This window comes from Actinopolymorpha singaporensis (assembly GCF_900104745.1).
Lineage (GTDB): Bacteria > Actinomycetota > Actinomycetes > Propionibacteriales > Actinopolymorphaceae > Actinopolymorpha > Actinopolymorpha singaporensis.
Map to the genome: position 1 here is coordinate 3,878,600 of NZ_LT629732.1, position 56,263 is coordinate 3,934,862.

General features: G+C 71.3%; 53 protein-coding genes and 1 pseudogene (2 of these 54 cut by a window edge). 33 read left to right on the plus strand and 21 right to left on the minus strand.

All coding sequences use genetic code 11. From position 1 onward, the window contains the following. From lepA to hemW, 3 genes are all read left to right on the plus strand, one after another. Positions 1-53, plus strand: the 3' end of a protein-coding gene (gene lepA, locus BLU27_RS17555; protein ID WP_092654759.1) for a translation elongation factor 4. The gene continues 1,777 nt to the left of window position 1, outside the view; only the last 53 of its 1,830 coding nucleotides appear in the window; its start codon lies beyond the left edge, outside the window; the stop codon is at positions 51-53. A 222-nt stretch (positions 54-275) separates the two neighbouring features. Continuing rightward, positions 276-2,153: an AMP-dependent synthetase/ligase gene (locus tag BLU27_RS17560; protein ID WP_092654760.1), complete on the plus strand. Its 1,878-nt coding sequence runs from the start codon at positions 276-278 to the stop codon at positions 2,151-2,153. Positions 2,154-2,179: 26 nt separating this feature from the next. Continuing rightward, positions 2,180-3,445 carry a radical SAM family heme chaperone HemW gene (gene hemW / locus BLU27_RS17565; RefSeq protein WP_092654761.1) on the plus strand — a complete coding sequence of 422 codons (1,266 nt, stop codon included), beginning with the start codon at positions 2,180-2,182 and terminating at the stop codon, positions 3,443-3,445. 13 nt (positions 3,446-3,458) lie between these two features. Here the strand turns inward: hemW and BLU27_RS30575 are convergent, their stop codons facing one another. The 3 genes from BLU27_RS30575 to BLU27_RS17580 form a co-directional block, all read right to left on the minus strand. Next, positions 3,459-4,001: a DUF4870 domain-containing protein gene (locus tag BLU27_RS30575; RefSeq protein WP_241827492.1), complete on the minus strand. Its 543-nt coding sequence runs from the start codon at positions 3,999-4,001 to the stop codon at positions 3,459-3,461. 211 nt (positions 4,002-4,212) lie between these two features. Continuing rightward, positions 4,213-5,064 carry a DUF3097 domain-containing protein gene (locus BLU27_RS17575; RefSeq protein WP_092654763.1) on the minus strand — a complete coding sequence of 284 codons (852 nt, stop codon included), beginning with the start codon at positions 5,062-5,064 and terminating at the stop codon, positions 4,213-4,215. 109 nt (positions 5,065-5,173) lie between these two features. Beyond that, positions 5,174-6,079, minus strand: coding sequence for an MBL fold metallo-hydrolase (locus BLU27_RS17580; RefSeq protein WP_157728621.1), 906 nt, complete (start codon positions 6,077-6,079; stop codon positions 5,174-5,176). Between the two features lie 247 nt (positions 6,080-6,326). On the opposite strand from BLU27_RS17580, the gene hrcA reads away from it, so the two are divergent. The 6 genes from hrcA (at position 6,327) to BLU27_RS17610 (ending at position 11,974) form a co-directional block, all read left to right on the plus strand. Then, positions 6,327-7,346, plus strand: coding sequence for a heat-inducible transcriptional repressor HrcA (gene hrcA, locus BLU27_RS17585; RefSeq protein WP_092654765.1), 1,020 nt, complete (start codon positions 6,327-6,329; stop codon positions 7,344-7,346). Between the two features lie 38 nt (positions 7,347-7,384). Beyond that, positions 7,385-8,518 carry a molecular chaperone DnaJ gene (gene dnaJ, locus BLU27_RS17590; protein WP_092654766.1) on the plus strand — a complete coding sequence of 378 codons (1,134 nt, stop codon included), beginning with the start codon at positions 7,385-7,387 and terminating at the stop codon, positions 8,516-8,518. 35 nt (positions 8,519-8,553) lie between these two features. Then, on the plus strand, positions 8,554-8,907 hold the full coding sequence (locus tag BLU27_RS17595; protein WP_092654767.1) for a histidine triad nucleotide-binding protein: 354 nt from the start codon (positions 8,554-8,556) through the stop codon (positions 8,905-8,907). Between the two features lie 172 nt (positions 8,908-9,079). Continuing rightward, positions 9,080-10,111 (plus strand): PhoH family protein, encoded by a 1,032-nt coding sequence (locus BLU27_RS17600; RefSeq protein WP_092654768.1) that lies wholly within the window; start codon positions 9,080-9,082, stop codon positions 10,109-10,111. An 82-nt stretch (positions 10,112-10,193) separates the two neighbouring features. After that, positions 10,194-10,664, plus strand: a complete 471-nt coding sequence (gene ybeY / locus BLU27_RS17605; RefSeq protein WP_092654769.1) for an rRNA maturation RNase YbeY — start codon at positions 10,194-10,196, stop codon at positions 10,662-10,664. Further along, on the plus strand, positions 10,661-11,974 hold the full coding sequence (locus tag BLU27_RS17610; RefSeq protein ID WP_092654770.1) for a hemolysin family protein: 1,314 nt from the start codon (positions 10,661-10,663) through the stop codon (positions 11,972-11,974). The genes ybeY and BLU27_RS17610 overlap by 4 nt, the downstream gene beginning before the upstream one ends. A gap of 58 nt (positions 11,975-12,032) precedes the next feature. On the opposite strand, the gene BLU27_RS17615 is transcribed toward BLU27_RS17610, so the two are convergent. After that, complete coding sequence (locus tag BLU27_RS17615; protein WP_092654771.1) at positions 12,033-12,416, minus strand: VOC family protein; 384 nt, start codon at positions 12,414-12,416, stop codon at positions 12,033-12,035. 37 nt (positions 12,417-12,453) lie between these two features. Between BLU27_RS17615 and BLU27_RS17620 the strand changes: the two genes are divergently transcribed. After that, positions 12,454-12,954, plus strand: a complete 501-nt coding sequence (locus BLU27_RS17620; protein WP_157728622.1) for a MarR family winged helix-turn-helix transcriptional regulator — start codon at positions 12,454-12,456, stop codon at positions 12,952-12,954. 10 nt (positions 12,955-12,964) lie between these two features. Here BLU27_RS17620 and BLU27_RS17625 read toward each other — a convergent pair whose 3' ends face one another. From BLU27_RS17625 to BLU27_RS17635, 3 genes are all read right to left on the minus strand, one after another. Next, positions 12,965-13,771: an SDR family NAD(P)-dependent oxidoreductase gene (locus BLU27_RS17625; RefSeq protein WP_092654772.1), complete on the minus strand. Its 807-nt coding sequence runs from the start codon at positions 13,769-13,771 to the stop codon at positions 12,965-12,967. A 383-nt stretch (positions 13,772-14,154) separates the two neighbouring features. Beyond that, a complete protein-coding gene (locus BLU27_RS17630) occupies positions 14,155-14,355 on the minus strand; it encodes a DUF397 domain-containing protein (protein WP_092654773.1) in 201 nt (66 codons plus the stop codon). Then, the gene (locus BLU27_RS17635; RefSeq protein WP_157728623.1) at positions 14,352-15,227 is read right to left on the minus strand and encodes a helix-turn-helix domain-containing protein; all 876 of its coding nucleotides are present in this window, start codon (positions 15,225-15,227) and stop codon (positions 14,352-14,354) included. Before BLU27_RS17635 ends, BLU27_RS17630 begins: the two co-directional genes overlap by 4 nt. 194 nt (positions 15,228-15,421) lie before the next feature. Between BLU27_RS17635 and BLU27_RS17640 the strand changes: the two genes are divergently transcribed. The 7 genes from BLU27_RS17640 to BLU27_RS17660 all read left to right on the plus strand — a co-directional run bounded on the left by BLU27_RS17640 (position 15,422) and on the right by BLU27_RS17660 (position 20,777). Beyond that, a complete protein-coding gene (locus BLU27_RS17640) occupies positions 15,422-15,754 on the plus strand; it encodes a hypothetical protein (RefSeq protein WP_157728624.1) in 333 nt (110 codons plus the stop codon). A gap of 161 nt (positions 15,755-15,915) precedes the next feature. Next, entirely contained in the window at positions 15,916-16,362 is a 447-nt protein-coding gene (locus BLU27_RS29180; protein ID WP_157728625.1) for a hypothetical protein, read from the plus strand. Positions 16,363-16,379: 17 nt separating this feature from the next. Beyond that, complete coding sequence (locus BLU27_RS30925; protein ID WP_269086079.1) at positions 16,380-16,502, plus strand: hypothetical protein; 123 nt, start codon at positions 16,380-16,382, stop codon at positions 16,500-16,502. Between the two features lie 97 nt (positions 16,503-16,599). Beyond that, positions 16,600-16,896: a hypothetical protein gene (locus BLU27_RS17645; protein WP_092654776.1), complete on the plus strand. Its 297-nt coding sequence runs from the start codon at positions 16,600-16,602 to the stop codon at positions 16,894-16,896. Positions 16,897-17,006: 110 nt separating this feature from the next. After that, the gene (locus BLU27_RS17650; RefSeq protein ID WP_092654777.1) at positions 17,007-17,357 is read left to right on the plus strand and encodes a cytidine deaminase; all 351 of its coding nucleotides are present in this window, start codon (positions 17,007-17,009) and stop codon (positions 17,355-17,357) included. A 15-nt stretch (positions 17,358-17,372) separates the two neighbouring features. Then, complete coding sequence (gene era / locus BLU27_RS17655) at positions 17,373-18,302, plus strand: GTPase Era (protein ID WP_338417575.1); 930 nt, start codon at positions 17,373-17,375, stop codon at positions 18,300-18,302. A gap of 81 nt (positions 18,303-18,383) precedes the next feature. Beyond that, positions 18,384-20,777: an ATP-binding cassette domain-containing protein gene (locus tag BLU27_RS17660; RefSeq protein WP_092654779.1), complete on the plus strand. Its 2,394-nt coding sequence runs from the start codon at positions 18,384-18,386 to the stop codon at positions 20,775-20,777. A gap of 72 nt (positions 20,778-20,849) precedes the next feature. On the opposite strand, the gene BLU27_RS17665 is transcribed toward BLU27_RS17660, so the two are convergent. Continuing rightward, positions 20,850-21,836 carry a GNAT family N-acetyltransferase gene (locus tag BLU27_RS17665; RefSeq protein WP_092654780.1) on the minus strand — a complete coding sequence of 329 codons (987 nt, stop codon included), beginning with the start codon at positions 21,834-21,836 and terminating at the stop codon, positions 20,850-20,852. Positions 21,837-22,071: 235 nt separating this feature from the next. Here BLU27_RS17665 and leuA point away from each other — a divergent pair, with 235 nt between their 5' ends. Further along, positions 22,072-23,775: a 2-isopropylmalate synthase gene (leuA, locus tag BLU27_RS17670; RefSeq protein ID WP_092654781.1), complete on the plus strand. Its 1,704-nt coding sequence runs from the start codon at positions 22,072-22,074 to the stop codon at positions 23,773-23,775. A 154-nt stretch (positions 23,776-23,929) separates the two neighbouring features. Here leuA and BLU27_RS17675 read toward each other — a convergent pair whose 3' ends face one another. The 5 genes from BLU27_RS17675 to BLU27_RS17695 all read right to left on the minus strand — a co-directional run bounded on the left by BLU27_RS17675 (position 23,930) and on the right by BLU27_RS17695 (position 28,782). After that, positions 23,930-25,063: a Gfo/Idh/MocA family protein gene (locus BLU27_RS17675; protein WP_092654782.1), complete on the minus strand. Its 1,134-nt coding sequence runs from the start codon at positions 25,061-25,063 to the stop codon at positions 23,930-23,932. After that, positions 25,060-25,833 (minus strand): ThuA domain-containing protein, encoded by a 774-nt coding sequence (locus BLU27_RS17680; RefSeq protein WP_092654783.1) that lies wholly within the window; start codon positions 25,831-25,833, stop codon positions 25,060-25,062. Before BLU27_RS17680 ends, BLU27_RS17675 begins: the two co-directional genes overlap by 4 nt. Further along, positions 25,826-26,863 carry a LacI family DNA-binding transcriptional regulator gene (locus tag BLU27_RS17685; RefSeq protein ID WP_092654784.1) on the minus strand — a complete coding sequence of 346 codons (1,038 nt, stop codon included), beginning with the start codon at positions 26,861-26,863 and terminating at the stop codon, positions 25,826-25,828. Before BLU27_RS17685 ends, BLU27_RS17680 begins: the two co-directional genes overlap by 8 nt. A gap of 252 nt (positions 26,864-27,115) precedes the next feature. Next, positions 27,116-27,730, minus strand: coding sequence for a malonic semialdehyde reductase (locus BLU27_RS17690; RefSeq protein WP_092654785.1), 615 nt, complete (start codon positions 27,728-27,730; stop codon positions 27,116-27,118). An 80-nt stretch (positions 27,731-27,810) separates the two neighbouring features. Beyond that, on the minus strand, positions 27,811-28,782 hold the full coding sequence (locus BLU27_RS17695) for a LacI family DNA-binding transcriptional regulator (RefSeq protein ID WP_172804983.1): 972 nt from the start codon (positions 28,780-28,782) through the stop codon (positions 27,811-27,813). A 334-nt stretch (positions 28,783-29,116) separates the two neighbouring features. Between BLU27_RS17695 and BLU27_RS17700 the strand changes: the two genes are divergently transcribed. Further along, positions 29,117-31,228, plus strand: coding sequence for an ABC transporter substrate-binding protein (locus tag BLU27_RS17700; protein ID WP_092654787.1), 2,112 nt, complete (start codon positions 29,117-29,119; stop codon positions 31,226-31,228). A 108-nt stretch (positions 31,229-31,336) separates the two neighbouring features. Here the strand turns inward: BLU27_RS17700 and BLU27_RS17705 are convergent, their stop codons facing one another. Then, positions 31,337-31,693 carry a Fe-S cluster assembly protein HesB gene (locus BLU27_RS17705; protein ID WP_241827493.1) on the minus strand — a complete coding sequence of 119 codons (357 nt, stop codon included), beginning with the start codon at positions 31,691-31,693 and terminating at the stop codon, positions 31,337-31,339. A 203-nt stretch (positions 31,694-31,896) separates the two neighbouring features. Here BLU27_RS17705 and BLU27_RS17710 point away from each other — a divergent pair, with 203 nt between their 5' ends. The 3 genes and pseudogenes from BLU27_RS17710 to BLU27_RS17720 all read left to right on the plus strand — a co-directional run bounded on the left by BLU27_RS17710 (position 31,897) and on the right by BLU27_RS17720 (position 34,476). Beyond that, positions 31,897-32,661, plus strand: coding sequence for a CPBP family intramembrane glutamic endopeptidase (locus BLU27_RS17710; protein WP_092654788.1), 765 nt, complete (start codon positions 31,897-31,899; stop codon positions 32,659-32,661). A 58-nt stretch (positions 32,662-32,719) separates the two neighbouring features. After that, a pseudogene (gene recO / locus BLU27_RS17715) lies at positions 32,720-33,445 on the plus strand (DNA repair protein RecO); the annotation flags it as partial. A 179-nt stretch (positions 33,446-33,624) separates the two neighbouring features. Continuing rightward, positions 33,625-34,476 (plus strand): isoprenyl transferase, encoded by an 852-nt coding sequence (locus BLU27_RS17720; RefSeq protein ID WP_092654789.1) that lies wholly within the window; start codon positions 33,625-33,627, stop codon positions 34,474-34,476. On the opposite strand, the gene BLU27_RS17725 is transcribed toward BLU27_RS17720, so the two are convergent. The 5 genes from BLU27_RS17725 to BLU27_RS31005 all read right to left on the minus strand — a co-directional run bounded on the left by BLU27_RS17725 (position 34,473) and on the right by BLU27_RS31005 (position 38,293). Then, entirely contained in the window at positions 34,473-34,883 is a 411-nt protein-coding gene (locus BLU27_RS17725) for a Fur family transcriptional regulator (protein WP_092657837.1), read from the minus strand. The genes BLU27_RS17720 and BLU27_RS17725 overlap by 4 nt on opposite strands. Beyond that, positions 34,880-35,875, minus strand: a complete 996-nt coding sequence (locus tag BLU27_RS17730) for a metal ABC transporter permease (RefSeq protein ID WP_092654790.1) — start codon at positions 35,873-35,875, stop codon at positions 34,880-34,882. Before BLU27_RS17730 ends, BLU27_RS17725 begins: the two co-directional genes overlap by 4 nt. Positions 35,876-35,878: 3 nt before the next feature. Beyond that, a complete protein-coding gene (locus BLU27_RS17735; protein ID WP_092654791.1) occupies positions 35,879-36,670 on the minus strand; it encodes a metal ABC transporter ATP-binding protein in 792 nt (263 codons plus the stop codon). Further along, on the minus strand, positions 36,667-37,671 hold the full coding sequence (locus BLU27_RS17740; RefSeq protein ID WP_092657839.1) for a metal ABC transporter substrate-binding protein: 1,005 nt from the start codon (positions 37,669-37,671) through the stop codon (positions 36,667-36,669). Before BLU27_RS17740 ends, BLU27_RS17735 begins: the two co-directional genes overlap by 4 nt. Before the next feature lie 115 nt (positions 37,672-37,786). Beyond that, a complete protein-coding gene (locus BLU27_RS31005) occupies positions 37,787-38,293 on the minus strand; it encodes a DUF6703 family protein (RefSeq protein WP_338417578.1) in 507 nt (168 codons plus the stop codon). Positions 38,294-38,436: 143 nt separating this feature from the next. Here BLU27_RS31005 and BLU27_RS17750 point away from each other — a divergent pair, with 143 nt between their 5' ends. From BLU27_RS17750 to BLU27_RS29960, 6 genes are all read left to right on the plus strand, one after another. Next, the gene (locus BLU27_RS17750) at positions 38,437-39,816 is read left to right on the plus strand and encodes a glycine--tRNA ligase (RefSeq protein ID WP_092654793.1); all 1,380 of its coding nucleotides are present in this window, start codon (positions 38,437-38,439) and stop codon (positions 39,814-39,816) included. A gap of 60 nt (positions 39,817-39,876) precedes the next feature. Beyond that, entirely contained in the window at positions 39,877-40,689 is an 813-nt protein-coding gene (locus tag BLU27_RS17755; protein WP_092654794.1) for a hypothetical protein, read from the plus strand. Further along, entirely contained in the window at positions 40,686-41,933 is a 1,248-nt protein-coding gene (gene dusB / locus BLU27_RS17760) for a tRNA dihydrouridine synthase DusB (protein ID WP_092654795.1), read from the plus strand. The genes BLU27_RS17755 and dusB overlap by 4 nt, the downstream gene beginning before the upstream one ends. 139 nt (positions 41,934-42,072) lie before the next feature. Further along, positions 42,073-42,867 carry an oxygenase MpaB family protein gene (locus tag BLU27_RS17765; protein WP_092654796.1) on the plus strand — a complete coding sequence of 265 codons (795 nt, stop codon included), beginning with the start codon at positions 42,073-42,075 and terminating at the stop codon, positions 42,865-42,867. Positions 42,868-43,005: 138 nt separating this feature from the next. Next, the gene (gene ppdK / locus BLU27_RS17770; RefSeq protein ID WP_197681478.1) at positions 43,006-45,705 is read left to right on the plus strand and encodes a pyruvate, phosphate dikinase; all 2,700 of its coding nucleotides are present in this window, start codon (positions 43,006-43,008) and stop codon (positions 45,703-45,705) included. A gap of 245 nt (positions 45,706-45,950) precedes the next feature. Beyond that, positions 45,951-47,291: an NsdA family TPR-like regulatory protein gene (locus BLU27_RS29960; RefSeq protein WP_197681479.1), complete on the plus strand. Its 1,341-nt coding sequence runs from the start codon at positions 45,951-45,953 to the stop codon at positions 47,289-47,291. Between the two features lie 73 nt (positions 47,292-47,364). Here the strand turns inward: BLU27_RS29960 and BLU27_RS17780 are convergent, their stop codons facing one another. Beyond that, positions 47,365-48,249, minus strand: a complete 885-nt coding sequence (locus BLU27_RS17780; RefSeq protein ID WP_092654798.1) for a phytanoyl-CoA dioxygenase family protein — start codon at positions 48,247-48,249, stop codon at positions 47,365-47,367. Positions 48,250-48,321: 72 nt separating this feature from the next. Between BLU27_RS17780 and BLU27_RS17785 the strand changes: the two genes are divergently transcribed. Further along, complete coding sequence (locus BLU27_RS17785; RefSeq protein WP_092654799.1) at positions 48,322-49,332, plus strand: helix-turn-helix domain-containing protein; 1,011 nt, start codon at positions 48,322-48,324, stop codon at positions 49,330-49,332. Between the two features lie 207 nt (positions 49,333-49,539). On the opposite strand, the gene BLU27_RS17790 is transcribed toward BLU27_RS17785, so the two are convergent. Then, complete coding sequence (locus BLU27_RS17790) at positions 49,540-50,199, minus strand: superoxide dismutase (RefSeq protein WP_197681937.1); 660 nt, start codon at positions 50,197-50,199, stop codon at positions 49,540-49,542. 121 nt (positions 50,200-50,320) lie between these two features. Between BLU27_RS17790 and BLU27_RS17795 the strand changes: the two genes are divergently transcribed. The 4 genes from BLU27_RS17795 to xylB all read left to right on the plus strand — a co-directional run. Beyond that, entirely contained in the window at positions 50,321-51,592 is a 1,272-nt protein-coding gene (locus tag BLU27_RS17795) for a deoxyguanosinetriphosphate triphosphohydrolase (protein WP_092654800.1), read from the plus strand. Between the two features lie 166 nt (positions 51,593-51,758). Then, entirely contained in the window at positions 51,759-53,000 is a 1,242-nt protein-coding gene (locus tag BLU27_RS17800; RefSeq protein WP_092654801.1) for an NAD(P)/FAD-dependent oxidoreductase, read from the plus strand. 98 nt (positions 53,001-53,098) lie between these two features. Continuing rightward, the gene (gene dnaG, locus BLU27_RS17805; RefSeq protein ID WP_092654802.1) at positions 53,099-55,033 is read left to right on the plus strand and encodes a DNA primase; all 1,935 of its coding nucleotides are present in this window, start codon (positions 53,099-53,101) and stop codon (positions 55,031-55,033) included. Between the two features lie 137 nt (positions 55,034-55,170). Then, on the plus strand, positions 55,171-56,263 hold the 5' portion of the coding sequence (gene xylB, locus BLU27_RS17810; protein ID WP_092654803.1) for a xylulokinase. It continues 326 nt past the right edge of the window; 1,093 of the gene's 1,419 nt are visible here — the first part of the coding sequence; the start codon lies at positions 55,171-55,173; its stop codon lies off the right edge, out of view.

Sequence of the window (56,263 nt, forward strand, 5' to 3'; positions counted from 1 at the left end):
CGTTGTCCACGACCGACTCGGGTAAGAAGTCCGAGTCCGGCGGCAAGAAGTAGCGGCAGTGCGGCCCCTGACGCGGCACTTGACGCGGCACCGACGCGCGCACGGCCGGCTGCCCGGTTTGTGCACGCGGGCTACGCCGGCGACAACACAGTCACTACGGTGGAGGCAGGTCGGCACGGCCGGCATGCCTGGCAGGGCACCCACGCCAGGCACGCCAGACGTGCCACCGGCCCGGCCCGTCGCTACGCTGCTCCTCACCGAGGTGGAGGCCCGCCATGTCCAGTGACCTGCTCTGGGGGAGCAACCCAGGCGACGTCGACCAGTCCAAGGTCGACAACCGCGCGTCCACCGTGGCCGAGCTGATCCTGCACCGGTTCGAGTCGACGCCCGACGCCGAGGCGTTCCGTTACCCGTCCGACGGCGGCTGGGAGTCGAGCACCTGGGGACAGACCGGTGAGCGCGTACGCCGGCTGGCGGCGGGTCTGATCTCCCTCGGCATCGAGCCGGAGCAGCGGGTGGCGATCGCCGCCAGCACGCGCTACGAGTGGGTGCTGGCCGACTTCGCGATCATGTGTGCGGGCGCGGCCACCACGACGATCTACCCCACCACCACGCCGGACGAGGTGAGCTACATCCTCGGCGACTCCGGTAGCCGGGTGGTCTTCGTCGAGGACGACGAGCAGTTGAAGAAGATCCGGGAGCACCGGTCGGAACTGCCCGACATCGCCTGGCTGGTGACGTTCACCGACGGCGCCGGCGGTGCCGACGGGGGCGGCCGCGACGGCGGCGCCGACGACCTGCTGACCCTCGCCGAGTTGGAAGAACGCGGCGCGGCGTACCTCGCCGAGCAGCCCGACGCCATCGAGAAGGCCGTCGCCACGATCGGGCCCGACAGCCTGGCCACGCTCATCTACACCTCGGGCACCACCGGCCGGCCGAAGGGTGTGCGCCTCACCCACGACTGCTGGACCTACGAGGGCGCGGCCATCGACGCGGTGCGGATCCTGGGGCCGGACGACCTGCAGTACCTCTGGCTTCCGCTGGCCCACTCCTTCGGCAAGGTGCTGTTGTCGGCGCAGGTGCAGATCGGCTTCGCCACCGCGATCGACGGCCGGGTGGACAAGATCATCGAGAACGTCGCCGTCGTCCGGCCGACCTTCATGGGCGCCGCACCGCGGATCTTCGAGAAGGCGTACGGCCGGATCACCTCCACGATCGAGCACGAGGGCGGCCCCAAGGCGGCGCTGTTCCACTGGGCGATCGGTGTGGGGCGCCGGGTGTCGGAGCTGCGCCAGCAGGGCACCGAGCCATCCGGCGTACTCGCCCTGCAGCACAAGGTCGCCGACCGGCTGGTGTTCGCCAAGATCCGGGACCGGTTCGGCGGCCGGCTACGGTTCTTCGTCTCCGGTTCGGCCGCGCTCAGCCAGCACCTGTCGGAATGGTTCCACGCCGCCGGGATCCTGATCATCGAGGGGTACGGCCTCACCGAGACCAGCGCCGGCACCTGCGTCAACCTGCCCGGGCGGTTCCGGTTCGGCACCGTCGGCCCGGCGCTGCCCGGCACGCAGCTGCGGATCGCGCACGACGGCGAGGTGCTGGTCAAAGGCCCCGGCGTGATGCGGGGCTACCAGGGGATGCCCGAGCTGTCCGACGAGGTGCTCGACCCGGATGGCTGGTTCCACACCGGCGACATCGGCACGCTCGACGACGAGGGCATGCTGCGCATCACCGACCGCAAGAAGGACCTGTTCAAGACGTCCAACGGCAAGTACGTCGCACCGCAGGCGATCGAGACGATGTTCAAGGCGCTGTGCCCGTACGCCAGCCAGGTTGTTGTGCACGGCGAGGGCCGGACGTTCTGCTCGGCCCTGGTGACCCTGGACGAGGACTCCATCGCCGGCTGGGCGCGCGAGGCCGGGCTGGAGGGGCGAAGCTACGAGGAGATCGCCGCCTCCGACCAGGCCAGGCAGATGGTGCAGGGGTACGTCGACCAGCTCAACGGCCGGCTCAACCGCTGGGAGACGATCAAGAAGTTCGCCATCCTCGACCACGACCTCACCGTGGACGACGGCGAGATGACCCCGAGCCTGAAGCTCAAGCGCCGGGTGGTGGAGACGCGCTACGCCGACGTCCTGGACTCGTTCTACTCCTGACCCCCGACGACTGATCGCCAGAGACCGTGCCTTCCATCCTGCCCGACGGTGAACCCGCGCCGAGCGACGGCGCGCTGCCGACGGCCGCGCTGGAGGGTGCGACCGACCGGCCCTTCGGGGTGTACGTCCACGTGCCGTTCTGCGTCACCCGATGCGGCTACTGCGACTTCAACACCTACACGGCCGAGGAGCTCGGGCCGGCTCCGGGTGCGTCCCGTGCGACGTACGCGCAGGCGGCGATCGAGGAGGTCCGGCTCGCCGGCCGGGTGCTCTCGGCGGCTCCGGCGCCCAACGCGCCGGTCTCGACCGTGTTCGTCGGCGGTGGTACGCCCACGCTGCTCCCGCCCGCCGATCTCGGCGCGGTCCTGCGTGCGGTGGCGGAGGAGTTCGGTCTTGCCCCGGACGCCGAGGTGACCACGGAGGCCAACCCGGAGTCGGTCGACCGGCGCTACCTCGACGACCTCCGTGCACAGGGCTTCAACCGGATCTCGTTCGGTATGCAGAGCGCTCGCCCGCACGTGCTGGCCACCCTCGAGCGCCGGCACACCCCGGGGCGCCCGCAGGCCTGCGTCGCGGAGGCACGGGCGGCCGGCTTCGACCATGTCAACCTGGACCTGATCTACGGTGCGCCGGGGGAGTCCGACGACGACTGGCAGGCCAGCCTGGACGCGGCAGTCGCGGCCGGACCCGACCACGTGTCGGCGTACGCGCTGATCGTGGAGGACGGCACCCGCCTCGCCGCCCAGATCCGGCGCGGGGTGCTCACCGCGCCGGACGACGACGTGCTCGCCGACCGCTACCTGCGCACGGAGGCGACGCTGGGCGCCGCGGGCTTCTCGTGGTACGAGGTCTCCAACTGGGCACGCGAGGAGGCCGCGCGGTGCCGACACAACCTGCTGTACTGGACCGGCGGCGACTGGTGGGGGATCGGCCCCGGTGCCCACAGCCACGTCGGCGGCGTCCGATGGTGGAACGTCAAGCACCCTGCCGCCTACGCCGAACGCCTGGCCCGGGGCGTGAGCCCGGCGCAGGCGCGGGAGGTGCTGGACACGCAGACCCGCACGGTCGAACGCGTCATGCTGGAGTTGCGCCTGTCCGACGGACTGGACCTGCGCGTCCTGGACGAGGCGGGCGAAGCGACGGCCAGGCGGGCGGCAGCGGAAGGGCTGGTGGTGGCCGAGGCACTGGCGGCCGGGCGCGTCGTCCTCACCCTGCGCGGCCGGCTGCTCGCCGACGCTGTGGTCAGGGACCTGCTCGGCTGGGGCAGTGACCTTGTGTCAAGCGTGAGTTGACGACTGTCAGGCGTTACTTGACGAAGCGGATGTTCACCGGATAGCGGTACCACTCACCGCGACGCGCGGCGACGCTGGCGAGAATCACCAGCACGACATAGGCGATCCCGATGAACGGCAGCAGAACCAGACCGATCACCACGATGACGAGCAGGCCGGCGACGGCGGCCGCCAGCAGCGTGGTGAGCTGGAAGTTCAGCGACTCGACCGCGTGGTACCGCACGTACGCGGAGTCCTTTCCCTTGGCCAGCAACACGACCAGCGGGCAGAGGAAGCCGAGGGCGACGTAGGCGGCCACGAAGCTGCCCAGGTGGGCAGCGAACGCCCAGTTGCGTTCCTCCTCGACCGTCATGACGCCGGTTCCCGCCGGCGGCTGCCGCGGAGGCGGAGGCGGCGTGAACCCGCCGGGCTCCGGTGACGGTGGGGGTGTCACACCCGGCTGCGGCCCGGGCGGCGCCGCACCGCCCTCCGCAGAGGGGTACGGCGTGGGGCCAGGCTCAGGCGTGGGCGGCGGCGTTCCGTTGCCCGGGCGGGGTTCCTCGTGCTGCTGGCTCATGTCGGCCTCCTTACCCGATCCCCAGGCGGCCCTCACCGAGCCGCCAGCGCCGCCACGTGGCCGCCGGACGGGCGGGGCCGGCGGCGCTCATCGTCCAGCCTGACACGCTCGGGCCCGAAGCGGCACCGACGCTTCGGGCGAACGGGGTACAACCGTCCGGCCGGACGAAGTCGCCCGCGTCCGGGACGGTGGCGAAGGATCTCTGCGGTGCTCAGTCGGCGTCGACGGTCACGAAGTCGATGAGGTGCTCGACCCGGCCGAGCAGGGCTGGTTCGAGGTCGCGGAAGTCGCGGACCGTGCCCAGGATCTGCTTCCACGCCCGGGCGATGTCGGCCTGGTCGTCGTGCGGCCAGCCCAGGGCGGCGCAGATGCCGTGCTTCCACGACGTCTGCCGGGGGATGTCGGGCCAGCGCTCCAGACCGACCCGCTCGGGGCGTACGGCCGCCCAGATGTCCACGAACGGGTGCCCGACCACGAGGACGTGAGCGCCGTACGGGCCTCGGGTGACCTCCTCGGCGATCCGGCTCTCCTTGCTGCCGGGGACCAGGTGGTCGACCAGGACACCCAGCCGGCGCCGCGGCTCGGGCCGGAACTCCGCCACGACGGCGGCGAGGTCGTCCACGCCCTCGAGGTACTCCACGGCGACGCCCTCGATCCGCAGGTCGTCACCCCACACCTTCTCGATGAGCTCGGCGTCGTGGCGGCCCTCGACGTAGATCCGGCTGGCGCGGGCGACCCTGGCCCGGGAGTTGCGGACCGCGATCGACCCGGACGCGGTGCGGGCGGGCCCGGTGGCCGGTGCCGCCTTCGGGCGCCGGATCGCGACCGGCTTCCCCTCCAGCCAGAACCCCGGACCGTACGGATAGCTGCGCCGCGCCCCGCGCCGGTCCTCCAGCACCACGAGGTCGCGTTCGATCGCCACCACCGCACCGCAGAAACCGGTGGTGGCGTCCTCGAGCACCATGTCGGGTTCGACGTCCACCTCGACCGTCCGGCCGAGCTTCGGCGCCCGCCAGTCGGTGGTCAGGACGTCCTGCGAATAGCGGTCACCAGGTCCGGCCATGATCGGTGAGCGTAGCGGCGGACCGGCCCGCGAGCCGGGAACGCCACGCCCGTCCGGCCCAGGCCGGCACCTGCCGGCCTCCGTCGTACGTGCGCCCCAGGTCGTTCGGCTACTGCCCCAGCAGGGGGAGGGAACGCCGGCCCGGGCCGGATCCCGCGGGCCCGGCCGTCGGTACGCCGGACTGGCGCAGGTGCTGGTAACCCCGGCGGACCGCCTCGGCCAGCCGCTCGGTGGGGTAGGGCCACTCCGCCGCGGTCAGCGCCTCGGCCTCCGGCACGCCCTCCCCGGCGAGCCGGCGGATCGTCTCGGCGACCGCGGTGACGTCGCCGAACTGCCCGGTCACGAACGCCTGGTCCACCACCGCGCCGTGCCCCGGCACCACCACCGACGCCGGCGTGAGCAGGCCGGTGAACACCTCCAGCGTCGACGGCCACTCCAGCGGGAACGAGTCGTCGCCGTACGCCGGCGGCCCGGACTCCTCCACCAGGTCGCCGGCGAACACGAGGTCGGCGTCCGGCACCCGGACCACCACGTCGCCGTCGGTGTGGCCACGACCGGGGTGGACGAGTTCGACCACCCGGTCGCCGAGGTCGATCACGGCCACCGAGGCGAACGTACGGTCGGGCGGGGTCAGCGCGAGGTCGGCCATGTCCTGCTCCCACTCCGGGGAACGCCGGGCGAGGGCGGCTCGCACCTCCTCGCCCCGCTCGGCCAGCACGCCGGGCACCGTCTCGTGCCCGTAGATCGCCGCGCCCGCGAACCGCTGGTTACCGAACGTGTGGTCGAAGTGCCAGTGGGTGTCGACGACCCACCGGACCGGCAGGTCGGACAGCCTGGCGAGGTCGGCGCGGAGTTCGTCCGCTTCGCGGGGACCGCCCCGGGTGTCCACGACGAGCAGCCCGTCGGCGCCGGCGACCACCCCCACGGTGAGGTCGAACGACGGGTAGCGCCGGACGAAGCAGCCCGGCCCCATCTCGGTCCAGCTCTCGGCCCAGCCGGCTCGGAGGACATTCACGGCCACAGCATCCCATTGCCGTGGTCAGCACAAGGTGGCCGTGTCGCCGTAGACTGGCACTCAGGTTCGGCGAGTGCCAGTCTGATGCCGGTCCAAGATCCGTTCGGACGGCGCACTCGCGCGTGGGCTCGTCGAGATGGGCGGGCCCACAGCCGCGCCAGTACGGCGCGGGCCGGGTACCGTCCGAACCGCCGCAGCAGTACGTCAGACCCGTGGGAACGCGCCAGGACGAGGGAGGCCGAAGCCAATGCTCGACGACCGGAAGTTGGCCGTCCTCCGCGCGATCGTCGAGGATTACGTCCACACCGAGGAGCCGGTCGGTTCGAAGGCCCTGGTCGACCGGCACAACCTGGGCGTCTCCCCGGCGACCGTGCGCAACGACATGGCCGCGCTGGAGGAGGAGGGCTACATCGCCCAGCCGCACACCAGCGCCGGCCGGATACCCACCGACAAGGGCTACCGCCTGTTCGTCGACCGGCTGACCACGATCAAGCCGATGTCGAGCGCAGAACGCCGCGCCATCTCGGCGTTCCTGGAGGGCGCGGTCGACCTGGACGACGTGGTGCACCGCACGGTGCGCCTGCTCGCCCAGATCACCCGGCAGGTGGCGGTCGTGCAGTACCCCACCCTCACCCGCTCCACGGTGCGTCATGTGGAACTCGTCACATTGTCGTCCAGCCGCCTGCTGATCGTCCTGATCACCAGCACCGGCCGGGTCGAGCAGCGGGTGGTCGACGTGGGTACCACGGTGGCCGACGAGTTCCTGCGCGACGTCCGGGCCCGGCTGAACGCCGTGGTCGCCGGGCGGCCGCTCACGGAGGCGGCCTCGGCGGTCGCCGACCTGCCGGACATGTTCGACGTGTCGGTGCGTCCGCAGGTCACCACGATCGTGTCGACGTTCCTGGAGACCGTCGCCGAGCGCACCGAGGGACGGATCGCGGTGAGCGGTACGGCCAACCTCATCCCGTTCGGCGCCGATTTCCACACCTCCATCAGGCCGGTGCTGGAGGCGCTGGAGGAGCAGGTCGTGCTGCTCCGCCTGCTCGGTGAGACCACCGGCCCGTCCGGTTTCACCGTCCGGATCGGCCACGAGAACCCCGTCGTCGAACTCTCCACGGCCTCGGTGGTCACCACCGGCTATGGTCCTGGGGACGAGGCCGTCGCCAATCTCGGCGTGGTCGGGCCCACCCGAATGGACTACCCGGGCACCATGGGAGCGGTTCGCGCCGTAGCCCGCTATGTCAGCCAGATCCTTGCAGGGGAATGATCCGAGGGAATGAGTCAGTGCCGAAGGCATCCCAGAGCATGAGCCAGGACTACTACGAGCTCCTCGGCGTCCGACGCGACGCCTCCGCGGAGGAGATCAAGAAGGCCTACCGTCGGCTGGCGCGCACGCTGCACCCAGACGTCAACCCCGATCCGGATACGCACGAGCGGTTCAAGGAGGTCACCCGCGCCTACGAGGTCCTGTCGGACCCGAAGAAGCGTGAGGTGTACGACCTGGGCGGCGACCCGATGGCGTCCGGCGCGGGCCAGGGCGCGGGCTTTGGTCCGGGCTTCTCGTTCACCGACATCATGGACGCGTTCTTCGGCTCGTCCGGCACCCGCGGGCCGCGTCCGCGCACCCGGCGCGGCCAGGACGCCCTGCTGCGGCTGCCGGTCGACCTGGCCGAGGCGGTGTTCGGCGCGGTCAAGGAGATCCAGGTCGACACCGCCGTGGTGTGCCAGAGCTGTCAGGGCGGCGGCGCCGCTCCGGGCACGTCGCCGACCACCTGCACGGTGTGTGAGGGCCGCGGCGAGGTCAACTCCGTCCAGCGCTCGTTCCTCGGCCAGGTGATGACGACCCGGCCGTGCCCGCGCTGCCAGGGATTCGGGACGATCATCCCCAACCCCTGCCCGGAGTGCGCGGGGGAGGGCCGGGTGCTGTCCCGCCGTACGCTCGCGGTCAAGATCCCGGCCGGCGTCGACGACGGCACCCGCATCCAGCTGTCCGGCCAGGGCGAGGTGGGGCCCGGCGGCGGCCCGGCCGGTGACCTGTACGTCGAGATCCAGGTCGAGCCGCACGAGGTGTGGAGCCGGCACGGCAACGACCTGCACTGCACCGTCAAGCTGCCGATGACCGCCGCCGCCCTCGGCACCACGATCACCCTGGACACACTGGACGAGGACTCCGTCGAGGTGGAGGCCAAGCCGGGCACCCAGTCCGGCCACGAGCTGGTCCTCACCGGTCGCGGCGTACCCCACCTGTCCGGCGGGTCCCGGCGCGGTGACCTGGTGGTGCACGTGGTGGTGGAGACGCCGACCCGCCTCGACCACGCCCAGCGGGAGCTGCTCACCGAGCTGGCCCGGCTTCGTGGTGAGGAGAAGGCCAGCGGGCAGGTCACCTCCGAGCGGCGGGGCGGGGTCTTCTCCCGCATCCGCGATGCCTTCAACGGCTGATCCGAACAACCGAACCCGACGGAGGGGAGTCCGGCGTGGCGAGCGACGCCGACTGCGTGTTCTGCCGCATCGTGGCGGGGGGGATCCCGGCGGAGGTGGTGCGCGAGACCGAGCGCACGCTGGCCTTTCCCGACGTGAGCCCGCAGGCGCCCGTGCACGTGCTGGTGATCCCGAAGGACCACCGGGCCGATCTCGACGCGGTGGTCGCCGACGACCCCGAGCTGGCCGGTGAGCTGCTGCGCGAGTGCGCCGCGGTGGCCGACCACCTGGGCGTACGCGAGGCCGGCTACCGCGTGGTCACCAACATCGGCGCCCAGGGCGGCCAGGGCGTGTTCCACTGCCACCTGCACGTGCTGGCCGGCCGGCAGATGTCCGACGCGCTCGGGTGACCGGCGGCCCGACCCCGCGTCCGGCCGGCGCCCTCGGGGCGCCCGCGGGCCGCGGCGATCTCGGGCATACCCCCCACAGCGGAAATACCAGTCCCGGTTCCGGCCGGGCGGAGCTACGATGAACGACGTTTCGAGCGTCGGGAACCCTAAGGAGGGGCCGAACAGGCCGCCCATGGCGCAGACCAGCCCCACACAGACCAAGATCGTCGTACCCTCGAGCATCTCGATGGTCAGCCTGCTCGGCCCGCGCGACGAGTTTCTCCGGGTGGCGGAGAAGGAGTTCGACGCGCAGATCCACGTCCGCGGCAACGAGATCACGGTGACCGCGGCCCCGGAGGAGCGCATCCTCGTCGAGCAGCTCTTCGACGAGCTGGTCGCCATCGTCCGTTCCGGGCACGGCCTGACCTCCGACGCGGTGGAGCGCAGCGTGGCGATGCTGCGGACCCGCGACGCCGAACGCCCAACCGACGTGCTCACCCTCAACATCCTGTCCAACCGCGGCCGGACGATCCGGCCCAAGACGGTCGGGCAGAAGCGCTACGTCGACGCGATCGACCAGCACACGGTGATCTTCTCCATCGGCCCGGCCGGCACCGGCAAGACCTACCTCGCGATGGCGAAGGCGGTCCAGGCGCTGCAGGCCAAGCAGGTCAACCGGATCATCCTCACCCGGCCGGCGGTCGAGGCCGGGGAGAGGCTGGGCTTCCTGCCCGGCACGCTGTCGGAGAAGATCGACCCCTACCTCCGGCCGTTGTACGACGCGCTGCACGACATGATCGACCCCGACTCGATCCCGCGGCTGCTGACCGCCGGGACGATCGAGGTCGCGCCGCTCGCCTACATGCGCGGCCGCACCCTCAACGACGCGTTCATCATCCTGGACGAGGCACAGAACACCTCGCCGGAGCAGATGAAGATGTTCCTCACCCGCCTGGGCTTCGGCTCGAAGATGGTGGTGACCGGCGACGTCACCCAGATCGACCTGCCGGGCGGCACGTCGTCGGGCCTGAAGGTCGTGCACGACATCCTCGACGGGCTCGACGACGTGCACTTCAGCACGCTGGGCAGCCAGGACGTCGTACGCCACAAGCTGGTGGGCCGGATCGTCGCCGCCTACGACGCCTACGAGGCCAAGCGCTCCGCGGACAACGGCGGCCGCCCGGTCGAGGTCGGCCGGCGCCAGCCCGCGCCACGGCGTCCCTGACCGGCTCCCTGGATCGGTTCACCGCCCGCGCTCGACGCCACCGAGAGTCCGCCACCATCGCGAAGGCATCTGTGAAGCGACCATGAGCATTGACATCGCCAACGAGTCCGGCGTCGAGGTCGACGAACGCGAGCTGTCCAGGCTCGCCCGCTTCGTCCTGGACCGGATGCGCCTGCACCCGCAGGCCGAGCTGTCCGTTGTCCTCGTCGACGAGGAGACGATGGCCGAGCACCACGTCCGGTGGATGGACGAGCCCGGCCCGACCGACGTCCTCGCGTTCCCGATGGACGAGCTGCGGCCCGGCCGGGAGGGCGAGGAGCCGCCGAGCGGGCTGCTGGGTGACGTGGTGCTGTGCCCGCAGGTCGCCGAACGCCAGGCGAAGGACGCCGGTCACTCCACCGAGGACGAGTTGCAGCTGCTCGCCACTCACGGGATCCTGCACCTGCTGGGGTACGACCACGCCGAGCCGGAGGAGCATCAGGAGATGTTCGGCCTGCAGGCCCGCCTGCTGGCGGAGTGGCAACCGCATCGCGGGGCGGGCGACAGCGGATGACCGGTGACGTCTGGCTGGTCGTCCTGGCCGCCGTCCTGGTCCTCGTCGCCGGGTTCCTCGCCTCCGCCGAGGCTGCCCTGTCGGCGTTCTCCAAGTCACGGGCCGACGGTCTGGTCGCGGCCGGCCGACGTGGTGCGGACCGGGTGCGCCTGCTGGTCGAGGACCGCGCGTCGTACCTCAACACCGCGCTGTTCATGCGGCTGGTCTGCGAGCTGACCGCCACCGTCCTGGTCGCCGACGTGTTGTTCGGCGTCATCCAGGCGACCTGGGCGGCGATCCTGGCCACGGCCGGGGTGATGATCCTCGTGTCGTACGTCGTCGTGGGCGTGGCGCCGCGCACGGTCGGTCGCCAGCACCCCGACCGGGTGGCGCTGATGACCGCGCCGTCGGTGATCGCGCTGACCCGGGTGCTCGGCCCGCTGCCGAAGCTGCTGATCCTCCTCGGCAACGCACTGACCCCAGGCAAGGGCTTTCGCGAGGGCCCGTTCGCCACGGAGGCCGAGCTGCGGGAGCTGGTCGACATCGCCGAGGCGAGCCGGGTGATCGAGTCCGGTGAGCGGGAGATGATCCACTCGGTGTTCGAGCTGGGCGACACCATCGTGCGCGAGGTGATGGTTCCCCGTACCGACATCGTGGTCATCGAGCGCACCAAGACCCTGCGCCAGCTGATGTCGCTCGCCCTGCGCAGCGGCTTCTCCCGGATCCCCGTCATCGGGGAGAACCTCGACGACGTGGTGGGAGTGGCCTACCTCAAGGACGTCACCCAGCGGGTCTACGACAACCGCCAGGCCGAGACCACCGAACGCGTGGAGCAGGTGATGCGCCCGCCGGCGTTCGTACCCGACTCCAAACCCGTCGACGGCCTGCTGCGGGAGATGCAGCAGCAGCGCACCCACCTCGCGATCGTCCTGGACGAGTACGGCGGCACCGCCGGCCTGGTCACGATCGAGGACATCCTGGAGGAGATCGTCGGCGAGATCACCGACGAGTACGACGTGGCGCCGCGGGCGGTCGAACGCCTCGGCAGCGGGGCCGTGCGGGTCAGCTCCCGGCTGCCCATCCACGAGCTCGGCGAGCTGTTCGACCTGGAGCTGGACGACGAGGACGTGGACAGCGTCGGCGGCCTGATGGCCAAGCACCTGGACCGGGTGCCGATCCCGGGGGCGAAGGTCTCGGTGGAGGGGCTGCAGCTGCTGGCCGAGGGCCCGGTGGGCCGGCGCAACCGGATCCCGACCATCCTGGTCACCCGGGTGGACGAACGGCCCTGGGACGAGGCCCAGCAGAACGCCGAGGAGCGCACCTCCCCCTAGGTCAGCTCCTCCTGGGTCAGCTCCTCCTGGGTCAGCTCTTCCTGGGACGGACCCTGGGTCAGCCGACCCGGGTGGGCGGGCGTTCGCTGGTGATCGCGAGGTTGTTGCCGTCGGGGTCGCGGAAGAACGCCATCCACAACTCGGTGACCTCGTCTCGGTGGACCAGGTGTGGCCCGTCGAGGAAGTCCACGCCGCGCTCGCGCAGCCGGGCGTGTTCGGCGTCGAGGTCGTCGACCCGGAAGTAGAGCGTCACCCGGCCGGCGAAGTCCGGTGTCTCCGGGACGCCGAGATAGAGCCTTACGTCACCCGACTGGAAGAACGCCATCGGCTGTCCGGGTACCCGGAACAGGAACGGAATCCGGAGAACGTCGCGGTAGAACCCGACCGCTCGGTCGACGTCATTGACGCTGATGTGCACCTGGGAAAGTGGTCCGACTGACATGGCCGCTCCTATACTTAACCTGGGTGAAAGGATAACCATGGTTAAGCAACGTGGGCAAGATGGCCTGCCGGAGCCGCCCGCCGGAGTTCCGGACGACGACCTGCACCACACCGCCAGCTCCCTGCACTCTGCCGCGCTGCGGCTGCTTCGGGTCGCCCGCACGGCCGACGCCGAGATGGACCTGGACGGCCCGCGCGCCTCTCTGCTGTCGGTCCTGGTGTTCGCCGGCCCTCGATCGGTGGGAACGCTGGCGCGGATCGAACAGGTGTCCGCACCCGCGATCACCAAGTCGGTCACCGCGCTGGAAGGCCTCGGACTGGTCGAGCGTACGCCGGACCCGGGGGACCGGCGGGTGGTTCTGGTCGCGGCCACGCCGGCCGGCCGGCGACTGCTGGAACGAGGCCGGGCCGCGCGGGTGCGTGCCGTCGCCGGCCTGTTGTCCGGCCTGTCCGAACGGGACCTCGCCACCCTGCGCCGCGCTGCCACGCTGGTCGGCCGCCGACTCGCCGCTGACGTCCCTCCCGACGAGGGGGCCTGAACGCTGCGCCCTACGCCGACAGGCCGCCGTCGACGACGTAGGTCGCGCCGGTGACGTAGGAGGCCTCGTCGCTGCCGAGGAACAGGATGACCTGGCCGATCTCCGGTGGGTCCGCCTGGCGCCGGAGCAGGGTCGGCGTCTGGCGCCGGAGTTGTTCGCGCGCCTGGTCCGGCGTCTCCCCGGTGGCCTGCACCCGGCGCCGTACGTGGAAGTCGGTCAGCGTCGGGCCAGGGCAGACGGCGTTGACACGGATGCCGTCCGCGGCGTGGTCGTGCGCCATCGCGCGGGTCATGGCCAGCAGGCCCGCCTTCGTCGCGTCGTACTGTGCCATTCCCGGGCGGCCGGCCAGTGCGTTGGCGGAGGAGACGTTGACGATGCTGCCGCCGCCGCGGCGGGCCATCTCGGGCACCGCGAACTTCGCGCAGTACGCCGCCTGCAGGAGGTTGCCGCGGACGATGTAGTCCCACGAGGCCGGGTCGGCCTCGGTCACCGGACCCCAGACCCGCACCCCGGCGACGTTGGCGAGTACGTCGAGGCCGCCGAACGCGCCGACGGTCTCCTCGACCGCGCGCCGTGCCTCCGCCTCCTCATCCAGCCGCGCCGCCACGGCCAGTGCCCGGCGGCCCTCCGGGTCGATCTCCTCGGCCGCCTGCTTCGCGGCGGCTTCGTCGACGTCGACGACCGCGACCGAAGCGCCCTGTTCGGCGAACAGCCGTGCGGTCGCCGCACCGATTCCCCCGCCGCCCCCGGTCACCAGAACGACCTTTCCCTCCACCCGGCCGGATGCGTTCCCTAATGCGGTCCCGGAAATGTTCATGGTGATCATCCTTGCCGAGGTGAACCGAACGGGTCCAGCGTGCCGACCGGCCGAAACCGTCCACGTCGTACGAGCGGACGCGGTCGCCCTGTCCACGACGAGAGTCGCGCGGAAGGCCCTCGTGGAAACTGCGCGTACCCGGGTCCGAGAGCCTCGGGAAAAGGGGTACCAACGATCTTCTCGCGCGGGGTTTCTGCGGCCCGTGTCACGGAATTCGGGATGACAGAACGCTCACCATCCCTCATGTGAGACCAGGCTCATGAACAAACGATGGCCACCGGAATTCATCCGGTGGCCACCGAGAGTTGGGGAGGACGCGACGGCGCCTACTGCTCTGGATGGAGCCGAAGGCGCCGTCGCACCCGACATGTCACGACGATGCCTCAGCGGGGAAGGTCGAACTTTCCGGCCTTGACGTCGCCGACGAACGCGGCCCAAGCCTCCGGAGAGACGGCGAGCACGCCGCGATTCCGGTTCTTGGTGTCGCGAACGCCCACGCAGGCGGCCGATGTGCCGACCTCCACGCAGTTGCCACCGTTGTTGGAGTAGCTGGCCTTCTTCCAGCCGCTGAACTGCTCGCTCACGATGAGATCCTTTCCATTTCTGCTGCCGCCTCGGAGAGAAGAACGGCACTGTCCTCGGTTGACAGCGCCGCCTTCTGGAGGCGCTCCCACAGGGTTTCATATTGTCCGACCTCGTTCGCTTCCATGAGAACGACATCGGCCGTCAATGTGTCCACGGCCGCCACAACGGGGTCCTTACGGTCTTCGAATGTGTAAAGACTGAAAGGGCCCCTCGGGACCATGTAGCCCTGCACTTTCGCAGAAACGGGGAGCACCCGGAGACTGACACGCCGTCGGGATCCGACCGAGGCGAGATAGTGCAACTGCGAGGCGAGAATCTCCGGTGGAGCGGAAAAGCCACGGGCCACCACCTCGTGAATGATGACTTCGTAACTCAGCGGACCGTCGGGGTCCCACAACATCGTCTGCCGGCCCGACCGTGCGCGCAGAACCGCTTCCGACGTGGTGGGTATCGATCCCACCAGGGTCAGGTCGTCGGTCTCGCACACCGACTGCGTGTAGGCCTCGATCTGCAGCAGGCCGGGGACGATCGTGCTCTGGTACTCCCGGATCGTCTGGGCGCCGGACTCGAAGTCGGCGTAGGTGGCCTGCCGCCGGTCCATCGGCTGCGACGTCCACCAGCCGTGGACCGCCGCCGTCCGGGACAGCTCGACGAGTTCGGCGCGGTCGTCGCCGGTGACGTCGAGCGCGTCGGCGATCTGCCGGATCACGATCTCGTCCGGCCTGCCCTGGCCGTTCTCCAGCCGGCTGATCTTCGCCGCCGAGACACCGATCTCGGCGCCGAGCTTGGCGTGGGTCAGCTTCGCGCGTTCGCGTTGCTCGCGTAGCTCCCTGCCGAGCCGGTGCCGACGCACCATCGGACTGCTTCTCACCCGTGCTCCCTGTCGCCGATGCGTACCCGGGCGCCGTGGTTGGGGCCCTGGGGTAACTTCCCGCCCTGTACGGAGTGTCACCACTTTTTACAGAACGTCGCCAAATGAGGTTTGGATCATAGGCGGCGGAGCATCATCAATCCTGCCGAATGATGCAGATTCGGCGAGAACCCGAGTTCCGGTGGGGAGGCATGATGATCGGAACGACCTGGCGGGACCAGCACCGGGCCATCACCGCCCGGCTCGCGCCGTGCACCGCGGCCGCGGGCCGGATCGCCGCCGAACTGGCCGACCGCTTCGTACCCCTGGGGATCGACGCCGCTCCGTTGTGGGACGAGCGCCGAGGCCGCTGGGGCGTACGAGTCGTCGAACCCGCCAACGGCGGCCAACTTCACATGCACGTCTGGCTGGACGACGACCACTGGACCTGGGTCCCCGGGTGCGCGTGGTCGGCCGCGGCCGACGACTACGACCGCGTGGTTCGCTTCGTGCTGACCTGGGTCACCGAACACCGGGTGGTCGTGTGATGGCCACCTTCGAGCTCCCGCCGCGTCGACTGGCTCGACCCCCGAAGTCCTTGGCGCGGCGGGCTTCCAGACTGGCCGGCCCGGGGACGTCCCCGGCCCATTCCCTGCGTTCTCGGGTCGGCCGCACCATCTCGGCGGGTACGCCCGGCACCGCCACGACCGTGCGGGACGTACTCCGCGAACGCGCCATCGCCCGCGACCTCGGCCCCGAGGCCGTCGACGCCCTCGCTCGCGACATGGTCATCCGGCACACCCCGGAGCGCTCGGGTCTCGGCCTGCGGCGCTGGCGCGGTCTGCCCGTGCCCACGCTGCGCAGGCCGGTGTGTGCCGACTGCGCCGGGGTGTGGCCCTGCGCGCACGTGCGCTGGGCCGAACGCCGTACCACCAACACCAGCAAGACCAGCAACACCACCGACATCGCCACCACCGGGCGAACACCGCGCCGCCGTTCCGGCACCAAGACGGCCGGGACGTCGCCGGCCCCCACGAACCCCCCGCTCGCCCCGTCCACTAACAAAATCCTGATTAGGGACGGGCGGGGTCGGAAAGAAGAAGTAAGTCCCCGGGCGAACGACTTTGGCAGAAGTGACGCCCGGAAAACCCCCTGATGAGAGGACGTTAAGCCATGCAGGCTTTCACCGCCACCCCCGGCAACGGTTCCAGCTCCGCCGACGAGACCCTCTTCGGCAGCACGGGTGTCCAGCGTGACCAGCTCACTGGTGAGCGGCTGGGCGACCCCCGGGCCTGAGCCCCCGAAGGACGGGCCCTCGGACAACGGCGTCCGGGGGCCCGCCCCTGGCCCTGCACGGGGAGGGCCAGGGGCAACTTCACGTTCGGGAAGACGTATGAACGCGCTCTCTCAGCTCTACGAGACCAACCCTGAGTTCTTCTCCTACTGCCTCGACGCGTTGTTCGTCCTGGCCGTGGGCTACATGGTGTCCTGCCACCTGCACCCGGACGTCGACTGCCGCAAGTGCAAGGGCACCGGCAAGCACCGGAGCTTCGTCTACAAGCGCGCCCGCCGCCAGTGTCATCACTGCGGGGGAACGGGCAGAACCCGCCGCTTCTTCGCCTGGGCGACGGACATCGGCCAGCCGCGCCTGCGCGCGCCTCGCTGGCACAAGGCGAAACGCCACGTCTAGGGTCGATCCGCAGACACGCCCTGGTCCTCGGGCCGAAACGGCAGGTCTGGTCCTCGCGGGCAGGCCCCAGGGTCTGCCCCGCTTCGCAGGGCAGACCCTAGGATCGCCGGGTGACCAGTGCCGAGCTCGATCCCGAAGACGCCAAGATCATCACCTTGGCCCGCTCCACCAGAGCGCGCACCGGCGCGGCCGAAGGCGCCGGCGTACGCGACACCACCGGCCGCACCTACACCGCCGCCACGGTGGATCTTCCCTCCCTGCGACTGTCCGCCCTCCGGCTCGCGGTGGCGATGGCAGTGTCCAGCGGCGCTGACGGCCTGGAAGCGGCGGCCGTGATCACCGAGGCGGGTGAGGCCGCGGCGGAGGACGTCGCCGCCGTCGCCGACCTGGCCGGCGCCGGCGTCCCGGTCCTGGTCGCCGGGCCGGACGGGACCGTCCGGACGGTCGCCCACAGCGGATAGGGGACAATCGGCCGGGTGAGCGAGGCTACGACGCAGTTCCGGAGCGGGTTCGCCTGTCTGGTCGGACGACCCAACACCGGCAAGTCCACGTTGACGAACGCCCTGGTCGGTCGCAAGGTGGCCATCGCGTCGTCCCGTCCGCAGACGACCCGGCACACGGTGCGCGGGATCGTCAACCGGCCCGACGCCCAGCTGGTCCTGGTCGACACCCCGGGGCTGCACAAACCGCGGACCCTGCTCGGTGAGCGGCTGAACGCCCTCGTCCTCAGCACCCTCGGCGAGGTCGACGCGGTGGGGGTGTGCCTGCCGGCCGACGAGCGCATCGGGCCCGGCGACCGCTTCCTGGTCAACGAGATCGCGAAGGTACGCCGGCGGCCCACGGTGGCGATCGTCACCAAGTCCGACCTCGTCGACCCCAACCGGATGGTCGAACACCTCACGGCGGTCGCGGCGATGACCAAGGACACCGGCGTCGAGTGGGACGACATCATCCCGGTCTCGGCGCAGGACGGCACCCGGGTCGGCAAACTCGCCGACCTGCTCGTCGGCAAGCTGCCGCCGGGCCCGCCGCTCTACCCCGAGGGTGAGCTCACCGACGAGCCCGAGGAGGTCCTCGTCGCCGAACTCATCCGCGAGGCCGTCCTCGAGGGGGTCCGCGACGAACTGCCCCACTCCGTGGCCGTGCTGGTGGAGGAGATGGGGTTGCGCGAGGGCCGCCCGCAGGATCGTCCGCTGCTCGACATCTACGCCCACCTGTTCGTCGAACGCCCCAGCCAGAAGGCGATCGTCATCGGCGCCAAGGGGCGCCGCCTGGTGGAGGTGGGCACCACGGCCCGCAGGCAGATCGAGACGCTGCTGGGTACGCCGGTCTACCTCGACCTGCGGGTCAAGGTCGCCAAGGACTGGCAGCGCGATCCCAAGCAGCTGCGCCGGCTCGGTTTCTGAGCAGGAATCAAGAAGCGCCCGCGTTCTTGCCCCGGCTAGCTTGGCCGTCGAGGAACTGGACGCCGTACCAATGGAGATCTGATGAGCAAGACCCCGAAGCCGGCCGCGCAGCCGCCCGTGCCGCACCTCGCCGACAGCCACGACCTGATCCGCGTGCAGGGTGCACGTGAGAACAACCTCAAGGACGTGAGCGTCGAGCTCCCGAAGCGCCGGCTGACCGTCTTCACCGGGGTCTCCGGATCGGGCAAGAGCTCGCTGGTGTTCGCCACGATCGCGGCCGAGTCGCAGCGGATGATCAACGAGACCTACAGCGCGTTCCTGCAGGGGTTCATGCCGACGCTGGCCCGGCCGGAGGTCGACCTGCTCGACGGGCTGACGACGGCGATCATCGTGGACCAGGAGCGGATGGGTGCCGACCCGCGTTCCACGGTGGGGACGGCCACCGACGCGAACGCCATGCTGCGCATCCTCTTCAGCCGGATCGGGAAGCCGCACATCGGCTCGCCGCAGGCGTTCTCCTTCAACGTCCCGACCAGGGTCGCGAGCGGGGTGATGAAGACCGAGAAGGGGCAGGGTGAGAAGAAGTCGGTGGTACGCAACGCCGTCTACCAGGGCGGTATGTGCCCGCGCTGTGAGGGCATGGGCAACGTCAGCGACATCGACCTGACCGCGTTGTACGACGAGAACAAGTCGCTCAACGAGGGCGCGCTCACCATCCCCGGCTACAGCATGGACGGGTGGTACGGCCGGATCTTCCGGGGCTGCGGCTACTTCGACCCGGACAAGCCGATCCGTAAGTTCACCAAGAAGGAACTCAACGACCTCCTCTATCGGGAGCCGACGAAGATCAAGGTCGACGGCATCAACCTGACGTACGCCGGACTGGTCCCGCAGATCCAGAAGTCCTTCCTGTCCAAGGATGTCGACTCCCTCCAGCCGCACATCCGCGCCTTCGTGGAGCGTGCGGTGACCTTCGCGGTGTGCCCGGAGTGCGGAGGCACCCGGCTGAGCAAGGAGGCGCGGTCGGCGAAGATCAAGGGGAAGAACATCGCCGACCTGTGCGCCATGCAGATCAGCGACCTGGCCGACTGGATACGCGATCTCGACGAGCCGTCGGTGGCACCGCTGCTCGCCGGGCTGCGGCACCTGCTGGACTCGTTCTCCCGGATCGGGCTGGGCTACCTGTCCCTGGACCGGCCGGCCGGGACGCTGTCCGGGGGAGAGGCGCAGCGGACGAAGATGATCCGCCACCTCGGGTCCTCCCTCACCGACGTCACCTACGTCTTCGACGAGCCCACCATCGGGCTGCACCCGCACGACATCGCGCGGATGAACGAACTCCTGCTGCAGCTGCGGGACAAGGGCAACACCGTGCTGGTGGTGGAGCACAAGCCGGAGACGATCGCGATCGCCGACCACGTCGTCGACCTCGGTCCCGGCGCAGGCGCCGACGGCGGCACCGTCTGCTTCGAGGGCACCGTCGAGGGCCTGCGGGCCAGCGACACCGTCACCGGCCGCCACCTCGACGACCGGGCGAGCCTGAAGCCGTCGGTGCGTACGCCCGCGGGTGCGCTGGAGGTCCGCGGCGCGTCCACACACAACCTGCGGAAGGTGAACGTCGACATTCCGCTCGGGGTGCTCTGCGTGGTCACCGGCGTCGCCGGCTCGGGCAAGAGCTCCCTGATCCACGGCTCGGTCGCCGGCCGCGACGGCGTGGTGGTGATCGACCAGCGCGGGATCCGGGGTTCCCGGCGGAGCAACCCGGCGACCTACACCGGCCTGCTCGACCCGATCCGCAAGGCGTTCGCCAAGGCCAACGGCGTGAAGCCCGCGCTGTTCAGCGCCAACTCCGAGGGTGCCTGCCCGGCCTGCAAGGGCGCGGGGGTGATCTACACCGACCTGGGTGTGATGGCCACGGTCGAGTCGCCCTGTGAGGAGTGCGAGGGCAGGAGGTTCCAGGCGTCGGTGCTGGACTACACCCTGGCCGGCCGGAACATCGCCGAGGTGCTGGCGATGTCGGTCGCCGAGGCCGAGGAGTTCTTCGGCGAGGGTGAGGCGAGTACGCCGGCCGCACACAAGATCCTGAACCGGCTGGCCGACGTCGGGCTCGGCTACCTCCACCTGGGCCAGCCGCTCACCACCCTGTCCGGCGGCGAGCGGCAGCGGCTCAAGCTCGCGACCGCGATGGCCGAGAAGGGCGACGTCTACGTCCTGGACGAGCCGACCACCGGCCTGCACCTCGCCGACGTCGAGCAGCTGCTGGCACTGCTGGACCGGCTGGTCGACTCGGGAAAGTCGGTCGTCGTCATCGAGCACCACCAGGCGGTGATGGCGCACGCCGACTGGATCATCGACCTCGGGCCTGGTGCGGGGCACGACGGTGGGCGGGTTGTCTTCGAGGGCACCCCCGCCGACCTGGTGGCCGCCCGTTCCACCCTCACCGGCGAGCACCTCGCGGCCTACGTCGGCGCCTGAGACAGCGCGGACGGGCGAACACCGGGGCCCGTCCGGGCGTACGTCATCGTGGCGTACGCCCGGACGGGACCCTCACACCGCCCGCTGCCAGCCGAGGTGGCGGGTGACGATGCGGTATCCGAGCGCCTCGTTGACGCCGATCATGTGGGCGTTGGACTCGGCGTTCCAGGTGTCCAGCCAGCGGACCGACGGCTCGGCGGCCCGCAGCCAGGTGACCATGTCGGCCTTCAGCAGCATGCCGAGCCGGTGGCCGCGGTGGGCCCCGAGGACGGCGGTGTCCCACTGCCAGGCCCAGTCGGGCAACTCGGCCGGTACGCCGACCATCGTGTGGCCGGCCAGGGGCCCGTCGGTGCCCCGCCGGGCGATCACGCGGTAGAGCTTGTTGCCCGCGGCCTCCTGCGCGGCCTCGAACCCCCGCACCCGCTTGGCGTCGAACACCTCGTCCTCGATGTCGAGGTCGTCGGTGGGCGCGTCGTTGATCGCTGCCGCCATCTCCGCCACCTCGTCCACCAGGTCGTCCGGGACCGGGCCGTCCATCCGGATCAGCGTGTAGTCGCGGGCGGCCTCCGCGGCGCGCGCCCGCAGCTCCTCGACCCGGGCCGGGTCGACCTCGGTGAGGTCCTGGCGCCGCTGCACCTCCACGCTGGCCTGGGCAAAGCCCATCGCGGCGGCGAACGCGGCCGGTGCCTCGGCGTCCAGTGTGCCGCCCATCGCGAGCCGTCGGCCGCTCGCGCGGACCCGGGCCAGGCCCTCCTCCGCCAGCGCGCGGCCGCGCCCTTCGCGGCGTTTGTCCGGATGGACCGACACGCCGACGTACGCCATGTGCGTGTTGTCGCGCTGGGAGAAGTGGAGGTCGAGGGTGCCGGCGACCTGCCCGTCCTCGACCAGCAGCCACTTCTCGCCCGGCTCGCCGTCCCAGCCGTACCGCAGCGAGGCGACCAGGCCGCGCTCGGTGTGCGGCGGGTCCCACGGGGTGTCGGCGGCGCGGCCGGCCTGGAGGAACGTCATCGTGGCGGCGACGGCGGCCCCGTCGTCGGGGTCGAGGCGCTGGAGTTTCATACCGCCCAGGGTGCGGGCGGGAGCGGCGCCGGGCAACCGGATTTCGCCGAGTGGGGGAGGGGGCTTGCCGGGCCCGCGGCGTACACGGCTAAGCTGACCAACCTATGTGGTACGCAGGTCTCCTCCTTCGCTGCCGCGGCGGGGCCCTCTAGGCCGGGCTCCTCGTCGCGGTGCTGCATGACGTCCCGGCCGGTCGAAGCGTCATCCCGCCACCCAGATCGAGGGACCTTTTCCGATGCCACATCGTCAGCGGCCGAGCCGCATGCCCTTCCACCGCTACTCCGCGTTCCCGCCGGTCGACCTGCCCGACCGCACCTGGCCGAACGCCCGGATCACCCGGGCGCCCCGGTGGCTCACCACCGACCTGCGCGACGGCAACCAGGCGCTGATCGACCCGATGAGCCCGGCCCGCAAGCGCCGGATGTTCGACCTGCTGGTCCGGATGGGCTACAAGGAGATCGAGGTCGGCTTCCCGTCGGCCAGCCAGACCGACTTCGACTTCGTGCGCGCCATCATCGACGAGGGGCTCGTCCCCGACGACGTGACGATCTCGGTGCTGACCCAGGCCCGTGAGGATCTGATCGAGCGCACCGCCCAGTCGCTGGTCGGTGCCAAGCGCGCCACCATCCACCTCTACGCCGCCACCGCCCCGATGTTCCGCCGCGTGGTCTTCGGCGTCGACCGGGACGAGTGCAGGGCGATCGCCGTGCAGGGCACCGAGTGGGTGATGAAGTACGCCGAACAGCTGCTGGGCGACACCGACTTCGGCTTCGAGTACAGCCCTGAGATCTTCGTCGACACCGAACTCGACTTCGCCCTGGAGGTGTGCGAGGCGGTGATGGACGTGTGGCAGCCCGGGCCCGGCCGGGAGATCATCCTCAACCTGCCGTGCACCGTCGAGCGCTCGACGCCCAACGTCTACGCCGACCAGATCGAGTGGATGAGCCGCAACCTGTCCCGTCGTGAGCACGTGTGCCTGTCGGTGCACACCCACAACGACCGGGGTACGGCGGTGGCCGACGCGGAGCTGGCCGTCCTGGCCGGGGCGGACCGGATCGAGGGCTGCCTGTTCGGCAACGGCGAACGCACCGGCAACGTCTGCCTGGTCACGCTGGGGATGAACCTCTTCTCCCAGGGCATCGACCCGCAGATCGACTTCTCCGACATCGACGAGATCCGGCGCACGGTGGAGTACTGCAACCAGCTGCCGGTACACCCTCGCCACCCCTACGCCGGCGACCTGGTCTACACCGCGTTCTCCGGCTCCCACCAGGACGCCATCAAGAAGGGCCTGGAGGCGCTGGACAAGGCCGCGGCGAAGGCCGGTGTGCCGGTGGACGAGTACCCCTGGGAGGCGCCGTACCTCCCGATCGACCCCAAGGACGTCGGCCGGTCCTACGAGGCGGTGATCCGGGTCAACTCCCAGTCCGGCAAGGGCGGAGTTGCCTACGTGCTGAAGGCCGAGCACCACCTCGACCTGCCGCGCCGGCTGCAGATCGAGTTCAGCAAGGTCGTGCAGGCCTACACCGACGAGGAGGGCGGCGAGGTTCCCTCGGCGCAGATCTGGGAGATCTTCGAGCGGGAGTACCTCCGCACCGACGGGCCGTTCACCCTGCACACGGTGCACACCTCCGCCGCCGACGGCGCGCGCGACGCGCTCACCGTCACCGTCGAGCACAGGGGAAGGCAGCGGGTGCTCAGCGGTGAGGGCAACGGTCCGATCGCGGCGTTCGTGGACGCCATCAAGCAGGTCGACGTCGAGGTTCGCGTCCTCGACTACAGCGAACACGCGCTCGGCGTCGGTGGTGACGCCACGGCCGCGGCGTACGTCGAGTGCGAGGTCGGCGACGGCGTCTACTGGGGCGTCGGCATGGACGCCAACATTCTCAGCGCGTCGCTGAAGGCGGTCCTCTCCGCTGTCAACCGCGCCTTGCGCTGACACGTCGACGCTGGTCCCGACGGCCGGCTGCCGGGTCGCGTGAGTTTCGCGCGGTTACCGGCAGCCGGCCGGGGGCAAGTCGTCCTTGACAGCGAGGCACCAACGTCGACCACGCCCCGACGGGCCTGAGGGACCTGAAGGGCCCCAGCAGGGCTCAGCCAGGAGGCGTGAGCGAGGTCCAGCCGGTGAGGACGTCCAGGACGGGCCCCTGTGCTCGAGCCTTGGCCTGGGCGTAGGCCTCCTCCAGTACGTCCGCCACCAGGACGCGCCGGCCGTCGCGCGCGGACTCGATGGCGGCGTACACCATCGCCAGGCTGGCCACGTTGTCGCGAGCGGTGCCCATCGGGGTCGTCCCCGTCCGCAGGGCGGCGACGAACTCCCGCAACGAACCGGCGATACCGGGGTGCGGATCCGCCTCCGGGGTGTCGCCCTCCGGCGCGGTCTCCCCGCCCTCGACGATCTCGAGGGTAGGGGGACCGTCGCCGTCCCACAGCGCGGTGCCGTGTTCGCCGCTGGCCCGCCACGCGGCGTTCCACGAGGTCTCCTGACCGGGGCTGCACCAGCTGCCGGTGTAGACGTAGCGCAGACCGCCGCCGAACTCGAAGATCGCGGTGGCGGCGGCGTCACCTGCGTACCAGCTCCAGCCGGGGTTGTACTCCTCGCAGTAGACCGCCACCGGGTCCGCCTCGAGCAGGAACCGCGCGCTGTCGAAGGCGTGGATGGCCATGTCGAGCACCAGCGGGTGGTCCATCGCGTCCCGGAACCCGCCGAAGTGTGGCGCCTTGAAGAACTCCGCGGTCAGGATGCCGAGCCGGCCGAGCTGCCGCAGCTGACGGCGGTAGGCGAACAGGTTGGCGTCGTACCGCCTGCTCTGGCTGACCATGAACAACCGGTCGTACGCCTGCGCGGCCGCGGTCAGCTCCAGCGACTCGGCGAGGTTGGCCGCGAGCGGCTTCTCGCCCAGCACCGGCAGGCCGCGCCGCAGCGCCTCCATCGTCACCGGGTGGTGGGCCTCCGGGATGGTCACGTCCACCACGAAGTCCGGCTGCACCTGGTCGGCCAGCGCCTCGATCGTCGGCCCGGTCGCCACGTCGCCCGCACCGGCCTGTTCCAGCGCCTCCTTCGCCCGGGCGACGTCGAGGTCGGCGACGCCGACGAGCTCCACCTGGTCGTACGCCAGCAGCGTGCGCAACCACCCGCGGCCCATGCCGCCGGCGCCTACCTGCAGCACCCGCAAGGGCCGGTTGACATCTCCGGACACCGTTCCGGACGCCGTGCCGGGCGTCATGCGCGGGCCTTGGAGGCGTCGGCGTTCTCGAACCAGCCGGTGGGGCAGTTCTGCAGCCGCGGCAGGTCCCGGGTGGACTCGGCCGGCACCACCCACCTGACGGCGTTCGCGATCACGCGACGGACGTCGGGGTGGTGGTAGACCGGGTAGGCCTGGTCACCGGGGGAGAAGTAGAAGATGCGCCCGTTGCCGCGGTGGAAGGAGCAGCCGCTGCGGAACACCTCGCCACCGCTGAACGAACTCACGAAGACGAGCTCGTCCGGGTCGGGAATGTCGAACACCTCGCCGTACATCTCCTGCTCGGGAATGACGATCGGGCTCGGCACCCCCTCGGCGACCGGGTGGTGCGGCTTGAGTGTCCAGACCAGTTCGCGGTCGTGCTCACTGCGCCAGCGCAGTGAACAGGTGGTGCCCATCAGGGTGCGGAAGATCTTCGAGAAGTGCCCGGAGTGCAGGACGACCAGGCCCATCCCGCCGAGCACGTGCCGCTGCACCCGCTCGACCACCTCGTCGGCGACCTTGTCGTGGGCCGCGTGCCCCCACCAGGTGAGCACGTCGGTGTCGGCCAGCACCTCCTCGGTCAGCCCGTGCTCGGGCTGCTCCAGGGTCGCCGTACGGACCTCGACCTGGCCCTTCAGGTTCTCCTCGATGCCGGCGGCGACGGCGCCGTGGATGCCCTCGGGGTAACGGGCGCGTACGGCCTCCTCCCGCTGCTCGTGGACGTTCTCGTTCCAGACGGTGACGCGGATCGTACGTGCGGTGTCACTCATGGAGCTCCTCGGCTCGGAAGGGGGACCGGCGCGCGGGAGCGGCGGTGCTCCCGCGCTCGTTCAGGACCGGCGGCAACAGCACCGGTTCGGCAGGAGTGCCGGAGATCGCGCCGACAACCAGGGCGACGGCGTGTTCGGCCATGGCGGCCACGGGCAACTCCACGAAGGACAACGACGGAGAGGCGCGTCGTGCGGTGGACTCCGCGGCCACCGCCAGCACGGAAAGGTCGCCGGGAATGCGCACGCCTTCGGTGGCGAGCACCTCCTCGACGGTGGCCAGGGCCTCCTGGTCGTACACCACCAGCGCGGTGATCGCCGGGGAGGCGGCCAGCAGCCGGCGGACGCTCCCGGCGACCTCGCGGCGAACCGGCCCGGTCCGCTCGGCCACCAGCGACACCGAGTGACGCGCCGCCGCCTCCCTGGTGGCCCGGAGGGTGCGCAGGGCGTAGCCCAGCCCGCGTTCGTACGCCCCTGAGTTGGGACCGAGCACGCCGACCCGCCGGTGCCCGAGCCGGGCGAGATGCTCGACGCACAGCGCGCCGGCGGCGGCGAAGTCGAGGTCGACCCACGGCAGTCCCTGCGGGTCGGCCGGCTGCCCGAGCAGGGCGGCGGGGATGCCGAGCTCTCGGATCGTGGTCACCCGGGAGTCCTGGACCTCGACCTCCATCGGGAGTACGCCGTCGGCCAGCGCGCTGTGGGTGATCCGGCGCAGCCCCTCGTCGCCCTCGTCGGCGGTCATCAGCAAGACGTCGTAGCCGTAGCCGCGGGCGGCGGTGGTGACCGCGGTGACGAACGCCATCCCGACCGAGACGGAGAAGTAGTCGGCGGCGGGCATCACCAGGGCGAGGATCTGGGAGCGGCGGCTGGCCAGCGCCTGGGCGCCGGCGTGCGGGCGGTAGCCGAGCGCGTGGATCGCCGCCTGCACCCGATCGCGGGTCTCGGTGGAGATGCGGCGCTTGCCGCTCAGGGCGTACGACACCGTGCTCACCGAGACGCCGGCGCGTTCGGCGACGTCCTTGATCGTCGGCATGGTGTCCTCCCCGATGCGCCGATGCCGACCGGAGCGGCCCGCACGGATGGGGCGCGGCCCGGGCCCGTTGGTCTGAGTCGAATCCGAGGTTGAAATCCGAGGCGAATCCGAGTTGAAGCGGTTCGACAACGAAAGTAGCCAGCGCAGTCACGGGCTGTCTACGGCGCGAACGCCCTCGGCCGGAGCCGGTCAACGAGGGACCGGGCCGGCCGAGGGCGCTGTCGTCCGGTGCCGCTCGGTGAGGTCGGCCGGTCAGATCGAGGTGACGACCTCGTCGTAGCCGAGCCGGGGGAGCCGGTCACGCCAGGCGTTCTCACCCGGACGGCCGATGTTGACAACGGCGAGGCAGCGGTACCGGCCGTCCGGGAAGAACTCCGTGTCCACGCCGGCCTTGTCGAAGCCGGTCATCGGCCCCGCGGCCAGGCCGGCGGCGCGGATGCCGAGGAGGAAGAGGCCGACCTGGATGGTGGCGTTGAACTGGGCGGACGCGTGCCGCCGTTGGTCGTCGGCGAACAGCTCCTTGGCGTTCGGCGCGTGCGGAACGAGACGGGGCAGGTGGTCGGCGAACTCGGTGTCCGCGGCGAGAATCGCGGTCAGCGGCGCGCTCGCCGTCTTGGCCCGGTTGCCCTCCGCCATCAGCGGCAGCAGCCGCTCGCGGGACTCAGGGGTTCGCAGCAGGAGGACACGCAGCGGCTGCTGGTTGAACGCCGTCGGCGCCCATTTGACCAGCTCGTAGATCTCGCGGACCGTCTCCTCGCTCACCGGTTCGTCGGTGAAGGAGTTGGCGGTGCGGGCCTCCCGGAAGAGCAGGTCGGCCGAGCGCGGGTCGATCCGGAGGTCGTCGCGGGTCAGGTCGCTGACTGTCATCAAGTCCTCACCTCGAGTGCGTGTCGATGTGCGTACGTGTGAGGAACATGATTGACGCTTCAACTATTCCGCCGAGCCGGTCAACTTTCCGTGGGCCTCGTCCCGATCAGACCGCCGCCTTCCCCGGGCTCACCGGAGATCGCGGACATCGCGAGCCGCACCGCTGTCCGGGTCATCTGCGCCACCGGGAGCTCCCAGCGGGGAAGCCCGGGCACGCCGGGCTGCTCGCGGGTGCTCGCCACGGCCACCATCGGCAGGTCGGCGGGCACGCGGTACCCCTGCTCACGCAGGATCTCCACCAGCCCCGGGACGTCGTGCACTGTGACCAGCGCCGAGGGCGGGTCGTCGACGTCGAGCAACCGGTGCACCCGGCCGGCGAGGGTACGCGGAGAGGTCGAGGACCGGATCACCCTGAGCTGGGCACCTGACTCCCGGGCGCCGAGCCGGGCGCCGGCCAGACCGCGCCGGGCGTAGCTCACGCCTTCGTGGAACTCTGCGTCTGTGGAGGCCACGAACCCGATCCGGCGGTGCCCGGCCCCGGCGAGCATCCGCACCGCCTGTGCCGCCGAACCCCCGAAGTCGAAGTCGCACCAGGGCAGGCCGCCCGGGTCGTCCGGGCAGCCGAGGAGTGCGGTCGGGAAGCCCAGCTCCCGGACCACCGGGATTCGCGGGTCGTCGGTCAGCACCGACATCAGGACCGCACCGTCGGCCAGCCGGCTGCGGGCCACCCGGCGTACGTCGGCCACGCTGTCCTCGCCGGTGAGCAGCAGCAGGTCGTACTCGTGCTCACGCGCGGCGGCGCTCAGGTCGTGCACGAACCGCCAGCGCACCGGGTTGTAGGCACCCTCGGAGGGCACCGAGACCGCGAGGACGCGGGTCGCCGCGCCGCGCAGCGCACGGGCGCCGACGTGCGGCTGGTAGTCCAGGTCCCGGATCGCCTGGTGCACCGCCTCGCGGGTCTGCGGGGAGATGCTGCGCCGGTTGGACAGGACGTACGACACCGTGCTCGGTGCCACGCCCGCCAGCCGGGCGACATCGGCGATCGTGGCCACCGGCCGTCCCCTCGTCAAGTGTTCGTTACTGCTCTGTTGTCGAATCATTTCGACAAAGACGGACGCTAGAAGGCGGGTCGCGAACGTGTCAAGCCACCGGCCCCTGTCCGGTCGTGGACTCTCGTTGTGTTCGGACTGGTTGGAGTCTTGACATGGCATCCGTTCCCGCCATTACTGTTTCCGCCAGATTGCACAGTCGAATCGAATCGACTGATCGCGCGGGCGCCGTGCGCTGTGCACGGCGTCGTACGCGTCACCTGTTCCGTTCGTGTTCTTCGGGTGGGCAGTTCACCCGTGAACCGGTCCGTTCTGTGTTCCAACATGGGAGGTCGCGATGTCGGGGTCTGACGAACTGACCAGGCGCCGGCTGCTCTTCGGTGCCGCCGTGGTCGCCGGCAGCGTCACGCTCGGCGCCTGCAGCAGCGGCGGGGGAGGGAGTTCGACCGGCGGAGGAGCCAAGCAGAGCAAGGCTCCCACGAAGCGGGGATCGGCCCCCAAACCGCTGGCGCCGCCGCGGCAGCTGAAGGAGTCACCGGAGCTGGCCGCACAGGTCAAGGCGGGAAAGCTGCCCGCGCTGAAGGACCGGCTGCCCGAGAAGCCCTACGTCATCCCGCACTACTGGGCGCAGACCGGAAAGTACGGCGGAACCCTGCGGATGGCGAGCGGCTCCAGCAACGACGCCGCCATCAAGGAATACATGTACGGCCACTCGCCGCTGCGCTGGCTCAACGACGGCCTCACCCTCGGCCCGGGCCTGGCGGAGAGCTGGGAGTCCAACGAGGACGCGTCGGTGTGGACGTTCCACTTCCGCAAGGGACTCAAATGGTCCGACGGGCAGAAGTGGACCACCGACGACATCATGTTCTGGTGGAACGACATGGTGCTCAACCCGGAGTTCGGTGAGGGAATCCCCGACGAGGCCCGGTCCGGCAAGGGCACGGTCGCGAAGTTCGAGGCGCCGGACGAGTACACACTGGTGATCACCTATGACGCGCCGAGCCCGATGGTGCCCGACATGATCGCCAACTGGGTCAACCGCGGAATCGCCGCGTCGTGGATGGAACCCAAGCACTACATGAAGCAGTTCCACCCGAAGTACAACAAGTCCGTCGGCAAGGACTGGACGACGAAGTTCGACGAGAAGCGCAACACGGTCTTCAACCCGGAGACCCCGACGATGGGTGGCTGGCAGCTGGCCACGTACTCCGAGGGCCGGGCGACGACGTGGAAGCGCAACCCCTACTACTACGTGGTCGACCAGGCCGGCAACCAACTGCCGTACATCGACGGGCTGAACTTCAAGGTTGTCGACAACATCGAGACCCGTAAGCTGCAGATCCAGTCCGGCCAGTTCGACCAGGTGCACGGTCCGTTCAACAGCCTGACCCTCGGCGACATCTCCGGACTGAAGCGCTCGCAGACCAAGAGCGGCATGAAGATGCTGTTGTGGGACAGCGGATCCGGCACCGGCTCCATCTTCTTCTTCAACCAGGACTACGACGAGCCCGCCATGCGCGCGCTGATCCGCAAGCCGGAGTTCCGGCAGGCGCTGTCGCTGGCGTATGACCGCGGTGAGGCCCGCAAGTCCATCTACTTCGACACCGGCATCCCCACCACCGGCGGGTACGGGCCGAAGACGCGGGAGTTCCACCGCGGCAACGGCCCGCAGGAGTACAAGCAGTGGCGGGAGTCGTGGGTGAAGTTCGACCCCGAGCGCGCCAAGTCGATGCTGGACAAGCTGGGTGTGGTCGACAAGGACGGCGACGGCAAGCGGGAGAAGCCCGACGGCAGCAAGCTGGTCGTCCGGCTGAACTACCCGGCCGACATCGACACCACCGGCGAGCACATGAAGAAGAACCAGCTGCTGAAGAAGAGCTGGGACGCCATCGGCATCGACACCCGGCTCAGCCCGGTGGCCCCGACGTCCTTCGGTGACCAGTGGGCACAGGGCAAGCTGATGACCACCACCGCGTGGGAGACCAGCACGATGAGCGTCGCCGCCGACATGCTGTGGCTGATGCCGATGGAGCCGTCCCGGTGGGCGTCACTGCAGGGGCAGTTCTACGCGCTGCGGGGTACGCCCGACGAGAAGAAGCAACTCGACGTCGATCCGTACAAGCGCACGCCTCCGCGGGCCGCGCCCGAGCCCGGCGGTCCGGTGGACCGGCTGTGGAAGCTCGCCGACCAGGTGCGGGTCGAGGTCGACCAGACCAAGCGGGACAAGCTCGTCTGGGACATGATCCGGATCCACATCGACGAGGGGCCGTTCTTCATGGGGGTGGTCGCCAACTACCCGCAGATCGTCCTTGTCAAGGACGGCTTGCGCAACGTCCCGACCAAGGAGCAGACCGCGCTCGGTGGCCTGGTCAACGACTGGCACCACCCGACGCCCGCCGCCTACGACCCGGAGGCGTGGTTCTGGGACGACCCGAAGGCACACGTCTGAGCGACCTTGGCGGCCACGGCGCCTCTTACCCGGTCGGCCGGGTAAGAGGCGCCGTTCCCACCCACGGCAGGTGCGGAACGACGCCCGCCCCCGTACGCTCCCGCCTGCTCAGGCGGTGGGACCGTCGGGGCCCTGGCTGTTCTGCGAGGGAGCGGCACCGCCGGGCTGCCCGCCCGCCTGACCGGCCTGGCTGCCCAGGAAGAACTGCACGCTGCCCTGCGCGTCCACCTCGGCGTCGAGCACCATCTCGTCGAGCATGTTCGAGGCGCTCTCCTCCAGGAAGACGCGCGCGCCCTGCTCCTCGACAACCGCGTCACCGGCGGTGGGCTCGGCGGCCACCGCGAGGCTCAGGCTCTGCTGGTCCTCCGGCTGCGCGGTGATGCGCAGGCCGGCGCTTCCGGGAAGTTCGGGGCTGTTCGTCAGGGACTGGATGACGAGGGCAGCGTTGTTGGTGAGTGCAAGCAAGATTGCTCCTCAACTAGAGATCATGGGTGTCGGGGAACTGCGCCCGCGCGCTGTCGAAGGCGTACGTCAGGGCGCCACTGGCCCGACCGGCTGGCAGGTGTGAATCACTCCCCGATGCACTGGACGCCGGTCATTCCACCCTTGCCCCTCCGCGGCGCTGAGTCAAACCAAGCGTGTCGGCGGGCTGTGGAGATGATGGAGGGGTGACCGGTCAGCCATCGCCATCGGAGTCTTCCGGCCCTGTCCCCCCGGCGGGAAACGTCCCGCCTGCCGACCCCGGCGCGCGGGGTGGCACCGACGTCGCACCGCCGCCGCGATGGGGCATCCCCACCGCGATCGGGTCGCTGCTCGGCTTCGTCGTGTTGTCGTTCGTGGTGTCGTACGGCCTCACCGCCCTGGGAGTGGGCCCGGTCACGGCGACGATCATCGCCACGCCCGTGGGCTGGCTGTCGCTTGCCGGCGTGCCGCTGCTGGCCTCCCGGCGGCGCGGGAACGGCCCTCGCTCGGACCTCGCGCTGTGGTTCCGGCCCGTCGACGTCGGGATCGGGTTGCTGGCCTGCCTGGTCGTGCTCGCGGCGGCCACGGTGATCCTCCTGATCACGATCGCGGTGACCGGCGTCACGCCCACCTCGGCGCTCGGGAACGTCGCCGGGCACGCCAACTCCCACTGGCAGGTCGTGGCCCTGGCGGTCATGGCGCTGTGTGCGGCGTTCGTGGAGGAAATTCACTTTCGGGGCATGTGGTGGAGCGCGCTGCGCCGGCGCGGCCTGGGTGCGTGGCCGACGCTGCTGGTGACCGCGGTGCTGTTCGCCCTGGTCCATCTCGAACCCACCCGCGTGGTCCTGCTGTTCGCCGCCGGGCTGGCCGCCGGATACGTCCGGATGCGGTCGGACCGTCTCGGTCCCGCGATCGTCACCCATCTGCTGGTCAACCTGCTGGCCGCGGTTTCCCTGCTGAGCCTGCTGTGACCGCACGATGTGCGGCGGGGGGTCCGCACCGTCGGTGCGGTAGGCGAGAATGGTCGGTGTGCCGCTGTACGTCGACGAGGCCGTGGTGCTCCGGACCCACAAACTGGGGGAGGCCGACCGGATCATCACCCTGCTGACCCGCCACCACGGACGGGTGCGGGCGGTCGCCAAGGGTGTCCGCCGGACGACGTCGCGGTTCGGCGCACGCCTGGAGCCCTGCTCCTACGTCGAGCTGCAGCTCGCGGTGGGCCGCTCGCTGGACGTCATCACCCAGGCGGAGATCCGCCGGCCCTACGCCGAGGCGATGTACGCCGACTACGGCCGCTACACCACCGCAGCGGCCATGCTGGAGACCGCGGAGCGGCTCACTGTCGAGGAACGCGAGCCGGCCACCCAGCACTTCCTGCTTCTGGTCGCCGCCCTGCGGTCGCTGGCCGAGGGGGCACACGAGCCCGGCCTGATCCTGGACTCCTACCTGCTGCGGTCGCTGGCCGTCGCGGGCTACGCGCCGTCCTTCGACGCCTGCGCCCGGTGCGGCACGGCCGGCCCGCACCGCGCCTTCGCGGTCGCGGCCGGCGGGATGATCTGTGCGGACTGCCGCCCGGCCGGGGTGGCGATGCCCGCGCCGGAGACCGTCGGGCTGCTGGCGGCGCTGCTCACCGGTGAGTGGGCGGTGGCCGACACGAGCACCGACCGGCACCGGCGGGAGGCGACGGGGCTGGTCTCGGCGTACCTCCAGTGGCATCTCGAACGCGGCCTGCGTTCCCTGCCGCACGTCGAGCGGTTCGAACCGGAGATGCGGGTACGCATGGCCGAGGACGAGCCGCACGGCGGCGACGACCACGAGGACCACGAGGACCACGAGGACCACGAGGACCACGACGACGCTTCCCCCGTCCGCTCCCACGGCGGCGAGGGCCACGACGACGCTTCCCACGACACCGGACGGGGTGTGATCACGCGATGAGTCCCAGCCTGCGCACCGGCCTGCGGCGCAGGCCGGCACCTGTTCGCCGGCAGGTCCAGCCGCCCGACCCGCACCCGTCGGGTGCACGGCCGCCGGCCATCCCGCCGGAGCTCGTTCCGAGCCACGTCGCCTTGGTGATGGACGGAAACGGCCGGTGGGCCAAGGCACGCGGGCTGCCGCGCACACGCGGCCACGAGAAGGGCGAGGGCGCGCTGTTCGACACCATCAAGGGTGCGATCGAGATCGGCGTGAAAACCCTTTCGGCGTACGCGTTCTCCACCGAGAACTGGTCGCGTTCGCCGGAGGAGGTGCGCTTCCTGATGGGCTTCAACCGCGAGGTGATCCACCGCCGGCGGGACGAGCTGGACGCCATGGGGGTGCGGGTGCGCTGGGCCGGGCGTCGCCCTCGGCTGTGGAAGAGCGTGATCCGCGAACTCGAGTACGCCGAGGAACGCACCCGCGACAACGACGTCATCACCCTGCAGTTCTGCGTCAACTACGGCGGACGGGCAGAACTCACCGACGCGATGCAGGCGATCGCCCGCGACGTGGAGGCGGGCAGGCTGCGCCCGGACCGGATCGACGAGCGGACGATCGGCCGTTACCTCTACCAGCCGGATCTGCCCGACGTCGACCTGTTCGTCCGGTCGTCGGGGGAGCAGCGTACGTCCAACTTCATGCTGTGGCAGTCGGCGTACGCCGAGTTCGTCTTCCTGGACACGTTGTTCCCCGACTTCGACCGGCGTGACCTGTGGCGGGCGATCGAGCTGTACGTCCAGCGCGACCGCAGGTTCGGCGGCGCGATCCCCAACGAGGTGGCCGCCGATCCCGCCCCTGAGGGGGCCTAGACCACGTCCTGGCGCGCACAGGCGGCGCAGGTGCCGAACACCTCGACGGTGTGGGTGACGTCGACGAACCCGGCCTCGGCGGCGACGCTCTCCGCCCACCGCTCGACCGCGGGTCCCTCCACCTCCACCGTGCGCCCGCAGTCGCGGCACACCAGGTGGTGGTGGTGCCGGGCGGTGGCACACCGGCGGTAGACCGTCTCGCCGTCGTCGGTGCGGATCGCGTCCACCTGCCCGGCGTCCGCCAGCGAGCCGAGCGTGCGGTAGACGGTGGTCAGCCCGACGTTCTCGCCGCGGTCACGCAGCAGAGCGTGGATGTCCTGGGCGCTGCGGAAGTCCTCGACCCCCTCCAGCACCTCCGCGACCGCGGCCCGCTGCCGGGTCGCGCGGATCCTCGGGTTCGCGCTCAGCTGGATCGTCTCCCCTGGGCGGTCTCGTTCTCGTCGGCGAAGTGCTCGTCGTAGTGCGCTCCGTGCGGCGCGTGCCGGTGCCCGTCGTGCAGGTAGTCGACGTGGTCCTCGTGGGGTACGGCCCGGTGCCCGCACGTGGGGCCGTGAGTGTGCAGGTGGTCCTCGGCCTCGTTGTGCGGCCCGCGCATTCTGGCCCGCAACGCGGTGCCCGCCGCGGTGAGCACGAACACCGCGATGGCCGCGAGCACGATCGTCGCACCGGAGGGAGTGTCGGCGTAGAAGGAGGTGAAGACACCACCCACGCTCACCACCACGCCGACCACCATGGCGGTGGCGACGGTGCCGGCGAAGCTGCGGCCGACCCGCTGCGCGACCGCCACCGGAACGATCATCAGCGCGCTGACCAGCAACAGGCCGACGACCCGCATCGACACCACGACGGTGACAGCGACCATCACCGCGAGCACGATGTTGAGCACGAGAACCGGCAGGCCGGCAGCGGTGGCGTACTCCTCGTCGGCGCCGACGGTGAAGAACACCCGGGACATCCCCAGTGCGACTGCCAGCACGACGACGGCGAGGACGGCGAACACCACGAGATCGCCCGGCGTGGTCGAGGTGATGGATCCGAAGAGGTAGGCGTTCAGGTTTGCCGGCGTGCTGCCGGGGGCCTTGGCCAGCAGCACCACGCCGCCGGCGATACCGCCGTAGAACATCACCGCCAGGGCGACGTCGCTGCTCGTGCGTCCCTTCGCCCGCATGACCTCGATCAGAACGGCGCCGAGGACCGTGCACACCAGGGCCGTCCACACCGGGCCGGAACGGGTGAGCAGGCCGATGCCGACGCCGGTGAGCGCGACGTGGCCCATGCCGTCGCCGATCAGGGCGAGCCGGCGTTGGACGAGGTAGATGCCGACCGCCGGGGCGGACAGGCCGATGAGCAGCGCGGCGAGCAACGCCCGCTGCATGAAGTCGAACTGCAGGATCTCCATCGTTCAGTCCACGAATCCGAAGGGGTCTCCCGGCGAGGCCGGCAGGAAGTGCGGATCGGTGCCCGCGAAGCCGTTCAGCACCTCGTCGGTGGGCGGGCCGTCGTAGCCGACCCGGCCGTGGTGCAGCACGACCGTACGGCCGATCAGGTCGGCGAGCGGGCCGATCTCGTGTGTCACGATGAGCAGCGTGGTGCCGGCCTCCACCAGGCCGGTGAGCGTCCTGGTGAGGATCTCCTGGTTGGCCAGGTCGACCCCGGCCAGCGGCTCGTCCATCACCAGCATGTCCGGCTCTCCGGCCAGTGCGCGGGCGATCAGCGCCCGCCGCTGCTGCCCGCCGGACAGCGTGGAGATCTGGGCGCAGGCCTTCTCCTCCAGGCCGACGGTGGCGATGGTGTCGGCGACCACCGCCCGGTCGGCCGGACGGAGCCAGGGAGTGATCAGCCGCCGGCGGGCCAGCCGGCCTGACGACACCACCTCCTGCACGGTCGCGGGAACCCCGCCGCCGACGGTGTGCCGCTGGGGCACGTAACCGATCCGGGCGCGGTCGTGGAACCGGTGCGCGGGCGTGCCGAAGAGCTCGAGCGTCCCGGCCGACAGGGGGACCAGGCCGAGGATCGCCCGGACCAGGGTCGACTTGCCCGAGCCGTTCGGCCCCAGCAGGGCGACCACCTCACCGGGCGCGACGTCGAGATCGACATCCGACAGCGCGCGCTGGCCGGCGTAGGAGACCGCGCCTCCACGAAGGCGGACGGCGGCGGCCGTGGAGGTTCCGGCGTCGGGCGGTTTTGTGTTCACGAGCAGTCCTGGCCCTTCCGGAGAGTGGCGAGGTTGGCGCGCATGACGGCGATGTAGTCCTTGCCGGCCGACTGGGAGGTCAGCCCCTCCAGCGGGTCGAGGACCGCGTTGTCGGCCCCGGTCTCCCTGGCCACCGTCTTCGCCACGGCCGGGCTCACCAGCGTCTCGTGGTAGATCGTACGAACGTCGTGTTTGCGGGCGAACGTCGCGGCGGAGCTGAGCTCGGCGGGGGAGGGCTCCTGGTCCGGGGACAGCCCGGTGATGCCGAACTGCGTGAGGCCGTAGCGATGGGCGAGGTACCCGAACGCGGCGTGGCTGGTCACCAGGGCGTGGTTGCGGCAGGGGGCCAGACCGGTCCGGAACTCCCGGTCCAGCGTGGTGAGGTCGGTGCGAAGCCGGTCGGCGTTCGCGCGGAACGAAGCGGCGCGGCCGGGGTCGGCGGCGGCGAGCCGCTCGGCGATGGCGTCGCCCACGGCGGCCAGCCGGAGCGGATCCAGCCAGAAGTGCGGGTCCTTGCCCGACGCGACGCTGTCGGCTTCCTCGCCGCCCTCGACGTTGTTGTCGTGGTTGTCGTGCCCCGCGTGGCCGGACTCGCCGGCGCTCGGCGCGGGCAGCGTCAGCCTGGCGGAGCCGGTCACGTCCAGGCTGTGGTCGCCGGCCTCCTGGTGCACCGCGGAGTCCACGGCCGGCTGGAGACCGCGCAGGTAGACGACGAGGTCGGCCTCGCTCACCGTCCCCACCGCCCGCGGCGACAGCTCCAGGTCGTGCGGCTCGGCGCCCGGTTTGGTGAGGTTGACCACGTTCGCGGCGTCGCCGGCGACGCGCTCGGCGGCGTACTGCAACGGGTAGAACGCCGCCACCACGCTCAGCCGGTCTCCGTCGCCCGAACCGGATCCGGACTCCGATCCGCACGCGGTGAGCAGGCTTCCGGCGCACAGTCCGGCGAAGGCGACGGCGGCGAACCGCCTTACGGAAGCGGCCCGCCGGATCGTGGAGAACATGAGAACCATTTTCAACAAGCGGCCTGGTGCTGTCAACTCGGCGTTGCCCGGTGAGTTGCCCAGCGGGTTGCCCGGTGAGTTGCCCAGCGAGGTGTGGTGGCGTGGAGGAGAGGTCTCAGGCGGCGATGAGGCGCATCGCCAGCGCCGCGCCGCCGAGGGCGAGCGCGACCAGGCGGATCACCCGGCGGGAGCGGTCTCCCTCGTGCCAGGCGAGATATGTGAGCCACGCCATCAGCGCCACCACGACGCCGAGACAGACAGGTCCGTACGGCACGGGCGCGAGCAGTCCCGCGACCAGCAGCGCCGCCAGGCCGATCGTCACCATCCACCGCGGCATGCGGTGCAGCCGGAGGATGACGGGGTAGCTCAGGCGTTCGACCGTACGGCGAAATCCGGCGGAGCTCCCGGAACTCGCGGAGCCCGACGAGCCCGACGAGCCGGTCGAACCCGAGCCATGCCGGGCACCTGTGCCGCTCGCACTGGCGGAGCTACCCGGACGCCGGTTGCCGCCCGTCTGCGACGTCGCCGCTCCGGACCGCGGGCCCGGCGGACGGCTGCGCGGCCCACCCGCCTTCGGCTGCCTCGACTTCGGTCGGTCGGACACGGGACTCCTCGACTGCACAGGGCCGCCGTCGGTGCCGGCCGCCTCTCGTTCCCACCGATCCTCTCACCCCGCCCGGGCGTAGGGCACCGTACGTCGGGGCACACCGGTAGCCTGTGTCCTTCCCGCGTCCCCGCCGACACCCAGCCGGATGGAGTGCACACGTGCCAGCCGATCGTCTCGACACCCTCGTCAGTCTCTGCAAGCGCCGTGGTTTCGTCTTTCCCTGTGGGGAGATCTACGGCGGCACCCGTTCGGCCTGGGACTACGGCCCGCTCGGCGTGGAGCTGAAGGAGAACCTCAAGCGCCAGTGGTGGCGGGCGATGGTGCGCACCCGCGGAGACGTGGTGGGCCTGGACTCCTCGGTGATCCTGCCGCGGGCGGTGTGGGAGGCGTCCGGTCACGTCGAGGCGTTCGTCGACCCGCTGACGGAGTGCCAGAGCTGCCATCGGCGGTTCCGGGCCGACCACCTGGAGGAGGCGTTCGCCGCGAAGCACGACCGGCCGCCTGCCGACATCACCGAACTCGGCTGCCCGGCGTGCGGGACCAAGGGCGCGCTCACCGAACCGCGGATGTTCAACGGCCTACTGCGTACGCACCTCGGCCCGGTGGAGAGCGCGGAGGGCATGCACTTCCTGCGGCCGGAGACCGCACAGGGCATCTTCGTCAACTTCGCCCAGGTGATGGCGTCCGCGCGGCGCCGGCCACCGTTCGGGATCGCGCAGATCGGCAAGAGCTTCCGCAACGAGATCACCCCCGGCAACTTCATCTTCCGCACCCGCGAGTTCGAACAGATGGAGATGGAGTTCTTCGTCCAGCCGGGCACCGACGAGGAGTGGCACGACTACTGGCTGGCCAACCGCTGGGAGTGGTACACCGACCTCGGCATCTCACCGGACAACCTGCGCTTCTACGAACACCCCAAGGAGAAGCTCTCCCACTACTCCAAGCGCACCGTCGACATCGAGTACCGCTTCGGCTTCGGCGGCAAGGAGTTCGACGAGCTCGAGGGCGTGGCCAACCGCACCGACTTCGACCTCACCACGCACGCCCGGGCCTCCGGCGTCGACCTGTCCTACTTCGACCAGGACAAGGGCGAACGCTGGACGCCGTACGTCATCGAGCCGGCCGCCGGCGTGGGCCGGTCGATGGTGGCGTTCCTGCTGGACGCCTACACCGAGGACGAGGCACCGAACGCCAAGGGGAAGCTCGAACGCCGCACCGTGCTCCGGCTGGACCGCCGGCTCGCGCCGGTGAAGGCGGCCGTGCTGCCGCTGTCGCGCAATGCCGACCTGTCACCGCAGGCCCGCGGCCTCGCCGACCAGCTGCGCCAGTCGTGGAACGTCGAGTTCGACGACGCCGGCGCGATCGGGCGGAGGTACCGCCGCCAGGACGAGATCGGTACGCCGTATTGTGTGACGGTTGACTTCGAGACGTTGGAGGACCACTGCGTGACGGTACGTGAGCGCGACTCGATGACGCAGGAGCGCGTCTCCCTCGACGCTGTGGAGGCCTACCTCGCGGCGCGTCTGGTCGGCTGCTGACGGCCCACTCCCGCCCCACTCTGCTCTGCTCAGATGCCCCGTTCCCCTCTCCCAGGTGTCATGACACGACGAACCAAGCCGTTCCGGCCGGCCGACTCCCCTCGGCCCGCCCGGCTGCGGCGTACGCTCCGCCCGGCCGCACTCGTCGGGCTGGCCGGCCTCGCCCTCGGCGTCACCGTCGGCTGCGGCCCGCTCGGCGCCCTGACGAACTCGGCGGACTCGGCCCGCTCGCGAACCCCGGAGCCGAGCTCGACCGCCCATCCGGGCGACATCTCCCTGCGCAAGCTCACCAGCGCGACCGACACACCGAAGCCGACGCCCACGAAGACGCCCACCCCCACACCGACGGTCACCCTCACCCCGTTGCCCCGGCCGACCAGCACCTACCCGGCGCCGAAGCTGCCGCCGGCGCCCAAGGACGAGGCGCCGGAACTGGAGCGGATCAGGTACAAGCTGGAGACGATCGTGTGGGCCTCGGCGGGCGAGGTGGACGAGAAGGGCACGAAGTCCACGTGCTCGAAGTCCGAGGACGACATCGTCGCGCTCGGCACGTACAAGTTCACCTGCGACGTGAGGCTGGACGACGTGCAGACCCGGTTCGCGATCACCGCCACGGTGAAGAAGTCCGAGGTCAACTGGGGCTGGTCGGCGGCCAAGCTACCGGTGACGGAGAAGAAGGCGGTGTACGAGGCGACCCGCCAGGCGTTCCGGCCGGCGCGGGTGACCTGCGACGTCACCGACCTGGAAGCCGTCGAGGTCGGCACGAGCAGCGGACTGACCTGCTGGGTCACCGACGTCTACAACGACAGCGTGACCTACCACGGCAAGCTGCTGCCCAACGGCGCGCTCGCGTTCGAGCCGGACGGCTCATGACCGCCACTTCGGCCACCGCCGCCGCCTCCGCCACCGCTGTGCCGCGACCGGTGCCGGAGTCCACCCCGACCGCATTCCGGTTGGGCTCGGCGACGGTCAGCCCGCCGGTCGTCCTCGCGCCGATGGCGGGGGTGACCAACGCGGCGTACCGCACACTGTGCCGCGAGCAGGGTCAGGCGTTCGTGTCGAAGCCGTCGTCGGGCTCGTCGGGCGGGGAGGAGCCGCTGGCCGGGGTGTACGTCTGCGAGATGATCACCTCGCGCGGTCTCGCCGAAGGAGACGAGACGACGAAGCGGATGCTGGTGTTCGACCCGGGCGAGACCGTCCGGTCGGTCCAGTTGTACGGCGTGGACCCCACCTACATCGGCCGCGCGACCGAGATCCTCTGCGGCGACTACGGCGTCGGCCACGTCGACCTGAACTTCGGCTGCCCGGTGCCCAAGGTCACCAGGCGCGGCGGGGGAGCGGTGCTGCCCTGGAAGCGCAACCTGCTCGGCGCGATCCTGCGTTCTGCGGTCGCCGCGGCCGCGCCGTACGGCGTCCCGGTGACGATGAAGACGCGCAAGGGCATCGACGACGACCACCTGACCTTCCTGGAGGCCGGGCAGATCGCGCAGGACAGCGGCTGCGCGGCCATCGCGCTGCACGGGCGTACGGCCGCCCAGCACTACAGCGGTCGGGCCGACTGGGACTCCATCGCGGCTCTCGCGGCGTCCGTCGACATCCCGGTGCTCGGCAACGGCGACATCTGGGAGGCCGAGGACGCCGTACGGATGGTCCGCGAGACCGGTTGCTCGGGCGTCGTCGTCGGCCGCGGCTGCCTGGGCCGGCCGTGGCTGTTCCGCGACCTGGCGGCGGCGTTCGGCGGCCGCCCCAAGCCTGCGCTGCCCGGGCTCGGCGAGGTGGCCTCGATGATGCGCCGGCACGCCGAGCTCCTCGCGGGGTACGTCGGGGAGGACCGCGGCTGCCGGGAGTTCCGTAAGCACGTCTCGTGGTACCTCAAGGGGTTCCCGGTCCGTCAGCAGGTACGCCGGGACCTCGGCCTGGTCTCGGACCTGGCCGGCCTGGACGCCCTGCTCGCCGAACTCGACCACGACCAGCCGTTCCCGGTCGGCGAGCTCGGCCTGGCCCGCGGCCGGCAGGGCAGCCCGCGGTCGGTGACCATGCCGGCCGGCTGGCTGGACGACCGCGACGGACTGGGTGAGGACCTGACCGGCGCGGAGCTCGGCGTCTCCGGCGGCTGACGCGCTGGTCCGGCTGACGCGCTGGTCCGGCTGACGCGCTGGTCCGGCTGACGCGCTGGTCCGGCTGACGCGCTGGTCCGGCTGACGCGCTGGTCCGGCTGACGCGGAGGTCCGGCTGACGCGGAGGTACGGTCGGGTCATGGCGGCGCGGAAGGACCACGGACTGTTCGGCCCCGGTTCGATCACCTGGCGGGTACACGGCGAGCACGTCATGTGGGTGGCGGGTGTACGCGCGCTCTACCTCCAGTCGCTGTATCCGCGGGTCATGCGCGGCACCTTCCAGAACTCCGCGCTGTTCGACCGGAAGAAGGCATGGGCGCGGTTCCTGCGTACGACCGACTTCGTGGCCGTGCGCACCTACGGCAGCAAGGCGCAGGCGAAGGAGGCCGGTGAACGGGTGCGGGCCATCCACGCCGGGCTCACAGGTTACGACCCCGACACCGACGAGACGTTCCGGCTGGACGAGCCGGAGGGCCTGCTGTGGGTGCACTGCGGCGAGATCGACTCCTACGTCGACGTGGCCCGCAGGGCGGGCATCCTGAGCAGCGACGAGGAGGCCGACGCCTACGTCGCGGAGAGCAGGCGGGCAGCCGAGGTGGTCGGTATCCGGCGCGCCGACGCGCCCGCCTCCCGGGCCGACCTCGCCGACTACTTCGCCATGATGCGGCCGAAGCTGTACCTCTGCGACGAAGCCCGCCAGGGCGTGCTGAACTCCTTCAACCCGCCGTTTCCGGTCCGGTTGGCGCCGCTGCGGCTGGTGGTGCCCTCGCTCAACACGCTGGCCTTCATGGCGCTGCCGCGCTGGGCCCGCCGCATCTTCGGCGTACCCACGCTGCCCACCACGGAGCTCTCGGTCACGCTCAGCCTGCGAGCCGCCCGCCAGGCCACCTCGCTGCTTCCGCCCCCGCCGCGCCCCGCAGCCGCCGCCGTCTAGCCTGCCGCGCGACTCCTCCTCCGCCTTGCCAGCCCGGCGCGGATGGCCCGCTCACTTTCGCCGCCCGATTCACAGGACACGCCCTACGCTCGGAAGCGGGGCGCCGCCCGGGGAGCGGCCGGTGGGGGTGAGTTGCGGATGCTGGTGTACGGATTTGCCCAAGGAAACAAGGACATGCGGGACCTGCTCGGCGGGAAGGGTGCGAACCTCGCCGAGATGACCAACCTCGGTCTTCCGGTCCCGCCCGGGTTCACCATCACCACCGAGGCCTGCCGTACCTACCTCGACACCGGGCAGGTGCCGGCCGAGCTGCACGACGAGGTGACCAAGCACCTTGCCCTCGTCGAGACGGCGCGCGGCAAGCGGCTCGGCGACCCCGGCGACCCGCTGCTGGTCTCGGTGCGCTCCGGGGCGAAGTTCTCCATGCCGGGCATGATGGACACGGTGCTCAACATCGGGCTGACCGACCGGTCCGTGCGCGGGCTGGCCGAGCAGGCCGGTGACGAGCGGTTCGCCTGGGACTCCTACCGCCGGCTGCTGCAGATGTTCGGCAAGACCGTGCAGGGCATCGACGGGGCACACTTCGACGACGCGCTGGACGCACTGAAGCGGGACCGGGGGGCGCCGCACGACGTCGACCTGGACGCGGGGGCGCTGCGCGAACTCGTCACGACGTACAAGCAGATCGTCCGCGCCGAGAGCGGCCGGGACTTCCCGCAGGATCCGCGTGAGCAGCTGGACGCCGCGATCCGGGCGGTGTTCGACAGCTGGAACGCACCGCGGGCGATCACCTACCGGCGCCAGGAACGCATCAGCGCCGACCTGGGCACCGCCGTCAACGTGGTGGCGATGGTGTTCGGCAACGCGGGGCCCGACTCCGGCACCGGCGTGGCGTTCACCCGCGACCCCGCCTCCGGTGCGCGCGGCGTCTACGGCGACTACCTCGCCAACGCACAGGGCGAGGACGTCGTGGCCGGCATCCGCAACACCGTCCCGCTGACCGAGCTCGCCCACCTGGACAAGAAGTCCTACGACGAACTGCTCGACATCATGGCCACGCTGGAGGGCCACTACCGCGACCTGTGCGACATCGAGTTCACCATCGAACGCGGCCGGCTGTGGATGCTGCAGACCCGGGTGGGCAAGCGGACCGCGGCCGCGGCGTTCCGGATCGCCACCCAGCTCGTGGACGAGGGACTGATCACCGAGGACGAGGCGCTGTCCCGGGTCGACGGCCACCAGCTGGCCCAGCTGATGTTCCCGCGGTTCGACGAGCGCGCGGCACGGCAGGCGATCGCGCACGGCATGAACGCCTCACCGGGCGCGGCGGTGGGCCGCGCGGTGTTCGACACCGCCACCGCGGTGGAGTGGAACAGCACCGGTGAAGACGTGATCCTCGTCCGCCGGGAGACCACCCCCGACGACCTGGACGGGATGATCGCCGCCCGCGGGATACTCACCAGCCGGGGAGGCAGGACCTCGCACGCCGCCGTGGTCGCGCGCGGGATGGGCAAGACGTGCGTGTGCGGCGTGGAGACGCTGGACATCGACGTGGCCCGCGGGCGGTTCACCGCGCCGGGCGGGGTCGAGGTTTCCGAGGGCGACGTGATCTCCATCGACGGTACGACCGGAGACGTCTTCCTGGGCGAGGTTCCGGTCGTCGACTCGCCCGTCGTCCGTTATTTCGAAGGGGAACTGGACCCCGGTGCGGCCCAGGCGGAGGAGCTGGTGCGTTCGGTGCACCGGCTCATGAAGGTCGCCGACGGACGCCGCCGGCTCGGCGTACGGGCCAACGCCGACCTGCCCGACGACGCCGCGCGCGCCCGCGCCATGGGCGCGGCCGGCATCGGGTTGTGCCGTACCGAGCACATGTTCCTCGGCGAGCGCCGGCGTTACGTCGAGGCACTGGTCCTCGCCGAGGACGACGCGGAGCGGACGGCGGCGCTGGAGGCGCTGCTGCCGTTGCAGCGCGCCGACTTCGAGGGGCTGCTGGCGGCAATGGACGGGCTGCCGGTAACGGTACGGCTGCTCGACCCGCCGCTGCACGAGTTCCTGCCCGACCTCACCGATCTGTCCGTACGGGTGGCGCTGGCGGGGGAGCGGGGCGTGCGCGACCCTCAGGACGAACGGCTGCTGCGGGCGGTCCGGCGGTTGCACGAGCAGAACCCGATGATGGGGCTGCGCGGGGTTCGGCTCGGCCTGGTCGTACCCGGCCTGTACGCCCTGCAGGTGCGCGCCGTCGCCGAGGCGGCCGCGGCCCGGGAGCGTGCCGGCGGCCACCCGCGGGTCGAGGTGATGATCCCGCTGGTGGGCACCGTCCAGGAACTCGAACTCAGCCGGGAGGAGGCCGAGCGCACCATCGCCGACGTCCGCGAACGCACCGGGTTCACCGGGCCGATCCCGGTCGGGACGATGGTCGAACTGCCGCGGGCGGCGCTCACCGCCGGGGCGATCGCCCGGGCGGCGGACTTCTTCTCCTTCGGCACCAACGACCTCACCCAGACGACCTGGGGCTTCTCCCGCGACGACGTCGAGGCGGCGTTCTTCGCGGCGTACCTCGAACGCGGCGTCTTCGGGGTCTCGCCGTTCGAGTCGCTGGACGTCGCCGGCGTCGGCCGCCTCGTCGACCTCGCCGTACGCGAGGGCCGGGCAGCCCGGCCGGACCTCAAGCTCGGGGTGTGCGGCGAGCACGGCGGCGACCCGGACTCGGTGCACTTCTTCCACGAGGCCGGCCTGGACTACGTCTCGTGTTCGGCGTTCCGGGTCCCGGTGGCCAGGCTGGAAGCCGGCCGGGCGGCGGTGCTCGCCGACGCCGACGCAGGCAGCGCCAGCAGGTGAGCGGTTGACCGCCGCTCTGTGCCTCGCTCCGAAGCACGCTCCGAACCTCGCCCGGAACCTCGCCCGGAACCTCGCCCGGAATCCGGTCTGGGTGCCAATCCCGGTCACTCGTTGACACGACGATCTCGCGCATGCCTAGTGGAACCATGGAGCCGCCACCTTGAGGGGGTGTCCTCGTGGAGCCCAACGAGAGGTTACGTTCCGCGCGCGAGAGAACGGGGTCCCGGGAATCTCCCGGTCACGCGATGTCCCGGCAGGAGATGGCCGACCAGCTCAACGCGTACTTGTTCCGGGTCACCGGTCGCGAGTTCGGAATCGACGCCAACTACGTGGGAAAGCTCGAACGCGGAGTGATTCGCTGGCCGCAGAAGCTCTACCGGGACGCCTTCCGGACCGTGCTGGGGGTCGGCTCCGACCGGGAGCTGGGGTTCTTCAACCCGCGGCGCGCCCCGGCCCTCGCCGGCAACGGCGCCGCCGTACCCGCGGCTACCGGCAGCGCCGGTGACCCCGGGAACAACGGGCACTCCGCTGACGCGGGGGAGCACGGCGGGGCACTCGCTGCGTCGTCGGTGCGTACCGGCGCGGGTGGGCAGGCCGTTGCCTCGCCCCGCGCGGGTGATGGGTTGCTGCCGGCCGCGGCGCTCGCGCTGTTGGGCCCGCTGGAGGCGACCCCGATACCGTCTCGGGTGGGCCGGGACGAGATCGGGCACGTCCGGGCGGCCGCGGTGCTGTTCAGCCGCTGGGACCACAGCTACGGCGGCGGCTTCGTACGGGACGCCGTCGTCGCGCAGCTGCGCTGGTCCGCCCGGCTGCTCCAGGCCGGCGCCGGACACCGCGAACGCCTGGAACTGCATGAGGCGGTCGGGCACCTCGCGCACGTGGCGGGGTTCATGGCCTTCGACGCGTACGCGTTCACCGATGCCGAACGACTGTTCCGGTTCGCCCTCGCGTGCGCGGAGGCGGCGGGCACCTGGCACCTGCGGGCGAAGGTGCTCTCCTCGATGGCCCGGCTGGCCGTGTGGCGCGGCCAGGCCGCCACCGCGCTCGGGCTCACCGACCTGGCCCTGCTCCGGTCGGACCGGATCACCCCCACCGAACAGGCAATGCTGCTCACCGCGCGGGCACGCGGGCTGGCCCGGCTGGGCCGCACCCGGGAGACGCTGCGGGTGGTCGGTGCCGCCGACGACGCGTTCGCCCGCTCCGACCCGGCCGAGGACCCGCCGTGGATGGCGTACTACGACGCGGCCCAGCACGCCGGCGACACCGGGCACGCGTTGTTCGACCTGGAGGTGCGCGGGTACCCGACCGAGGCCGGCCGGCGACTGGCCGCCGCGGTGGCCGGGCACACGCCGGCCTACGCCCGGTCGCGCACCATCTCCCGGATCAAGCTCGCGTCGTTGCTGATGGCGACCGACGACCCGCGGGAGGCGGTCGCGGTGGGGACGTCCGCGCTGGAGAGCGCGGGGCGGCTGCGGTCGCGGCGCACCGCGGAGGACCTGCGCGAGCTTCGGCGGTACGCCGGCCAGCACGCGACCATCCCCGACGTGGCCGACCTCCGCCGCCGTGTCGGCACCCTGGTCGGCTGAACTCCGCGCCCGCCGGCAGCGCCGTCAGCCGCCGCCTGCGCGGTCAGCGGCAGCGCGGTCAGCGGGCGCGCGCTCACTCGGCGGGCGGCCACAGCCGCGGGCAGACGGCCGGGTCGGTGTAGTCGGGGTGGCCGTCGGCGTCGCGGCGTACGTACTGGTCGTTGGGGTGGAAGGCGAGGGTGCCGTCCGGCCGTTGGTGTTCCACGAAGTGGTTCGAGCCGGGCTGCAGGTGGATCGCGATCGACCGCCGTGGCGCGCCGCTGCGGTTGGGCCCGCTGCCGTGCACCGTACGGCAGTGATGGAAGCTCATCGCCCCGCGCGGGATCTCCGCCACCACCACCTCGACGTCGTGCTGCGCGCGAACCGCGTCCAGGGTGGACAGGTCGGGGTTGAAGAAGTCCAGCACCACGTCGTCCTCCCAGCGGTGGCTGCCGGCCACGAAGGACACCGCGCCCTCGCGTTCGCCGACGTCGTGGAAGGGCACCCAGGCGGTGAGCATGTCGGCGGACGCCGCGCTGCGCCAGTACTGCCGGTCGGTGTGCCAGCCGACGTTCACCTTCCCGGACTCCGGCAGGCCGTCCTCGGACGGCTTGTACAGCAACTGGTCGTGCCAGAGGCGGATCTCCGGTTCCCCGTTGAGACGGGCCGCGCAGGCGCCGATGACCGGGTGCCGCACCAGCGTGGCCAGGTCGTCGACGATCAGGGACGAGTAGTCGTTCTTGCGGAGCACGTCGCCGTGCTCGGGCCGCCAGCCCACCCGGTCGGAGCCGTCGGGCATCGGGCGGTCCGCGTGCCCGGCGTAGAAGCTCGCCATGCCGCGTTCGGCGGTGTCGAGCACCTCCGGCGGCAGGATCCGTCCGGAGATCCAGAAGCCGTTCTCCCGGTAGAACGCCACGTCGTCGGGCGTCGGCAGCAGGTCGGCGTAGCGTTCGAGCAGGTCTTCGGTCGTGGTCGTCATGTCCTGCGACGCTACGGCCGGGTGCGGTCGCAGGCGTTCACGCGCGGGCCGGGAAACGTACACAATCGCCGGGTGCATGAGGAGAGAGCGGACGGGACCGCCCGTCCCGGCCGGTCGGCCGGGGCCGCCGATGTGGTCGAGGTTGCCGAGGTCGACGGGGTCGGCGAGACCGACGAGGTGGTACGGCCGGACGGGATCTCGGCCGGCTTCCACGCCTACCTCGGCCGGGCGGGCGTACCCGGACTGGTGCACGCGGGCGACCAGCGGGCGCCGACGTCGTGGCTGATCGGCACGCACCGCCACGACGTGTGGGAGCTGTACCTGCAGACCGACGGGCCGGCCACCCGCTGGCGGGTCCGCGACCACGACTACACCGTGGGCCGCAACGGCCTGCTGGTCGTCCCGCCGGGCGCGGTGCACCACATGGTCTGCCCGGCGAGCACCACCTGGCACTACGTGTTCGCGGCGTTCGACGCCGCCGCGCTGCTGGCCGACCTGCCCGAGGCGGCGGCAGTGTGGCAGCGGTCGGTGCCGGCGCACGTGCCCGATGCGGGGTCGGCGGTCGCGCCGTTCGAGGCGTTCCTGCGGGAGGTCACCACCACCCAGTCACTGCGGGCCACCGGCCTGACGCTGACCGCGCGGCACCTGCTGGTGGAGGTGACCAGGCTGATGACCAGCGGCGAGGTGACCGGCCAGGTCGGGCTCCATCCGGCAGTGGCGCACGCCCGCCGGCTGCTGGACGCCGCGCCGGGACGGCGGCTGCCGCTGGCCGCGCTGGCCCGTGCGGTGGGGCTGTCTCCTGCATACCTCGGCGAACTGTTCACCGAGCAGTTGGGCGCCAGCCCCGCGAACTACCACCGGTCACTGCGGCTGCGGCGGGCGGAGATGTTGCTGGCCGAGACCGACGCGAGCATCACCCAGGTCGCAGTGGAGTTGGGCTTCTCCTCCGCCCAGCACTTCGCGACCGCGTTCCGTGCTCGCACCGGCCGCACACCACGGGAGTTTCGCCGTCAGTGGCGCGGCGGGCGTACGCCGGCACCCCGGGTCAGCCCGAAGCCGGTTCGTTCCGGCGTTCTCTCCTGACCGGAGCCCGCGCCGGCCGTCGCGGGCAGTGGCCCCTCGAGGCTCACTGTCGCGACGGCCGTGTCGATCGCTTCCCTCGTCGTGGGGACCAGCCTAGGGCGGCCGCCGGCCCGGCTCATCGGTCACGAGGCTGAACGCGGATCATCCGAACGGACCAGTCCGGCTCGGCGCGGATCCACCGTACGGCGCGTCGGCCGGGTGGTCACGTCAACGTGCCTGGTCGAACGGAACGGTCAGGCAGGCAAGTCGCGCGCCGGCCATGCCGGCATGTCCCCGTCCTCTGCTGGTGCGGTGCTCGTGGATGACGACCGATCCGGCGGCCTTGGCGGTGATCGGCCAGTAGACGGCGCTGACGGCGTAGCCGACCCCGTTGGCATCGGTGCGGAAGTCCAGCCAGATCTCGTTGCGCGGGTTGGCGTACCTCGGGTCCGTCGAGGGCTGCACCGGGTCCTCGACGAACTGCACGTGCGGGCCGGCGTCCGCCGGGTCGGCGCCGCAGCTGTTGACGTGAACGTGGGCGCCGTAGGTGCGCCGGGGAACCAGGCCGGTCACCGCGAGCACCGTGGTGGTGCCGAACGGCCAGGTGTAGGCGGCCACCGCGGCCTGCGCGCCGACCGGAACCAGCGCCGGGTCGTACGTCGACGCGTCGCCGCCCTCGTCGGCGGGGGTGAAGCGGCCGATGGCGATGACCGGACGGTCGAGGTTGGCCCGGTGGGCTCGGTCGGCAGCCGAGGCGGACTGCGCGACGGCCGTGGCCGACCACGCTGCGGACGCGGTGGGTCGTTGCCTTCCCTGCGCCGCTGCGGCGGAGGGGACGGCAGTCGTGGTGGCGGCCACCGCGACCGCGGCCACTAACAGTGACAGCATGACTGCGTAACGTTTCATGGGGGTGGTTTTAGCACGCCCGGGGAGGTCGGTACGGAAGGCGCGCACTGGCACCGGCGGCGCCCGGACCGGGGTGGGGACATGCCATAGGGTCGGTGCTGCGATGAACCGAACCACGCCGGGCGAGCGGCACGAGGACTCGAGCTACCAACCCTCCGATGTCGAACGCTGGGTGGGTGAGCCGCCGAAGAGCGCCGGGCGTACGCCGTTCGCCCGCGACCGGGCCCGCGTGCTGCACTCGGCCGCGCTGCGCCGGCTCGCCGCCAAGACGCAGGTGCTCGGTCCGGGGATCCACGACTTCGTCCGCACCCGCCTCACCCACACGCTCGAGGTCGCGCAGGTGGGCCGCGAGCTGGGCCAGTCCCTCGGCTGCGACCCCGACGTGGTGGACACCGCCTGCCTGGCCCACGACCTCGGCCACCCGCCGTTCGGGCACAACGGCGAGGCCGCGCTGGACGAGGTGTGCGCGGAGGCGGGCGGCTTCGAGGGCAACGCGCAGACGCTGCGGCTGCTCACCAGGCTGGAGGCGAAGACGTTCGCCGAGGACGGCACCGGCCGTAGCGCGGGCCTGAACCTCACCCGGGCCTCCCTCGACGCGGCGACGAAGTACCCCTGGCGACGCGGCGACGGGCCGCCGGAGCTGGGCGGGAAGTTCGGCGTGTACGACGACGACCTGGAGGTCTTCGGCTGGCTGCGGACCGGCGTCGACCGGCGCCGCTGCCTGGAGGCACAGGTGATGGACTTCGCCGACGACGTGGCGTACTCCGTGCACGACGTGGAGGACGGCGTGGTGTTCGGCCGGATCGTGCTGTCCGCACTCGCCGACCGGACCGAACGCGCCACCGTGTGGGAGGTCGTCCGCGACTGGTATCTCCCCGGCGTCGAGGACGCCGAACTCGACGAGGCGTACGACCGGCTGCGGGGTTTCGGCTACTGGCCGCAGAGCGACTACGACGGCGACCGGCACTCGCTGGCCGCGCTGAAGGACCTCACCAGCCAGCTGATCGGGCGGTTCTGCCTGGCCGCCGAGCAGGCGACGCACGCGGAGTACGGCCGCGGCCGGCTGGTCCGCTACCGCGCCTCGCTCGTCGTACCCCACGAGACGCGGGTGGAGATCGCCGTCCTGAAGGGGATCGCGGCGACGTACGTCATGCGTTCGGCCGAGCGCGTCGCCCTGCTGTCGCGGCAGCGGGAGGTCGTGCACGGACTGGTCTCGGCCCTGCGTCGCAGCGCGCCGGACGGGCTGGCACCGGCGTTCCGGGCCGACTTCGCGGCCGCGCCCGACGACGCCGCCCGGCTGCGGGTCATCATCGACCAGACCGCGTCGCTGACCGATGCGTCCGCGGTGGCGATGGCGCGTTCGCTGCGGCCCTGAACCGCTCCGGTTCGCCGGACGTGACCCGGTCGGCGGGTCACTTCGGCCACTCCGGGGCACTCCGGTTCCGGGCACGCGGCCGGTTCCCGCCGAGATCTGCCTCTGCCGGGCCCGCCTGTGGCACGGTTGGAATCCCGTACGTGAGCTCTCAGAAGGAGTCCGCCGCATGGCTGAGCAGACCGGACAGCAGACCTGTGTCGTGATCGGCGGGGGACTGGCCGCGGCGAAGGCGGTGGAGGCGTTGCGGACGGAAGGTTTCACCGGTCGGGTGGTCCTCGTCGCCCGCGAGTCCGAACTCCCCTACGAACGCCCGCCGCTGTCGAAGGGCGTGCTCCTCGGCGCCGACGACCCGGTGACGGTGATCACGCACGACCAGACGTGGTACGACGAGCAGCGGATCGAGCTCCGGCTCGGTGTCGCGGTGCGGCGGCTGGACCCGTCCGCGCACGAGGTGGTGCTGGCCGACGGCGAGACGATCCGCTACGACAAGGCCCTGCTGGCGACCGGCTCCGTCGTACGCCGGCTGGACGTGCCGGGTGTGGACCTGGCCGGCGTGCACTACCTGCGGACCCTCACCGACTGCCTCACGCTGAAGGAGACCCTGGCCGCCGCCGACCGGGTGGTGGTCGTCGGTGCCGGCTGGATCGGCCTGGAGACCGCGGCCGCCGCGCGCCACCACGGTGCCGAGGTGGTGGTGGTCGAGCCGCAGCCGGGCCCGCTCTACACCGTGCTGGGACCGCAGATGAGCGAGGTGTTCGCGGGGCTGCACCGCGACCACGGGGTGGAGTTCCGGTTCGGCACGTCCCTCGCCGAGATTCGCGGCGACGGCGGGAAGGTGACCGGCGTGGTCACCAGCGCGGCCGAGGGGCTGGCCGCGGACGCGGTGATCGTCGGCGTCGGCGTGGCTCCGGACGTCGAGTTGGCCGAGGCCGCGGGCCTCGAGGTCGACAAGGGCGTGCTCACCGACGAGCGGCTGCGTACCTCCGACCCGGACGTCTACGCCGCGGGTGACGTCGCCCGGTGGTACTCACCGACGTTCGGCCGCCGGTTGCACGTGGAGCACTGGGCCAACGCTCAGGACGGCGGGGCCGCCGCGGGGCGCGCGATGGCCGGCGCGGACGCGCCGTACGACGCGGTGCCCTTCTTCTTCAGCGACCAGTACGACCTGGGCATGGAGTACTCCGGCGACATCGGGCCCGACGGGTACGACGACCTGGTGGTGCGCGGTGACCTGTCCGGGCGGGAGTTCGTGGCGTTCTGGCTGCGCAAGGGCCGGGTCGTCGCCGGCATGAACGTCAACGTCTGGGACGTCCAGGACGCCATCCAGGCACTGATCCGCTCCGGGCGCGAGGTCGACCAGGGCAGGCTCGCCGACGCAGGGGTGGACCTGGACGCGGTGTACGCGTAGCCCCAGGGTGCACCCCTCGAGCTGAGACCTGCTGTGGCACAAGGGCCGTCGACCCGGCGCCGTCGGGCTCGTGAGCACCCGGCCGTAGACTCCGACTCATGGCCGGCCGGATCCGCGACGACGACATCGCGCTGGTCCGGGAACGCACCCGGATCGACGAGGTGGTCTCGCAGTACGTCACGTTGCGCCCGGCGGGTACCGGCTCGCTGAAGGGCCTGTGTCCCTTCCATGACGAGAAGTCCCCGTCGTTCAACGTCCGTCCCCAGGTCGGCGCCTATCACTGCTTCGGCTGCGGCGAGGGCGGCGACGCGATCTCCTTCCTGCAGAAGATCGAGGGCCTCGGGTTCGTCGAGGCCGTCGAACGCCTCGCCACCCTCGCCGGCGTACAGCTCCGTTACGTCGACGGTGGCCAGCCCGAGCGGCGCCAGCCCGGCACCCGGGCCCGGCTGATCGAGGCGCACAAGGCCGCCGCGCAGTTCTACGCCGAGCAGTTGCACTCCTCACCGGAGGCCGCGGCCGGGCGCACGTTCTTGGCCGAGCGTGGCTTCGACCGGGCTGCGGCGGAGCACTTCCGCGTCGGCTTCGCCCCGCGCGGGGGCAGCGCGTTGCTCAGCCACCTGCGCGGACGCGGCTTCTCAGACGACGAGCTCGCCACCGGCGGCCTCGCCGCCACCAGCGCCCGCGGCCGCTACGACCGCTTCCGAGGCCGGCTGGTGTGGCCGATCCGCGAACTGTCCGGCGACGTGGTGGGGTTCGGCGCGCGCCGGCTCTTCGACGACGACCGGATCGACGCGAAGTATCTCAACACCCCGGAGACGCCGATCTACCACAAGAGCCAGGTGCTGTACGGCGTCGACCTGGCCCGCCGCGACATCGCCCGCAAGTCCCAGGCGGTCGTGGTGGAGGGCTACACCGACGTGATGGCCTGCCACCTGGCCGGCGTACCCACCGCGGTGGCCACCTGCGGCACCGCGTTCGGTGAGGACCACGCCCGGGTGCTGCGCCGGCTGCTGCTGGACCACGAGGAGTTCCGCGGCGAGGTGATCTACACCTTCGACGGCGACGAGGCCGGTCAGCGGGCGGCACTGAGGGCGTTCGAGGGCGACCAGCAGTTCGTGTCGCAGACCTACGTCGCGGTCGAGCCGGACGGGCTCGACCCCTGCGACCTGCGCCTCAAGCACGGTGACGCGGCCGTCCGCGACCTCATCGCCCGCCGGATCCCGCTCTACCGCTTCGTGCTGGAGCGGGCGCTGGAGCGGTTCGACCTGGACCGCGCCGACGGCCGGGTGGACGCGCTGCGGGCCACCGCGCCGTACTTCCGTTCCGTACGCGACCGGGCCAAGCTGAACGCCTACTCCCGCGAGCTCGCCGGCATGCTCGGCATGGACGTCGACGAGGTGCGGGCGGAGGTGGCCCGCGCCGCCGGTGCGCCCGGCCGTGCCGGCGGCGGCCACGGGGCGGGTGGCGCACGCGGGGACCGGGCCGGCCGGGGCCGCGGGCCGGTGGCCGAGCCGGGTCGTACGCCGACGGCGCCGCAGACGCCGCTGCCCGACCCGAACGAACCGCGCCTCAGCGCCGAACGCGAGCTGCTCAAGCTCGTCGTCCAGTCGCCGACGGTGGTCGGCCCGGCGTTCGACGCGCTGGAGGAGTCCGACTTCACCCATCCCGCCTACGTCGCGGTGCGGCGGGCCAGTGCGGGCGCGGGCGGCGTCGGTACCTCCGCCGGCGGTGACGCCTGGGTGTCCGCACTCGCCGACCACTCACCGGACGACGCCGTACGCGGGCTGGTCACCGCGCTCGCCGTGGAACCGCTACGAGCCGCCGGCACCCCCGACCAGCGCTACGCCGGTTCGCTGCTGGCCCGGGTGCAGGAGCTCGCGGTCGCCAGGCGCATCGCCGACGTGAAGTCCAAGCTCCAGCGGATGAACCCCGTGGAGCAGACCGAGGCGTACAACAAGCTGTTCGGCGAGCTGGTCGCGCTCGAACAACACCGCCGCGGCCTGCGCGAACGCGCTGTGGGCGGCCTCGGCTGAGTGGAGCCCGAGGCCCTACCGGCCTGCCCCGGGCTGGCCCCGGACGGACTCGGCGGTGCTGGCCGGGACCGGACCCGCCCTCCGGCCGGCCACCACCTCCGCACCGGCGGCTTGGCGGCAGCGGTTAGTTTCTAGGCATGCCGAAGGTCGCCGGAGTCGACTCCTCCACCCAGTCCTGCAAGATCGTCGTCGCCGACGCCGACACCGGCGAGGTGCTCGACGAGCGCGTCGCCGCGCACCCCGACGGCACGGAGTGCCCGCCGGACGCGTGGTGGTCGGCGCTGCGGGAGGCGGCCGAGGGGCTGCTGGACGATGTGGCCGCGGTCGGCGTCGCCGGCCAGCAGCACGGCATGGTCACCCTGGACGAGGCCGGCGAGGTCGTCCGCCCGGCGCTGCTGTGGAACGACACCCGGTCCGCGGCCGCGGCGCTCCGGCTGGTGCAGCTGCTCGGCCCGGCCGGATGGGCGGAGGCGGTCGGTTCGGTGCCACTGGCCAGCATGACCGTGAGCAAGCTCGCCTGGCTGGCCGAACACGAGCCGGCCAATGCCGAACGCGTGGCCCGGGTGATGCTCCCGCACGACTACCTGACCTGGGAGCTGTGCGGACGCCCGGACCAGCCGGTGACCGACCGCGGTGACGCGTCCGGCACGGCGTACTGGTCCCCGGTCACCGGCGAGTACCGCACCGACCTGCTCCAGCTCGCGCTCGGCCGTACGCCCGAACTCCCCAAGGTGCTCGGCCCGGCCGAACCCGCGGGCGAGACGGGCTCGGCCGGTCTGAACGGCGTCGTCCGCCCCGGCACGCTGGTGTCGGCGGGTACCGGCGACAACATGGGTGCCGCGCTCGGCCTGGGCATCGAGCCCGGCGACGTGGTGGTCTCGCTCGGCACCAGCGGCACCGTCTTCGCCGTGCACGACAAGCCGTCCACCGACGCCAGCGGCATCGTGGCCGGCTTCGCCGACGCGACCGGCCGGTTCCTGCCGCTGGTCTGCACGCTGAACGCCGCCCGGGTGCTGACCGCCACCGCGACCATGCTGGGCGTCGACCTGGCCGGACTGGAGCGGCTGGCCCGCGCGGCCGCGCCCGGTGCGGGTGGGCTGGTGCTGCTGCCCTACCTCGACGGCGAGCGAACCCCCAACCTCCCCGACGCGGCGGGCTCGCTGCACAACCTGCGGCGCGACACCATGACACCGGCCAACCTGGCCCGGGCCGCGGTCGAGGGCATGCTGT

Coding starts and splice junctions, on each gene's coding strand:
- BLU27_RS17560 (WP_092654760.1), top strand. CDS start 276: ATGTCCAGTGACCTGCTCTGGGGGAGCAACCCAGGCGACGTCGACCAG.
- BLU27_RS30575 (WP_241827492.1), bottom strand. CDS start 4,001: ATGAGCCAGCAGCACGAGGAACCCCGCCCGGGCAACGGAACGCCGCCG.
- BLU27_RS17575 (WP_092654763.1), bottom strand. CDS start 5,064: ATGGCCGGACCTGGTGACCGCTATTCGCAGGACGTCCTGACCACCGAC.
- hrcA (WP_092654765.1), top strand. CDS start 6,327: ATGCTCGACGACCGGAAGTTGGCCGTCCTCCGCGCGATCGTCGAGGAT.
- dnaJ (WP_092654766.1), top strand. CDS start 7,385: ATGAGCCAGGACTACTACGAGCTCCTCGGCGTCCGACGCGACGCCTCC.
- BLU27_RS17600 (WP_092654768.1), top strand. CDS start 9,080: ATGGCGCAGACCAGCCCCACACAGACCAAGATCGTCGTACCCTCGAGC.
- ybeY (WP_092654769.1), top strand. CDS start 10,194: ATGAGCATTGACATCGCCAACGAGTCCGGCGTCGAGGTCGACGAACGC.
- BLU27_RS17610 (WP_092654770.1), top strand. CDS start 10,661: ATGACCGGTGACGTCTGGCTGGTCGTCCTGGCCGCCGTCCTGGTCCTC.
- BLU27_RS17615 (WP_092654771.1), bottom strand. CDS start 12,416: ATGTCAGTCGGACCACTTTCCCAGGTGCACATCAGCGTCAATGACGTC.
- BLU27_RS17620 (WP_157728622.1), top strand. CDS start 12,454: ATGGTTAAGCAACGTGGGCAAGATGGCCTGCCGGAGCCGCCCGCCGGA.
- BLU27_RS17625 (WP_092654772.1), bottom strand. CDS start 13,771: ATGAACATTTCCGGGACCGCATTAGGGAACGCATCCGGCCGGGTGGAG.
- BLU27_RS17640 (WP_157728624.1), top strand. CDS start 15,422: ATGATCGGAACGACCTGGCGGGACCAGCACCGGGCCATCACCGCCCGG.
- BLU27_RS30925 (WP_269086079.1), top strand. CDS start 16,380: ATGCAGGCTTTCACCGCCACCCCCGGCAACGGTTCCAGCTCCGCCGAC.
- BLU27_RS17645 (WP_092654776.1), top strand. CDS start 16,600: ATGAACGCGCTCTCTCAGCTCTACGAGACCAACCCTGAGTTCTTCTCC.
- BLU27_RS17660 (WP_092654779.1), top strand. CDS start 18,384: ATGAGCAAGACCCCGAAGCCGGCCGCGCAGCCGCCCGTGCCGCACCTC.
- BLU27_RS17665 (WP_092654780.1), bottom strand. CDS start 21,836: ATGAAACTCCAGCGCCTCGACCCCGACGACGGGGCCGCCGTCGCCGCC.
- leuA (WP_092654781.1), top strand. CDS start 22,072: ATGCCACATCGTCAGCGGCCGAGCCGCATGCCCTTCCACCGCTACTCC.
- BLU27_RS17675 (WP_092654782.1), bottom strand. CDS start 25,063: ATGACGCCCGGCACGGCGTCCGGAACGGTGTCCGGAGATGTCAACCGG.
- BLU27_RS17680 (WP_092654783.1), bottom strand. CDS start 25,833: ATGAGTGACACCGCACGTACGATCCGCGTCACCGTCTGGAACGAGAAC.
- BLU27_RS17685 (WP_092654784.1), bottom strand. CDS start 26,863: ATGCCGACGATCAAGGACGTCGCCGAACGCGCCGGCGTCTCGGTGAGC.
- BLU27_RS17690 (WP_092654785.1), bottom strand. CDS start 27,730: ATGACAGTCAGCGACCTGACCCGCGACGACCTCCGGATCGACCCGCGC.
- BLU27_RS17700 (WP_092654787.1), top strand. CDS start 29,117: ATGTCGGGGTCTGACGAACTGACCAGGCGCCGGCTGCTCTTCGGTGCC.
- BLU27_RS17720 (WP_092654789.1), top strand. CDS start 33,625: ATGAGTCCCAGCCTGCGCACCGGCCTGCGGCGCAGGCCGGCACCTGTT.
- BLU27_RS17730 (WP_092654790.1), bottom strand. CDS start 35,875: ATGGAGATCCTGCAGTTCGACTTCATGCAGCGGGCGTTGCTCGCCGCG.
- BLU27_RS17740 (WP_092657839.1), bottom strand. CDS start 37,671: ATGTTCTCCACGATCCGGCGGGCCGCTTCCGTAAGGCGGTTCGCCGCC.
- BLU27_RS17755 (WP_092654794.1), top strand. CDS start 39,877: ATGACACGACGAACCAAGCCGTTCCGGCCGGCCGACTCCCCTCGGCCC.
- dusB (WP_092654795.1), top strand. CDS start 40,686: ATGACCGCCACTTCGGCCACCGCCGCCGCCTCCGCCACCGCTGTGCCG.
- BLU27_RS17765 (WP_092654796.1), top strand. CDS start 42,073: ATGGCGGCGCGGAAGGACCACGGACTGTTCGGCCCCGGTTCGATCACC.
- ppdK (WP_197681478.1), top strand. CDS start 43,006: ATGCTGGTGTACGGATTTGCCCAAGGAAACAAGGACATGCGGGACCTG.
- BLU27_RS29960 (WP_197681479.1), top strand. CDS start 45,951: ATGTCCCGGCAGGAGATGGCCGACCAGCTCAACGCGTACTTGTTCCGG.
- BLU27_RS17780 (WP_092654798.1), bottom strand. CDS start 48,249: ATGACGACCACGACCGAAGACCTGCTCGAACGCTACGCCGACCTGCTG.
- BLU27_RS17790 (WP_197681937.1), bottom strand. CDS start 50,199: ATGCTGTCACTGTTAGTGGCCGCGGTCGCGGTGGCCGCCACCACGACT.
- BLU27_RS17795 (WP_092654800.1), top strand. CDS start 50,321: ATGAACCGAACCACGCCGGGCGAGCGGCACGAGGACTCGAGCTACCAA.
- BLU27_RS17800 (WP_092654801.1), top strand. CDS start 51,759: ATGGCTGAGCAGACCGGACAGCAGACCTGTGTCGTGATCGGCGGGGGA.
- dnaG (WP_092654802.1), top strand. CDS start 53,099: ATGGCCGGCCGGATCCGCGACGACGACATCGCGCTGGTCCGGGAACGC.